Here is a 57,671-nt window from a genome sequence, read left to right on the forward strand (position 1 = left end):
GGATCGAGGCCTGCCTGATGCTGACTGGCGTCGAACCATTTGAGAAAACTGTCGAGTTGTCGCTCAAGCCCTTGTCGCGGTGGCGCCTCGAAGTGCACGGTCGGACGGTCGATTCTTCCGGAAACCACCTGCATTGGCTCATCGCCGCGTAGAGCGCCGACATTGATTGCTCGCGAAAGGAAACCACTCTCCTGTTCTGGAAACAGCCATGAATGCCATTCCAGCAATCGTTCCAGCGTCAGCGGTTCGGCAAAACGTTGAGTGGCATCGAGCATCAGTTGCGCCAGCCCCTCGCTGCGCTTGCTGACGTTGTCGCCATCCGGTGATTCCAGCCCCAGACGTCGTGCCAATGAAGAACGCACGGATTCAACATTCAACTGCTCCCCCTCGATGGCCGAGGAGGTCACGATGTTCTGCAGCAACGCGTCCAGCTCAGTCTGAGCGCTCAGTGAATTGCCCACTGATCCCGCCATGCCCATCAATTGTCCCTGCGCCTGAACGCATTCGCGCAACAGCGCAGTGAGATGCTCTGCCTGCCAGTTGAAGTCGGGCCAATCGGGTTGCTGCCAGATCCAGTGAGTTGCCATGAAATGCCGTTCCTGAGTGCGTGAGCCGAATAGAAGTGCTATTCGGCTCATTTCGTGAGCCGAATATGACGCCTATTCGGCTCATCGTCCACTGGTCGCCGTGATTCCCACCGCAAAACCAGATGTATCCGATTGTTAAAAAACTGCCGAATCGCTAACCTTCGCGCCTTCTACGACCCGACAGTCACGGGTCTTTCAGACGAAACGCAGTTTTCACCGCTGTGAAGTACCGAGGATCGGGTGCAAGGTTTCGTTCAGGCATGGCAGGAGGCATCACATGCGTTCACTTCTTTTGCTGCTGATCGGGTTGGCCTGCGCGCCCGCTCTGCTGGCGGCGCCGAGTGCGGAGCTGTCGGAGCCGGTGGGCGGCTGGCGCTATCACGGGCTGCTCGATCGCACGGAAAACCCGCAAGTCGCCTATCCCACGCCGCCGATTGATCGCGGCATCCAGCGCAATCGCACGATGATCCAGGGCCAGCTCAAGGCCATCGGCAACCAGCGCGGGCCGCACACTCTGGCGGTCAACGGTAATCCGCTGAATCTGTACACCGACGACGATGGGCGTTTTGCTCGGCCCTATGCGTTCGGCGCTGGCTCCAACAGCGTCGAAGTGCGCAGTGCCGAAGGGCAGTCGCTCAAGCGCGTGCAGTTCTACGAAGCCAACAACCTGCGCACCCCGGCGCGGATTCGTGTGGTGCTCGGCTGGGACGATCCCAAGGCCGAGCTCGACCTGCACATCATTACGCCTGACGGCCAGCATGCGTTTTTCGCCCACACCGCGTTGACCAATGGCGGTGGCCTCGATCCGGACGGCGTCGATGGCCCCGGCCCGGAAATGTTCACCATGACTGCGCCGCTGCACGGCACCTATCTGGTTTACGTCAACTATTGGGGCAACTTCGGTAACGGCGGCTATAACTTCGAGGAGACCAGCAACCAGAACGAGGTCATCACCTCGCAGATCACGCTGGTGCTCAACGAAAACACCGTCGACGAAAAACGCGAAACGTTCATCGTGCCCCTGCGGGCCATCGGTGATCTGCTGCTGGTCAAGACTTTCAACTATTAAGCATCCCGCACCACGGATGAACTGCCGAGCTTTGGGAACATGAGCGAGAAGATGAGCGAAAACACTGCGACCCCGGCTACCGACGCGCCCGTCGCCAAACCTTCCCGGCGCTGGCCGTTGCTGGCGGTCGGGCTGTGCCTGGTGGCCGGCGTGGCGGGCGGGCTCGGCTGGCTGATGCACAAACCCAAGGCACCACCAGCGGAATTGGCCAGCGACAAGCTCGGCCTCAGCCGCCCGGACGCGCTGCTGGAAACCCGCTCCCTGAGCCAGTTGCCCAAGGACCTGCTGACAGTGCCGTTCCTCAAGGCCACGCTCACCGAGGATTTCGTCTTCTATTACGAAACCCACGCCGACCGCCTCGGGCTGATCGGCAGTCTGCGGCGGATCATCTACGAGCATGACTTGAAGCTCCAGGACAGCCTGATCGAGCAGCTCTTCGATCAACCGGCAGACGTAGCGTTGTGGCGCGGCGCCGATGGTCGGCTGAAGGATTTCCTGCTGGTGATGGATCGCGGCGGTCTGGCCAAGGTGCTGGAGCCGCTGGCGAAAGTCGCCCTGGATGATTCGCAACTGAGCGTGCTCAGCACCCTGAAAGTCGGCGGCGACGAAGTGCCGCTGTATCAGCTGACCTACAACGCCGGCAAATCCCTGCTGTTCGCCTCCCGTGGCGACAAACTGGTGGTGCTGTCCAATCCGGCCAAATTCTACGACCCGGAAAGTGGTGCTTCGGAGGAATCCGGCCACGTCTCGCCGCAAGCCCTCGCTGCGCTGCTCAACGGCGAAAAACTGTTCCCCGAAGCGTTCGGGTTGCCGGCCAAGGCGCCGGAAACCAAGCAGCGGCTGTCGGTCAATTCCAGCGTCCTGGCCATGGGTTACCAGCGCTTCATCCCGAACTTCGCCGGCCTGCGCTTCGACATGGACGACAAGGGCTGGCACAGCTATCTCGCCATGGATGAGCTGGAGAACCAGCCGGACTTCGATTTCAAACCGGTCTGGCAAGCCATGCCGCTGGGCGCCAGTGCTTGTGTGACCTTGCCGGTGGCGGCTGAACCGCAGAAACCGCTGCTGGTGAAACTCGGCGCCGAAGAGGCCGTGGCGCAGAAACTCACCGAACACGTGGCCGGCGCGGCGGGCCTGTGCTGGTACGCTGATTCGCGGCTGTACACGCCCTTGCTGGTGGCCAGCCTGAACGACGAAGACAACGGCAAGCTCGACGCGGATATCGGCACGCTGTTCGATTCGATGGTCGGCGCTTACGAAGGCAAGGTCGACGAGCACGCGTTCCCCGTGGTGGAAAAACAGCAAGGCCAGAGCCACCTCTGGCAACGTCAGGTCAGCTCCAACTTCGGCCCGTACGCGGCCAAGGATGCCGAGAATCCGGACGCGATCACCGGCCGTGCGTTCATGAAAGTCAGCCTGGCGCGCCACGGTTCGACGCTGCTGTTTTCCCTCGACGACAAACTGGTCGACAAGGCCCTCGGCACCCTCGACAAACGCTTCCCGCCGATGGCCGACGTGCTGCCCAAAGACGTGCTGATGCCGATCTACTTCGGCCCGGACTCAATGGCGCAACTGATCCAGCAGGAAACCCTCGACAGCCTGCCGCAGGACATGGAGCCGGTGTTCTACAACGCCGCGCAAACCTACCTGATCCCGAAACTGCGCACCCTCGGCGGCATGGGCAAATACGCCCTGACCTTGCCGGAAGGCAGCGAGCCTGACGGTCACTGGCAATGGCTGCCGCTGGAGTGGAAAGCGCTGTGACTGGATTGATTCGCAGCCTTGGCCTTCTGGCGCTGTTGCTCAGCGCCGGCGCCCGAGCCGTTGAGGCGCCGGCCCTCGATCCTGCGCAATCCCAGGTCTTTCGCGCCTGGTTCGTGCGCATCGCTCAGGAACAGTTGAGCAAAGGCCCGAGCCCGCGCTGGTATCAGCAGGACTGCGCCGGTCTGGTGCGGTTTGCCGCCAATGAAGCACTGAAAGTCCACGACGATAAATGGCTGCGCAGTAATGGCGTGTCCAACCGCTACCTGCCGCCGGAGCTGGACCTGAGCGCCGATCAGCGCAAGCTTGCCCAGCAATGGCAGCAGGGCGGCGGCAAGGTCGGGCCCTACGTCAACGCGATCAAACTGATTCAGTTCAACAGCCATCTGATCGGCCGCGACGTGTCCCAGGCACGGCCCGGCGATCTGATGTTTTTCGATCAGGGCGACGACCAGCACCTGATGATCTGGATGGGCCGCTACATCGCCTATCACACCGGCACGACCACCCCCACTGACAACGGCATGCGTTCGGCAAGCCTGCAGCAACTCATGACATGGAAGGACACCCGATGGATACCCGACGCAGCCAACCCCAACTTCATCGGCGTCTATCGACTGAATTTTCTCTCCCAATGACCGGTGCCCGCATGCTGCGTTTACTGCCTTTTCTGTTGCTGTTAGCCCTGCCTTTTTCGGCCGTGAATGCCGAAGACACCGTTGAGCCAAGCGGCTACACGCCGGTCTCCGGTGAAAGCTTTTTCCTGCTGGCCGACAGCAGTTTCGCCAGCGACGAGCAGGCGGTGGTGCGCCTCGAAGCGCCGGGTCGCGACTACCGTCGATTCCGCATGGAACCCTACGGCGGCGCCGACATCCGCGTGTACAAGATCGACAAGCCGCTGGACTTCCTCAAGCGCCAGAAGAACCTGCACCGCGTGGTCAGCGACGGCCAGTTCAAGGGCGAAGGCCTGTCCAACACCCTGGCGTACCTGTGGGACAACTGGTACCGCAAATCCCGTCGGGTGATGCAGCGTGCGTTCTCCTACGAGTCGCGTCAGCAAGTCACCGAGGAAGTGCCGGAGCTGAAGATGGGCAATGCCATCGCCGCGCCGACGCCGTACGACGCGCAACCGCAGTTCGCCCTGATTCCGGGCCTGCCGGTGGTCAGCCAGTTCCGTTATCCGCTGTGGCAAGCGAAGCCGATCCAGCCGCCGACCGGCGTCAATCTGGCCGGGTCTTCCAGCGAGTTCGTCAGCGTCGCGCCGGGTAACGTCTACATCCCACTGGGCAATCTGAAACCGGGCCTGTACCTGGTCGAAGCGCTGATCGGCAAGTACCGCGCGACCACCATGGTTTTCGTTTCCAACACCGTGGCGGTGAGCAAGATTGCCGGTGATGAATTGCTGGTGTGGGCCGCGCGCAAACACGAAGGCAGCTCGGTACCGAAGGTCAATGTGCTGTGGACCGACGGCCTCGGCGTGATGAGCAGCGGCGCCACCGACACCGATGGTCTGCTGCGCCTGAAACACGTCAGCCCCGAGCGTTCGTTCGTGATTGGCGAGGACGAAGAGGGCGGTGTATTCGTCTCGGAAAACTTCTATTACGACAGCGAAATCTACGACACGAAACTCTACGCTTTCACCGACCGGCCGTTGTATCGCCCGGGGGATTGGGTGTCGCTGAAGATCGTCGGCCGCGAGTTCAAGAACGCACGGGACTCAGTGTTGCCGGGCGCGGCGGACGTTAATGTCAGCGTGCTCGATGCGACGGGCACCGAGTTGCAGCGTCTCGATCTGAAGCTTGATTCGAAGGCCGGCACCCAGGGCCGTTTCCAGTTGCCGGACAACGCGGTGGCCGGAGGTTACGAGTTGCGTTTCAACTACAAGGATCAGGCTTACAGCAGCGCGTTCCGTGTGGCGGAGTACATCAAGCCGCACTTCGAAATCTCGCTGAATCTGGCCAAGCAGGATTACCGCACCGGCGAACCGGTGAAGGGCAGCCTGGTGCTGCTGTACCCGGACGGCAAGCCGGTGGCCAACGCCAAACTGACCCTGAGCCTGCGCGCCCAGCAACTGTCGATGGTCGACAACGAACTGCAATACCTCGGGCAATTCCCGGTGGAACTGACCAGCACCGAACTGACCACCGACAGCAAGGGCAACGCGAGCCTCGACCTGCCAGCCGCCGACAAACCGAGCCGCTACATGCTCACCGTGTTTGCCAGCGACGGCGCGGCGTATCGGGTCAAAACCACCAAGGAAATCCTTATAGACCGGGGAGCCGCCAGCTTCCGCCTGAGCGCACCACAGCGTTTCAGCGCGGTCGGTGACAAGGTCGCGTTCAGCTACGCCAATGAGGGCGGTAGCCAACAGGCTCAGGCCGTTGTGCCAAGCAGCTACAACTGGGTGCGCCTGGAAGACCAGACCACCGGCGAAGGCAAACTGGCAGCCAAAGACAAAGGCTTCAGCGTGGCGTTTGATCGCCCGGGCACCTACAACCTGTCGTTGAAAGATCAGCACGGCCGAGTGCTGGGGGCGACCGGTCATTCGGTCACCGGCGACGGCGTCAAGGCAGTGCCGGGCACCGTGGAAATCGTCCTCGACAAACCCGAGTACAAGGCCGGCGACGAAGCGCTGGCGCTGATCACTTTTCCGGAGCCTGTCAGCGATGCGCTGCTGTCGCTGGAGCGCGACAAGGTCGAGGCCACCGCGCTGCTGGCCAAGGGCGGCGACTGGCTGAAGCTGGAAAAACTCAGCGACACCCAATACCGCGCACGTATCCCGGTGAAGGACAACTTCGCGCCGAACCTGACGTTCTCGGTGCTCTACACCAAGGGCGGTCAGTACAGCTTCCAGAATGCCGGGATCAAGGTTGTTGCGCCGCAGATCGACGTGGCGATCAAAACCGACAAAGACACCTATCAACCGGGCGATACCGTGACGGTCGACCTGACCACGCAGTTCGCCGGCAAGGCTGTGCCGGCGCACCTGACGGTCAGCGTGGTCGATGAAATGGTCTACGCGCTGCAACCGGAAGTCGCGCCGACCATCGACCAGTTCTTCTACCACCCGCGTCGCAACAACGTGCGCACCAGCGCCAGCCTGTCGTTCATCAGCTACGACGTGGCCTTGCCGGGCAGCCCCGGCGCACCGGGTAAAGCCAACCGCAGCGAGCGTGGGGTGAAAGTGCTGGAGCGGCCGCGTCGCGAAGACGTCGACACCGCCGCGTGGCAGCCAGAATTGCTGACCGATGCCGACGGCAAGACCCGCTTCACCTTCAAGATGCCGGACTCGCTGACCCGCTGGCGCATCACCGCGCGGGCGATTGCCGATGACGGTCAGGTCGGGCAGAAGAAGCAGTTCGTTCGCTCGGAAAAACCGCTGTACCTGAAGTGGAGCGGGCCGAGCAAATTCCGCAAAGGCGATCAGCCGCAGCTCGGCGTGTTCGCCTTCAGCCAGGCCGAGAAACCGGTCAAGGCTGAGCTGGTGACGCACTACGCTGGCGCCGAACAGCGCCTGCCGGTGACCCTCAACAACGGCATCAACTACCTGCCGCTGCCGGCCTTCGCATTGGCAACCGGCGAATGGACCGCCGAGCTGGTGCAGGACGGCAAGACCGCCGACGCCCTCGCTGTGCGCCTGACCGCAACCGGCGAAGGCTGGCAAGTGACGCAGACCCGGAGTCTCGACGTGGCCAGCGGCGATACGCCGTTGAGCCTGCCGGCGGACGCCACCGACATTCGCCTGCGTCTGGATGACAGCCCGCAAGCGCTGTTCCGTTCGGCCCTCGATGATCTGCTCAGCTATCCGTACGGCGGCGTCGAACAGACCGCCAGCCGCTTGCTGCCCCTGAGCATCGCTTATCCGTCGCTGGCGTCGAGCCCGCAGATCCGCGACCGCTTGCGCCTGATCATGCAGAACAGCCGTCTGCGCCTGGTGCAAATGGCCGGGCCGTCGGCGAGCTTTACCTGGTGGGGCTTTGATGGTGAACCGGATGCGTTCCTCACCGCTTACGCTTACTACGCTGACTGGAACGCCAGCCAGGTGCTGGAGCTGACCCTGCCGCCGGAACACTGGCAGCGGGTTCTGGAGGTCTACGCCAAGCAGGCGCCGAACACGCCATTACTGCAACGGGCGCTGATCCTGTCGTTCGCCAAACAGATGCATCTGCCGGTCAACACGCTGCTCAGCGGTTTGATGGACGATCTGGCCAAGGCCGGGGAAGGCAATGCAGCGAACCTGATGGACGACGGAGAAGACAGCTTGGTGATGAGCGATCCGGATTCGGCGCTCGGTCTGGCGGCGGCGCGGGTCCTGACCGCATCGCTGGCCACGCAATCGAAAGTCGCTTTGCTGGATGCTTTCAATCGTCAGCTGAGTGCTGCGCAACAGCGCTTGTCGGTCAGTTCGCAGCCGTTTGCCGAGGCGCTGAACCTGTCGCTGCAACCGTTCGATCAGGCTCGTGCGAACGCTCTGCTGCAACGCCTGTTGCCGCAGCAATCGACCCTTGAACGTGCGCTGGCGCTGACCTGGCTGCAACGCAGCATCGCTCAGGCGTCGCCGACCATTGCGCTGGCACCGGGCGAAGGCTGGAAGAAAAACTACGGCGCGACCGGCGAGATGTACTGGACTTGGCAGGGTGCTGCGCCGGTGCCGAGCGTGCTGTCGGTGTCGGGCACTCAGGAACGTCCGTTGCGTGCGGCGCTGAGCTTCCAGACTCAACAACCGGCGGTCGATCCGATGGCCGTGACTATCACTCGTCGCCTGTCGCGTCTGGTGCCGGGTGATGAAGCCTTCACCTTCAAACTGGAGCCGGTCGGCACTAAACCACTTTCCAGCGACAGCCTGTACCTGGACGAAGTGATCCTCACCAGCAAGGCACCGAAGCCACTGCGCTACGGCATGCTCGAAGTGCCGTTGCCGCCCGGCGCCGATGTCGAGCGCACCACGTGGGGCATCAAGTTGCAGGGCAAGGACGGCACTGAACCGACCGCGCTGGAGAAGGCGCGATTCGAACCGGGCCAACTGGCCTACGCGGTTCCGGTGGATGCACTGAGCGGTGAATTGCGTCTGCGCCATCTGGTTCGGTTCTCGCAGAAGGGCCAGTTCAACCTGCCGCCGGTGCGTTTCACTCAGGTCTACGCGCCGCAGCATCAGGCCCGGGAAGTGAAAGCGGCCCTCGGTCAGGTTACGGTCAACTGACATGACCCGGCCGCTGCTGTGGCTGCTGATGTGTGTGATTCCTGCGTTGGCGACAGCGCAGGATGAACCGTTGCGCGTGGCCTACAAGGGCGAATTGCTGTCGCTGAACACCACGCAACTGACCGCCCGCGAGCCATTGCCTTCGTCGCTTGATACGCCGCTGGGCAGTTTGTGGAAGGTGTTCGTCTACGCGTGGCTGGTGGATACCGGCGCGCAGGAACCGGCTTATGAATGTCGCGGGCAGTCGAAGGAAGAAGTCTATTGCTGCACCGCTGGCGGCAAGATCGAGCGTGATCAGGCGCTGGTGAAATCCTGCGGGCTGTATTTCGAACCGGCGCGGTTGGGCATCACCGCTGGCGATTGGAGAACCTATTGGCAGGCGCGACAGGCGCCGTCGTGGTTGCTGGATCTGCCATCGGTGCAGCCGGCTACTCGGGTTTCCGTGGCTGACTTGCTGAAGGTTTTGTCCTGGTTGCCGGCTCAGGATCGGATGCGTCGTGTGCTGCTCGACGTGGTGCTGAACGCGGCGGACGGCAATGTGGTTGGCGAACTCGGCGGACGCTTGCGGGTGAAGACCTGGAGCTGGCTCGGCGATCAGGACCCGCAATCACGTCAGGGCGGATTCGCTGGCTGGACGGCGGACGGCTCGCCGATCTGGGCGGGTGGCCGGGGTACCAGTCAGATGGTTTTGCGGCGTTACGGTTCGGCGTTGGCGACGGTGTTGCCCACATCGTGGCCGGCGGAAGCGGGGCGTTGTGTCGAAGTCGGACTGTTCTCGCGTTATCCGGTTTCGCGGGTTCTGGCCGGTGATCGGGTGATGAGTTCCGGCCCGTTGCAGGGCGATTACCGCGTCGAATTCGCCAACGGCAATGCGCTGGACATCCACAGCGACGGCGAGCTGTTTCTGCTCAACGACAAGCTTGTGGCGCGGCTGGATCGCGAAGAGTACGTCGCCCGTGTGCTGGAGCGCGAAGCCAAACCCGAACCCGCCGAAGCCGCCAAAGCCTTGGCCGTGGCAATCCGCACGTATCTGCTGCAGAACGCCACGCGTAACGGCGACTGTTTGGACATCGACGACAGCAGCAACCGTCAACGTGTGGCACCGCGTCCGGCCTCCGCCGAATCCCGCAACATCGCCGCATGGACGGCGGATCTGGTGTTGGCCGGCAGCACCGTCACCTATCACTCCGATCAGCCCGGCCCCGACAAACTGGCCTGGCAACAAGCGGTCGAACAAGCCAATGCCGGCCAGCGTTACGACGCGATTCTGCTGCACGCCTACCCGCGCGCCAGCCTGAGCCGTTGGGACAACCCGGTGGCGTCCTGCGAAGCGCTGCCTGCCGCACAAGACTGGCTACAAAAGCAGCGGCGCGGCTGGCGTCCGAAGCTGGAAAGCGAGACCGGCTACAACGAAGTCAGCACCTTTGCCGTCTGCAAACTCGCCTTCGGCCGACCCTTCGTCGACCGCGAACGCCAGCGCATCTACGTGCGCGGCGTGCTGTCGTTGCAGGACCGCCTCGACCTGACTCACGAATACCTGCACCTGGCCTTTGAAGCACACCCCAATGGCCAGGATGAAACCTATATCGAAGGGCTCGCCCGTCACCTTTTGCTGGAATAGACCATGACACTCCGTTATCCACAGGTCTTGCTGTTGCTCTGCGTAGTTGCCGCTGTTTCGCCGGTGAACGCCGCTGACGGCGTCAAACTCGACACCCCGGTCAGCGGCTGGCGCAGTGGCGCACCCGAAGGCGAAGGCGAGAGCTTTCGCCAAACCGTCAACTACCCGGCCTCCTCGGTGAACACCCCGATCGGCCAGGCCAACACCGCCCGCATCAGCGGTGAAATCAAAGCCACACCGAAAAACAAAGAGCCCGGCCGCCTGATCGTCAACGGCGTCAGCATGCCGCTGAAAATCGACGACAGCGGCCGCTTCGACCGCCCGTTCTCGTTTCCCAACGGCAGCAACAGCGTCGAAGTCCGCAGCCCGGACGGCCAGCAACGGCACCGCACGCAGTTCCTCAACACCAGTGGCGGCGCTACTCCGGCAAAACTGCGGGTGTTGCTGGCGTGGGACAGCGATGGCACTGACCTCGACCTGCACTTGGTCACGCCTGATGGCGCGCACATCTGGTATGGCGACCGCGTCGCCCCCAATGGCGCTGCTTTGGACGTCGACGTGACCACCGGCTACGGCCCGGAAATCTTCGCCATGCCGGCGCCGATCAAGGGGCAGTATCTGGTGTATGTGAACTACTTTGGTGGTGGCTATCGCGGGGATGACGAGGGTGGGGAAGAGGCGGTGCAGCCACTGACTACGGCGCAGGTTACGGTGATTACGGAGGAGGGGACGCCTAGCGAGAAGATGGAGACTTTCATCGTGCCGATGCGGGCGGTGGGGGAGTTGACGTTGGTGAAGTCGTTCAGTTATCCGTGAATCATCTGTTCATTTAGGAAAAACACCGCACAGGGCATTGCCTTCGTAACCGTGAACGATTGGCCCCAGCACCATGAGTGGGCCGCAGGCGTAGAGCGGGGAGGGCACGGTTTGTTGCGTGTTGAGCAGAACGACTTCCCTGCCGAATTCGTCGCTGCCAAAAGATTGCTCGTCGTACGAATTGCACACCGGCAGTTTCAACGGCACCGGGATCACCAGTGCCCAGATAGTGATCCCGCACCATTCGCGGGTGGGAGTTGATCTTGCTGTTCGGGTGATCTGCGGGGTGAATGAGTGGTAACTTTGCGCTCTGTAGGCGTCGGTTTTCAGTGTGACTTTTTCCGGGAGGGAGATGCCTACTCCCACGCAAGCTGTCAGGCTGAGGCATATAGTCGAAACCAGTCCGACGGATTTCAGGCGTGAATTCAGGGTAGATGGGAACAATCTTGAACGTCCTTGTAGTGTATTAAGCATCGAAGTTGCCAAGCGCTTTTTCACTGAACAATTGTGCAAGTACCTGCCGCACAATTTGGTGTTGATAGCAATTGGCTGAACGCCTCTCGGAAATCACTTTTCCAACAGGCATTAAAAAGCCGGCTTGTGGCCGGCTTCTCGGGGACTGGCTTGGTTTATTTTTGGTAAACCGCGCCAGCCTTCAAAACGTACATCCGGATCTTGCGTCCGGCTGTGGGACTTGGTCAGACAGTGGTCTGCCGCGTCAGGCGTCATCTGGGCCGCTTGGCGGGTCGATGCGCGAATGTGGGGCGCAGGATACTGAGTTTTGTTGGGGATTCCCAGTCTCAAGTGCGGAATAGAGCGATTTCTGTGGCAGGAAATCGGGATTTGTACCGTGTATCCGGGCCTCTTCTCGGGCAAGCCCGCTCCCACAACGTTCTGTGCTGGGGCCGGGAGTGATGGAGGATCAGAGAAACGGCACCACCGGCCGCCGCTTGCCCAGCGTCGACCACCAGAACACCCACCCGAGCACATGAATCCTCTGCTCTTCGATCTGCGAGGCCCGGAAGATCTCGTCCGGGTATTCGGCGCTGTTGTGGCTGCGCAGACGCAAGGCGTTGCCGGGCATGCGGTGCAGGTATTTGATGCGCAGCATGCCGTCGTGTTCGATGGCGTAGATTTCGCCGTCCACCACTTGGGTCAGGCCTCGGTCGATGGCGAGGGTGGAGCCGTCTTCGATTTTCTCGGCCATGCTGTTGCCGATCATGTGTGTGCAGATGGCGTCGGTGGGGCGGATTTCCAGGGCTTCGAGGTGGCAGCGGGGCAGGCGGATGGTTTGTTCCGGGTCCTTGATGACGTGGGTCTTGCCGGAGCCGGGGGCGGTCGGTGTTTCCTTGTAGAGGGGCAGTTCGATGTCGCTGGATTCGATCACCGTATAGACACCCTGGATCGCTTGGGTATCCAGCGTGGTACCGGCTGCATGCAGGTGCGGGGCCTCCTTCGGGCCTTCGCCGGTCTTCAGCCATTGGCTGTTGACGGACAGCAGGCGAGCGACCTCTTCCATGCGATACGCCGGTACGCCCCGGGTGTACCAGTTATGAACGTTTTGGGCTTCCGTGCCCCAGAACTTTGCGAAACCCGTCGTCGAGATGTTCGCAGCTTCCAGGAGTGCCTTGAATCTTGGACCGCTAGTGTTCTTTCTCATAAACACGAGTCTACGGCCGGGCTAGAGCGGTTTGAATAAACCTTGCGTTCAAAAACAGGGCGAATTTTGCGACGGGATGTAAGACGGACTTGTGGGAAATTACACACGCTAAAACTTTTCTGTAGTCCGCCATAAACAAGCTGTTTAAGAGCCTGGCGAGCAGGCACAAAAAACCCCGGATCAACCGGGGTTTTCTTCAAGCGTGTCGCAGGTCGCGAGGCTTAGCCTTTGTAGGCAGCAACCGACTTGGTGATCGCGGCGCGGGCGGCGTCTGCGCCGTCCCAGCCTTCGATTTTCACCCATTTGCCTTTTTCGAGATCTTTGTAGTTCGCGAAGAAGTGCTCGATCTGCTGGATCAGCAGGGCTGGCAGGTCGGTGTATTCCTTCACGTCCACGTACAGCTGGGACAGCTTGTCGTGTGGAACGGCGATGACTTTGGCATCGCCGCCGCCGTCGTCGGTCATGTTCAGGATGCCGACCGGACGCGCGCGGATCACCGAGCCTGGCGCCACCGGGTAAGGGGTTACGACCAGCACGTCGAGGGGGTCACCGTCGTCAGCCAGGGTGTTCGGGATGTAACCGTAGTTGGCCGGGTAGAACATCGGGGTGGCCATGAAACGGTCAACGAACAGGCAATCGCTGTCTTTGTCGATTTCGTATTTGATCGGCGCGTGGTTGGCCGGGATCTCGATCGCGACGTAGATGTCGTTCGGCAGGTCTTTGCCAGCCGGAATCTTGCTGTAGCTCATTGGGCGTTGCCCCCGTTAGTTGACCAAAAACAATTGGCCGGATTGACCAAAAAGTGGCGGCGATTATAGGCATATTCTGCCGTGGACGCCACGTACCGGAAGTCGTGCAGACCTTTACTCGTGAGCCTGATAGACCGGGTCGGTGGCCTGAAGTTGCTTCAGGCGCGCCAACGGATCCTGGCGGTAGAAAAGCTGCAACTGCGCATACACCTGTGGATAAGCCTCGTGCAGCAGATCCGGAGCGCTGAAGAAGTACTCACTGGTGACGGCGAAGAATTCGGCCGGGTTCTCGGCGGCATACGGGTCGATGGCGGTTTCGGCATCGGGATGGCGGTCGAGCTGGCGATTGAGGTCGTCGTACGCCGCCTGCATCACCTCGGCCCAGTCGCTGACCCGCATGTCGGCGTGCAGCGGTGGCAGGCCGTTGGCGTCGCCGTTGAGCATGTCGAGTTTGTGCGCCAGTTCGTGGATCACCAGGTTGTAGCCTTCCCAGCCACCACTGGCCATCACGCCCGGCCAGGCGAGGATGATCGGCCCTTGCTGCCAGGCTTCGCCACTGTGTTCGCCGTCCCACTCATGCTCGACGCCACTGGCGTCGCGATGGCGTTGGGGACTGAGGAAGTCGCCGGGGTAGAGGACAATTTCGTGGAAACCCTGATACCAGTTCAGATCGCCCAGATGCAAAAGCGGCAATTGGGCCTGGGCAGCGAGCAGCAGGCGTTGTTCCTGGTGCAGTTCGACGCCGGGCAGTGCGGTCAGGTGTTTGTCTTCGAGGAACAACACGCTGGCTTCGCGCAGCCACTGGTCTTCTTCGGCACTGATGCCATCGAGAAAACTCAGGTGATGGCGCACCCGCTGCCACATATCGTCGGCAATCGGGTGCTTCGCCAGAATGCGCCGGCGTCGCCAGGCGCTCAGCGACCACATCGAGTTAGTGCGATTGGGCTTTGGCGCCGCCGAGGCGGCTGCGCAGCATGCCAATGATCATCGGCACCAGCGACAGCAGGATGATCCCCACCACCAGCAGCGACAGGTTCTTCTTGATGAACGGTACGTTGCCGAAGAAGTAGCCCAGCGTCACCAGACCGCCAACCCACAGGACGGTGCCGAACACGCTGAACCCGAAGAAACGCGGGTAAGGCATCTTCGCGACACCGGCGACGAACGGGGCAAAGGTGCGGATGATCGGCAGGAAGCGCGCCAGGGTCACGGTCTTGCCACCGTGCTTGTCGTAGAAGTCGTGGGTCTGTTGCAGATAGTCGCGGCGGAAGATCTTCGAGTTCGGATTGCTGAAGAGTTTTTCACCCGCCGTTCGTCCGATCACGTAGTTGGTGCTGTCGCCGAGGATCGCAGCCAGCATCAGCAGACCGGCCAACAGCACCGGGTCCATGCCGCCGCCCGCAGCGACTGCGCCGGCGATGAACAACAGCGAATCACCCGGCAGGAACGGTGTGACCACCAGGCCGGTTTCACAAAAGATAACCAGAAACAGGATGGCGTAGATCCAGGTCCCATAGTTGTTCACCAGCATGTCGAGGTAGACGTCGAGATGCAGGATGATGTCGATCGGGTTGAAATCCATATGGGCACCTGTGGTGATGGCCTGACTCGGCAGACCTGTGCGGATGACTTCGTGTAAGCCTACAAGCGGGTGTAGTTTTTCTTACAAGCCGGAAAGATCGGGATTATACGGGCTGAGGGGTGAAAAGCGCGTTGGTTTTGTAGCGAGGGATGTCGGTGTGAATAAATGTCGGGTTGGCATTCATTTCGGGAAGGGAGATGGCTCCCTCCCCGCAGGGCATCCCGCGATCAGAGCTCGTCGCTGATCGGCAGCACGTAGTTCTTGAACTCGGTGTCTTCCTTGAATCCGATGGACTCGTAGGTTTTCTGCGCCACTTCGTTGTCGGCACTGGTGGAGACGCGCATGCGCACGGCCTGGGTTTCCTTGGCCATTTTCTTGGCGGTGCGGATCAGGTTGTCGGCCACGAGCTGACGGCGGGCGTCTTCGGCGACGTAGATGTCGTTGAGGATCCACACGCGTTTGAGCGACAGGGAGGAAAAACTCGGGTAGAGCTGGCAGAAGCCCATGAGCTTCCTGTCGTCGTCATCGGCCAGGGCCAGGTAGATCACCGATTCCTTGCGTCGCAGGCGCTTTTCGAGAAAGGCCCGGGACGAGTCCGGATAGGGCAGGGAGCCGTAGAACTCGCGGTACTTAACGAACAACGGGGTCAGCAAATCCAGGTGTTCGAGGGTCGCTTGGATAATCCGCATGGTAGGTCTCGTCCTTCAAGTGGCTGTCTTCACGTGCTCTGACGGCGATGGGAAACCCGGGCGGCCGTGCATCGATCCTGCCTCAAACCCGCGCAGAAAGGCAATGCGGAAACGGTTCAGGCGGGAGGCGGATCGAGTAGGAAATTACTCTTCATGTCTGCACCGGCTTCCGATTCCAGCGTCTGAACCTGCGCCTCGTCCTTCAGATTGACGCCCGACAGCTGGCGCCGACAGGCTTCGCGCATCAGATACAGCAAGCGATGCGCCGCCATGCCGTAGCTGAGTCCTTCCAGCCGCACATTGGAGATGCAATTGCGGTAAGCATCGGTGAGGCCGACTTTTGGATTGTAGGTGAAATATAAACCCAGGCTGTCCGGCGAGCTGAGACCCGGACGCTCTCCAATCAGCATCACGACCATTTTCGCGCCCAGCAATTGGCCGATTTCATCGCCAATCGCCACGCGGCCCTGTTCCACCAGTACTACCGGCGCTGTCGACCATTCATCGGCGCTCATCTGTTCTTCCAGACGGGTCAGGAACGGCAGGGTATGTCGATGCACCGCCAGCGCCGACAGACCATCCGCCACCACAATCACCAGATCCACACCGCCCGGATGCGTCTCGGCGTATTCGCGCAGGGCTTGCGCCGATTGATCGCTCAACTTGCGCCCCAGATCCGGGCGTTGCAGGTAGCTGTTGCGATCCACCGCCGCGCTGTGCAACAGCAGACTTTCACGCTGGCGTTCATTCAGTTGAGCACTCAGCGCGGCGTGATCGAACGGCAAATGCACCGCATCGCGCGCCTGGGCGTGGGCGTACTGGAAATCCAGTTGTGCACTCGTCGGCAGGCTGGTGCCAGTGCGCCCTAGGGCAATGCGCGCCGGGGTCAGACGTCGCAGCTCCAGCCACGGGTTTTGCGGATCGACGGGCGATTTTTCCATCTGACTCATCCCAGTTGCGCCAACGCCTGGCGGAAGGCCGGCGGCAGGTTGTTGCCGAAGCGGACCTTGCCGTCCGCCTGGGTGAAAATGCCCATGTTCGCCAGCCACTGCTCGAACTCCGGCGCCGGTTTCAGGCCCAGGGTCTGGCGCGCGTAGAGCGCGTCGTGGAAGGAGGTGGTCTGGTAGTTGAGCATGATGTCGTCGGAGCCGGGGATGCCCATGATGAAGTTGATGCCCGCCACACCCAGCAGGGTCAGCAGGGTGTCCATGTCGTCCTGATCGGCTTCGGCGTGGTTGGTGTAGCAGATGTCGCAGCCCATCGGCACGCCGAGCAGCTTGCCGCAGAAATGATCTTCGAGGCCGGCGCGGATGATCTGTTTGCCGTTGTAGAGGTATTCCGGGCCGATGAATCCCACGACGGTGTTCACCAGAAACGGCTTGAAATGCCGCGCCACGGCGTAGGCCCGGGTCTCGCAGGTCTGTTGATCGACGCCGTGGTGGGCGTTGGCTGACAGTGCACTGCCCTGGCCGGTCTCGAAATACATCAGATTCTGCCCGAGGGTGCCACGATTGAGGCTCAGGCCCGCTTCATAGCCTTCCTGCAAGATATTCAGGTTGATGCCGAAACTGGCGTTGGCCGCTTCGGTGCCGGCAATCGACTGGAACACCAGATCCAGCGGCACACCACGGTTGATCGCTTCTATAGAGGTGGTGACGTGGGTCAACACGCAGGCCTGGGTCGGAATGTCGTAGCGCTGGATGATTGCGTCGAGCATTTCCAGCATCGCGCAGATCGAGGCGATGCTGTCGGTGGCCGGGTTGATGCCGATCATCGCGTCGCCGTTGCCGTACAGCAGGCCGTCTAGAATGCTTGCGGCGATGCCGGACGGCTCGTCGGTCGGGTGATTGGGTTGCAGCCTTGTGGATAACCGCCCGCGCAGACCGAGGGTGCCGCGAAACTTTGTGACCACGCGGATCTTCTGCGCCACCAGCACCAGATCCTGCACACGCATGATTTTTGATACTGCGGCAACCATTTCCGGCGTCAGGCCGGGGGCGAGCGCGCGCAGGCTGGACTCGTCGGCTGCTTCGCTCAACAGCCAGTCGCGAAAGCCGCCAACCGTGAGATGGCTGATGAGCGCAAAGGCCTGCTGGTCATGGCTGTCGATGATCAGGCGCGTGACCTCATCGGATTCGTAGGGAATCAGCGCTTCCTGCAAGAAATGCGTAAGCGGGATGTCGGCCAGCGCCATTTGCGCAGCCACCCGCTCGCCATCGTTGAGCGCGGCGACGCCGGCCAGGAAATCTCCGGAGCGCGCCGGGCTGGCCTTGGCCATGACGTCCTTGAGGCTGTCGAAGCGGTAGGTCTGGGCGCCGACGGTATGGGCAAATGCAGCCATTGGGGGGTGTCCTCCTGAATGAATGCTTTTAGTGCAGGCACCGAGCCAGAGGCCCGGTGCCGGTGCAACCGGATAACTTTTAGATACCTTCGAGCATAGCGTCTGCCGGAGCTTCGGAGCGCTGCTTGGCGGTCAGCTGGAAATACAGGTAACCAGCCGCCATGAAACCGAGGAATACACAGCCGATCAGCGTGTTGAACCAGGCCATCGCCACCAGACACACCACGGCCAGGAACAGCGCGATGGCCGGCACCACCGGGTAGCCCGGCGCGCGGAAGGTGCGCTCCAGGTTCGGCTCGGTTTTACGCAGTTTGAACAGGCTGAGCATGCTGATGATGTACATCACGATGGCGCCGAACACCGACATGGTGATCATCGCCGCCGTCAGGGTCATGCCTTGCAGATTGACCAGGCCGTCGCTGTAGATCGCCGCGATGCCGACCACGCCGCCGGCCAGGATCGCCCGGTGCGGGGTCTGGAAACGCGAGAGTTTGGCCAGGCCTTTGGGCAGATAACCGGCCCGGGCCAGGGCGAAGAACTGCCGCGAGTAGCCGAGGATGATCCCGTGGAAACTCGCCACCAGCCCGAACAGGCCGATCCACACCAGCATGTGCATCCAGGTCGAGTTGTTGCCGACCACCGCTTTCATCGCCTGCGGCAGCGGGTCGTTGATGTTCGACAGTTGACGCCAGTCGCCGACACCGCCGGCCATCACCATCACGCCGATGGCCAGGAACACCAGGGTCAGGATGCCGCTGACGTAGGCTCGAGGAATGGTGCGTTTCGGGTCTTTGGCTTCCTCGGCTGCCATGGCCGCGCCTTCGATGGCGAGGAAGAACCAGATTGCGAAGGGAATCGCCGCGAAAATGCCCGGAATCGAGCCCATCGTGAACTCATTGGCGCCCGACCAGCCGTTGAGCACGAAGTTGCTGAAGCTGAAGCCCGGTGCGACCACGCCCATGAACACCAGCAGTTCGGCGACGGCGAGCACGGTCACCACCAGCTCAAAGGTCGCGGCAATGCTGACGCCAAGGATGTTCAGGGTCATGAACACGAAATACGCGCCGACCGCCGCGAGTTTGGGATCGAGCCCCGGATATTGCACATTCAGATAGGCGCCGATGGCCATGGCAATGGCGGGCGGGGCGAACACGAATTCGATCAGGGTGGCGATGCCGGCGATCAATCCGCCTTTCTCGCCGAATGCCCGTCGGCTGTAGGCAAACGGCCCGCCCGCGTGAGGAATGGCGGTGGTCAGTTCGGTGAAACTGAAGATGAAGCAGGTGTACATGGTGGCGACCATCAGGGCCGTGACCAGGAAACCCAGGGTTCCCGCGGTGCCCCAGCCGTAACTCCAGCCGAAGTATTCGCCGGAGATCACCAGGCCGACGGCAATGCCCCAGAGGTGCAGGGTGCCGAGTGTGGGTTTGAGCTGTGTGGTGGAAGTCATAAGTCCTCTCTGTCTTTTTTATTGTTCGATCTGTTGGACTTTCAGGTGCAGAAGTTGAGTAGGTGGATGCTGTTCACGCAGCGGCAGTGTTCCTGCAAATCCTGAATGACGGGTACGCAAGGCCCGTGCCAGAGCGGCCAGGCTTTGGGTGTTGTGTCATTAAGGGCGCCATCGCTGGCAAGCCAGCTCCCACAGTGATCTCTGCCGATCTCAATAACGGGTGCATCACAGAAACCTGTGGGAGCTGGCTTGCCAGCGATAGCTATCTGGAGGGCGACACAGAAATATCTGTATCGCCCTCAGGTTTTAGAAGAAGCCCAGCGGGTTGATGTCGTAGCTCACCAGCAGGTTTTTGGTCTGTTGGTAGTGGTCGAGCATCATCTTGTGGGTTTCACGGCCGACACCGGACTTCTTGTATCCGCCGAACGCGGCGTGCGCCGGGTACAGGTGGTAGCAGTTGGTCCACACGCGACCGGCCTTGATGGCGCGGCCCATGCGATAGGCGCGGTTGATGTCGCGGGTCCAGAGGCCGGCACCGAGGCCGAACTCGGTGTCGTTGGCAATCGCCAGGGCTTCGGCTTCGTCCTTGAAGGTGGTGATGCTCACCACCGGGCCGAAGATTTCTTCCTGGAACACTCGCATTTTATTGGTGCCCTTGAGCAGGGTCGGCTGGATGTAGTAACCGGAAGCCAGATTGCCTTCGAGTTTTTCCACCTTGCCGCCGGTCAGCAGCTCGGCACCTTCGCCCTTGGCGATTTCCAGGTACGAAAGGATCTTGTCGAATTGCTGCTCGGACGCCTGGGCGCCGACCATGGTGTCGGTGTCGAGCGGGTCGCCACGTTTGATCTGGCTGACTTTCTTCATCACCGCTTCCATGAACTGCGGATAGATTGACTCCTGAACCAGTGCACGGGACGGGCAGGTGCAGACTTCGCCTTGGTTGAAGAACGCCAGCACCAGGCCTTCGGCGGCTTTTTCAATGAAGCTTGGCTCGGCCTGCATGATGTCTTCAAAGAAGATGTTCGGCGACTTGCCGCCCAGCTCTACCGTAGACGGAATGATGTTTTCGGCGGCGCATTTCATGATGTGCGAGCCGACCGGGGTCGAGCCGGTGAAGGCGATCTTGGCGATGCGCTTGCTGGTAGCCAGGGCTTCGCCGGCTTCTTTGCCGAACCCTTGCACCACGTTGAGCACGCCCGGCGGCAGCAGGTCGCCGATCAGTTCCAGCAGCACGCTGATGCCCAGCGGGGTTTGCTCGGCAGGCTTGAGCACCACACAGTTGCCGGCCGCCAGGGCCGGGGCGAGTTTCCACGCGGCCATCAGGATCGGGAAGTTCCACGGGATGATCTGGCCGACCACGCCCAGCGGTTCATGGATGTGATAAGCGACGGTATTGCCGTCAATCTCGGCAGCACTGCCTTCCTGGGCGCGCAGGCACCCGGCGAAATAACGGAAGTGGTCGGCGGCCAACGGGATGTCGGCGTTTAGGGTTTCGCGGATGGCTTTGCCGTTGTCCCAGGTTTCGGTGATCGCCAGGGTTTCGAGGTTCTGTTCGATGCGGTCGGCGATTTTCAGCAGGATCAGCGAACGGGCCTGGGCGGAAGTCGAGCCCCAGGCATCGGCGGCGGCGTGGGCGGCGTCCAGGGCTTTTTCGATGTCTTCGGCCGTGGAGCGCGGGAATTCGGCAATCGGTTGGCCGTTTACTGGCGAGGTGTTGGTGAAGTACTGACCTTTGACAGGCGCGACGAACTCGCCGCCGATGTAGTTACCGTACTTGCTTTTGAACGAGACTTTGGCGCCTTCAGTACCGGGGTGAGCGTAACGCATGATGTTCTCCTTGGCTGTTGTATTTATCAGAGAGACGCGCATGAGCGCTTGCTATAAGCGTAGAGCAAAGGTCGGGCCACTGCCGTTCAGGTCAGGCAAATCAAGGCCTTGCGCGATTTGTGTCGGACAAGTGGCAAGCGTGCGTGACGGTATCGGTACAGCTCGGGTGACAGTTTGTACCGCTTATGGCACAGCCCGTGACCGGACGGTCTTGCCAGCATTGCAAAGACCGGTTGGCTGGAGGATGCTGGACACCACTTCACGCATGGGCCGATGAGCCTCGGGGAGAATAATAAGAAATGCACGACAACCATTTGAGTCGCCATGCCCAACAGGTTCTCACCGTCACCCAGGGCAAGCCGCACCTGCATGGCCCCGGTGCCGACCCGTCGATCGCCCGCTCGTGGCTGCGTTGTCTTGAGGACTATCACCTCGACCCGGCCCTGACCATGGCGCCGACCGTGCTCGAACACGGGCGCGTCCTCGAAAGCCGCGAACGGCTGCAACAGGTGTTGCAGATCGCCGGCAATGAAATGAGCAGTCTGCATCAACAACTCTCCGGCGCCGGCCACGCGGTGCTGCTGACCGACGCCCGTGGGGTGATCCTCAACTGCGTCACTGCCCCCGCCGAACGCAAGATTTTCGAACGCGCCGGCCTGTGGTTGGGCTCCGACTGGAGCGAGGCCTGCGAAGGCACCAACGGCATCGGCACCTGCCTTGTCGAGCGTCAGGCCCTGACCATCCATCAGGACGAACACTTTCGCGGCCGCCACACCGGGCTGACTTGCTCGGCGAGCCCGGTGTTCGACCCCCACGGTGAATTGCTGGCGGTGCTCGACGTTTCCTCAGCGCGGCATGACGTCTCGCGCCAGAGCCAGTTCCACACCATGGCGCTGGTCAATCTGTCGGCGAAGATGATCGAGAGCTGCTACTTCCTGCGCTGTTTCGATAACCAATGGTTGCTGCGTTTTCATCTTCAGGCCGAGTCTGTCGGGCTGTTCAGCGAAGGGTTGCTGGCGTTTGACGGGGAAGGGCGGATCAGCGCAGTCAATCAGAGTGCCTTGAACCTGCTCGGACACATTCGCGGCGGCTTGCTCGGCAAACCGGTGGAGGCGTTTTTCGATTGTTCGCTGGATGAGTTGCTCGGGCGTGCCAGTGCCAATGCCAGCGCCAGTTGGCCGCTGCGCACCCGTGATGGGCGGCATCTGTTTGCGGTGCTGCGCGGTGAGACCCGCCGGCCGCTGCCGGTCGCGCCAGCTCCCGCGCCTGTGGAAGCGCCGCGTCTTGCAGGCATTTGCCTCGGTGATGCGGCGTTGCAGGCGGACTTCCGCAAGTCGCTGCGAGTATTTGAGCGTGACGTACCGCTGCTGATCAACGGCGAAACCGGCTCCGGCAAGGAAGCGTTCGCCAAGGCTGTGCACAACGCCAGTCAACGCTCAGGCAAAGCGTTCGTCGCCCTCAACTGCGCGGCGATTCCCGAAAGCCTGATCGAGAGCGAACTGTTCGGCTATCGCGGCGGCAGTTTCACAGGCGCGCGCAAGGACGGCATGCGCGGCAAGTTGCAGCAGGCCGATGGCGGCACGCTGTTCCTCGATGAAATCGGCGACATGCCGCTGGCTCTGCAGACCCGTTTGTTGCGAGTGCTGGAAGACCGGCAAGTGGTGCCGATCGGCGGCGAACCGGAAGCGGTCAACGTGCGGATCATCAGCGCCACCCACCGCAATCTGCTGGAGCGGGTCGGCGATGGCAGTTTCCGGGAAGATTTGTATTACCGGCTCAACGGGCTGGAAGTGGCGTTGCCGCCGTTGCGCGAGCGCAGTGACAAATCGCAGCTGCTGGATTTTCTGCTGGCCGAAGAGGCGGGCGGGGAAACGATCCTGATCGACGAGCCGGCGCGCCAGGCGTTGCTGGGTTTCAACTGGCCGGGCAACGTGCGGCAGATGCGCAATGTGCTGCGTACGCTCGCGGCGTTGTGCGATGAAGGCCGGATCGTACTGGACGATCTGCCGGCGATGTTTCGGCAGGTTCAGCCACTGTTGGTAAAAGCCGATGAAGCGTCATCCGCACAACCGCTGGAAGATGCCGAGCGACTGGCGTTGCTCAATGCGCTGGAACACTCGCGCTGGCACATGACCCTCACGGCGCAGCAGTTGGGCGTGAGCCGCAATACGCTCTATAGAAAGCTGCGCAAACATGGGATCGAGCGGCGTGCCAGTTAAAAGCCCCTCACCCTAACCCTCTCCCTTGGGGGAGGGCCAGGGTGAGGGGCGCGATCTCAAGTCGACACACATTCAGACCTCCACCCCTCAATCAGCTAAAGAGTGCGAATTCCCCCTCCCTGCGCTAACCTGCGGCCATGTTTTACGAGGTCGACTATGCACATTCATATTCTGGGTATCTGCGGGACTTTCATGGGCTCGATGGCGGTTCTGGCCAAAGAGCTGGGCCATCACGTGACCGGCTCCGACGCCAACGTCTATCCGCCGATGAGCACCCAGCTCGAAGCCCAGGGCATCCAGTTGACCCAGGGCTACGACCCGGCGCAACTTGAGCCGGCACCGGATCTGGTGGTGATCGGCAACGCCATGTCCCGCGGTAATCCGGCGGTGGAATACGTGCTGAACAAAGGCCTGCCGTACGTTTCCGGCCCGCAATGGCTGGCCGACCATGTGCTGCAAGGTCGCTGGGTGCTGGCGGTTGCCGGTACGCACGGCAAGACCACCACCAGCAGCATGCTCGCCTGGGTGCTGGAACACGCCGGCATGAGCCCTGGCTTCCTGATCGGCGGCGTGCCGCAGAATTTCTCGGTGTCGGCACGTCTGGGCGGCACGCCGTTCTTCGTGATCGAGGCAGACGAATACGACAGCGCGTTCTTCGACAAGCGTTCGAAGTTCGTCCACTACCGTCCGCGCACCGCGATCCTCAACAACCTTGAGTTCGATCACGCCGACATCTTCCCCGATCTGCCGGCCATCGAGCGGCAGTTCCATCACTTGGTGCGGACCATTCCGAGCGAAGGCCTGGTGATCCACCCGACTACCGAACCGGCCTTGCAACGCGTGATCGAGATGGGCTGCTGGACCCCGGTGCAAACCACCGGTGCCGGCGGTCAGTGGCAGGTCAAGTTGCTGAAAGACGACGGCTCGGCGTTTGAAGTGATGTTCGAAGGCGTGTCCCAAGGCGTGGTCGAGTGGGAATTGACCGGACAACACAACGTCGCCAACGCCTTGGCCACTCTGGCCGCCGCGCGTCACGTCGGCGTTGTGCCGTCGATGGGTATTGCCGGTTTGAGCGCGTTCAAAAGCGTCAAGCGCCGGATGGAGAAAGTCGCGGAAGTGCGCGGCATCACCATTTACGACGACTTCGCCCACCACCCGACCGCGATTGCCACCACCCTCGACGGCCTGCGCAAACGTATTGGCGATGCGCCGCTGATCGCGATCATCGAGCCGCGCTCCAACTCGATGAAGCTCGGCGCGCATCGTGACGGTCTGCCGGACAGCGTGGTCGATGCCGATCAGGTGATCTGGTATGCCCCGGCCAACCTCGGTTGGGATCTGGCGGGCACCGCCGCGTTGTGCACCGTGCCGTCGATTGTCAGCGATTCGCTGGAAGGCATCATTGAACGTGTGAAGAGCCAGGCTCAGCCCGGCACCCACGTGGTGATCATGAGCAACGGCGGCTTCGGCGGCCTGCACGGCAAACTCGCCGAGGCGCTGAAATGAACACTCGTCTGGCGAGCAACGGCCCGGAACGCATCACGCTGGCGATGACCGGCGCGTCCGGCGCCCAGTACGGCTTGCGCCTGCTGGATTGCCTGGTGCGCGAGGATCGTGAGGTGCATTTCCTGATCTCCAAGGCCGCGCAACTGGTAATGGCCACCGAGACCGACGTGTCGCTGCCGGCCAAGCCGCAAATGATGCAGGCTTTCCTCACCGAATACACCGGCGCGGCCGCCGGGCAGATCCGCGTGTACGGCAAGGAAGACTGGATGTCACCGGTGGCCTCGGGTTCCGGCGCCCCGGCCGCCATGGTGGTGGTGCCGTGCTCGACCGGCACCTTGTCGGCCATTGCCACCGGCGCCTGCAACAATCTGATCGAACGGGCGGCGGACGTGACGTTGAAGGAACGTCGCCAGTTGATTCTGGTGCCGCGCGAAGCGCCGTATTCGAGCATTCACCTGGAACACATGCTCAAGCTGTCGAACATGGGCGTGACCATCCTGCCGGCCTCGCCGGGTTTCTATCACCAGCCGCAGACCATCGATGACCTGATCGATTTCGTGGTGGCACGGATTCTCAATCTGCTGGGTATCCCCCAGGACATGCTGCCGCGTTGGGGCGAACACCATCTGAGCAGCGATGAATAAGCTGCTGGCTGCTGTGTTGCTGATGGCGCTGGCGCTGCAACTGACCGGCTGCGCCACGGCGCGCACGCTGGATGCCGCCAAGCCCGGCGCGCCGGTGGTGTATTCCGGCACCCGGCTGGATCTGTATGCGATGAATGGCGGGTGTTGCGCGATGGATCGATTCGGCGCCGAGGCACCGAGCTATCCCGGAGTGGATCTGCCGGCCAGTGCCTTGCTCGACACGCTGCTGTTGCCGTTGTCGTTGCTGACGGTGATCGGCGTGGGGTTCCAGGCGACTGGCGGACTCTAAAAAGATCGCAGCCAATGGCTGCGATCTTTTGTTTTTACTTGCCGAGTTTTCTCAACTCATCCGATTCGACGATCCGTACCCCGTCCTGTTCTTCCAGTGCCAGCCGCCACATCGCCCGGGCCAGTTGGCAGGCTTCGATGCCGCGGTATTTGCCAGGAATCAATTTGGAGAATGGCGCGGCAAGCTGCTCGCCCAGACGGGGCTCGCTGCGTTCGCCGAGCAACAGCGATGGCCGGCAGATGGTCAGTTGCGGCCAGTCCTGCGCGCGCAACGCGTGCTCCATCTCGCCTTTGACCCGGTTGTAGAAAATCGAGGACCGACGATCGGCCCCCAGGGCGCTGATCACGATCAGGTGCCGTGCGCCCATTTCCCGGGCGCGCTTGGCGAACGCTACCACCATGTCCAGATCCACGGCACGGAACGCCTCTTCGGAGCCGGCCTGCTTGATGGTGGTGCCGAGGCAGCAATAAGCGATGTCGACGCGACCGGACAACTGCGGCAGGAAGGTTTGTGGATCACCGACCGGGTTTTCCAGGTGCGGATGCTCGGCCAGCGGCCGGCGTGAGGGGGCAAGGACACGGCTGATCGTCGGCTCGTTGAGCAGGCGGTCGAGCAGATGTTCACCGGTCAATCCGGTGGCTCCGGCAAGCAAGACGTGCTGAGGCGTCAAGTACATAGTGTCTCTCCCTTGATACTGTTCAGCTTAGTTGCTCTTTATCGCTCCGTCGTTCAACGCAGCACTTTGCAAGGCTTTTCTCGCTTGCTGTTTACGCAGCAGTTGCCAGTGCGCCAGCACGGGTTTCGGTGCCCAGATCTGCGGTTCTGAGGCTTCGAAATTGTCCGCCAGTTCGCGCTCGGCGACCGTAGCCTTGGCCAGCTTGAAGGCTTGTTCCAGGTCGTCGGTCTGGTTCAGCGCCTGGGCAAACAGGGCATCGCCGAAGTAGGTGAAGTTGGCTTCTTCGGAGCAGCCGAACGACACGCGGTCGGCGCGTGAGGCGGTCATGATCAGCGTGCGTTCGTCCTTCAGCGCCGGAATGAAGCCACCGGAATAGCACGAGGAGATGACGATGATCTTGTCGCGGTTCTTCAGGGGCGCGAGCACGGCGGCAAGCTCGTCGGCGGGCAGGTCGGCCAGTTCCATGCGCGGCTGGTCGAGCACCAGTTCGTGCTCGGCAGTGCCGTGGCTGGTCAGGTAGATGAAGACCAGGTCTTCCGGGCCACTGCGTTCGGCCAGGGTTTGAGCGGCGCGCCGCAGATTTTCACGGGTGGCCATCGGCCGGTCGCCGAGGTGGTCGCGGTGGTTGACCAGTCGAATCTGGCCAAACGCGCCAAAGCGGCTGGTGAGCATGTTGGCCACGTAGTCGGATTCGCGCAGGAACACGCTCTGCTTGCCGTCGCCGCCGAGGGTCAGGGTGTAGAGCTCCACCGCCGGGGTCGAGGCCGGCACATTGGCCAGCGCCTCGTCGAGCAGACGACCCTGGGCCAGCAAGCCGAGTTCGAGCGTGTCAGGCAGTAATTTGCCGTCGGCATCGCGTACCCGCTGGCCGTTGATCCAGGTGCCGCTGAGTACGGTGCCGTCCGTCAGTACCAGGGTGCCGCGTCCGGAATAGCTGTCGCTGTCGAATCCGCCGATGTAGAAACTGCCATCGGACAGGTTCAGGCGACCCTGACCGCTGAAGCGCCAGTCGTTGAAGTAGCCGATGTAGTGGCTGCCGTCGGCGCCGATCAGTTCGCCCTTGCCGGTCAGCGCGCCTTCCTTGAACTGCCCGAGCCACACATCGCCGTCGGCGTTTTCGTAGCGGCCCTTGCCGTGCAGTTGATTGTTCTTGAAGCCGCCGACGTAGATGTCGCCGTCGGCACTGTTGAAGGTGCCGTTGCCTTCGAGCTGGCCATTGACGAAGTGGCCGGTGAACTGATTGCCGCTGGCATCGCCGCGCTGGCCTTCGCCGTTGGGTTTGCCGTGGGCAAACTGGCCTTGATAGGAACTGCCGTCATCCAGCTCCAGCCGGCCAAGCCCGGAATACTGGTCGGCCTTGAACTCGCCGCGATAGGTCATCGCGTTTTCTTTGAGGGTGCCTTCGCCGTCGCGCCGACCCTGCTTGAAACCGCCGGTGTAGCTGCCGGCGTTGGTGGTCAGCGTGCCCTGGCCGTCGAACAGCCCTTGCTGGAAGTTGCCGCGATAGACCTCGCCATTGCTGCCATGCCATTCGCCCTGGCCATGCCATTGCCCCTTGTCGAACGTCCCGGCGTACCAGCTGCCGTTCGGGTAATCGACCCGGCCCTGACCTTGCAGCAAGCCATCGACCAGTTCTCCGCGATAGCGGCCGCCGTCGGGCAGGCGCGCATCCGGCGGCAACAGCGATTCGCCGTCGCCACACGCGGCCAGCAACAGGGTCAAGGCAAGGGGAGCAAGAGGGGCGAATGAGCGCATAGCGGGATCCGGGCAATTAGGCGACCGAGTATGCCGCAGCTATGTGACCTTATACAGCCGGCAGGGAGGAGCGGATGCGAAACAGCGTGAGCCGTTTCGCATCCAGGCGCTTAAACGAAGCAGAGCGACAACGGTTCGGCGATGTAGGCCGGTTTGTCCGAGCCTTCGATCTCCAGGGTGGCGGTGGCCTTGAGCAGCCATTGGCCAGGTTTTTTCTCGGTCACTTCACCGAGGTCGACCTTGAGCCGGACCTTGGAATTGACCTTGACCGGCTGGATGAAACGCACGCTGTCCAGGCCGTAGTTGACCACCATCTTCACGCCTTGCGGCAGGACCAGGATGTCTTCCATCAGTTTCGGGATCAGTGACAACGACAGGAAACCGTGTGCAATGGTGCTGCCAAATGGCGTTTGCGCGGCTTTGACCGGGTCGACATGGATGAACTGATAATCCCCGGTGGCTTCGGCGAACAGGTTGATGCGCTCCTGATCGATGGTGAGCCATTCGGAACGTCCGAGTTCCTTGCCGACATAATCTTTGAGCTCTGCAACTGGAACATAGGGCATTGAGACTCTCCTTGGGTTCATCGGTTTTATAGTTTTTCAGGTGGGGGATTTGACCGCCCTGCGAACCACTGTAGATCATCATGGCGATTTGCTCAGGTCAACCGACCATGCTTTTGGCGAATGCCGATCCATAGCGCAGGCGTGCTTATAATGCCGACGACTTGCGGGTTGGAAAGTAAGACGGAGATGTCGGATGTTGCTACGTGGCCTGACGTGGCTGGTGCTGTTTCAATTGCTCGGCACGGCCCTCAATCATTTGCTGTTGCCGGTGCTGCCGGGGCCGATCATCGGCCTTTTGCTGTTGCTGGTATTCCTGATCGTGCGCGGTGAAGTCGGCGAGCCGTTGAACCTCGCCGCTGGCAGTCTGTTGCGCTATCTGCCGCTGCTGCTGGTGCCGCCAGCGGTGGGCGTGATGGTGTATGCCACGGCGATTGCCGCGGATTTCTGGGCCATCGTCGGGGCGTTGGTGGTGTCGCTGATTCTGTCGATGGCCTTCGCCGGGGTGCTGATGCAACGGCTGGTCAAGCGTCACGCGCCGCCTTCGGAGGATTCCTGATGCTGTTTGACTGGCAAGGCGCCTGGGCCTCGGTGATTCACCACCCCCTGTTCGGTATCGGCATCACGTTGGGTGCCTATCAACTGGTGCTGGCGGCGTTCGAGAAAACCCGCTGGATCTTCCTGCAACCGGTGCTGGTCTCGATGCTGCTGGTGATCGGCGTGCTGGTCGGCTGCGGCCTGACCTACGCCGAGTACCGCAAGAGCACCGAGATCCTCAGCATTCTGCTGGGCCCGGCGACCGTTGCGCTGGCGGTGCCGCTGTATCTGAACCTGCGGCGCATCCGCCAATTGTTCTGGCCGATTTTTACTACGCTGGTGATAGGCGGCGTGGTCGCCACGGGCATGGGGGTGGCGCTGGGCTGGTGGTTCGGTGCCGATCACATGATCCTGATGACCATGGCGCCCAAGTCGGTCACCTCGCCGATCGCCATGCTGGTGGCTGAGCAGATCGGCGGTGTCGCGGCACTGGCGGCAGTGTTCGTGCTGATTACCGGGGTGATCGGTGCGATCTTCGGCCCGGCGCTGCTGACTCGCCTGGGCGTACACAGCCCCGAGGCGCGCGGCATGGCGCTGGGCATGACAGCGCACGCGGTCGGTACGTCGGTGGCGTTGCAGGAAAGCGATGAATGCGGCGCCTTCGCGGCGCTGGCGATGAGTCTGATGGGCGTGGCCACGGCGGTGTTCCTGCCGTTGGCGGTGTCGATGGTGGTGTAAGGAAATGTCTATGAGTCTGCCGCTTTTTCCGCTGAACACGGTGCTGTTTCCCGGCTGCAATCTGGATTTGCAGATCTTCGAGGCGCGCTATCTGGACATGATCGGCCGCTGCATGAAACAGGGCGGCGGGTTCGGTGTGGTGTGCATCCTTGAAGGCAACGAAGTCGGCGTCGCGCCGGAAGGTTTCGCCATGGTCGGCTGCGAAGCGCGCATCACCGATTTCCAGCAGCAGGACAACGGACTGCTGGGCATCCGGGTGCAGGGTGGACGCCGCTTCATCGTGCAACGAACCGAAGTGCAGCGCGATCAATTGATCGTGGCCGAGGTCGAGTGGCTCGACGAAGAACCCGAACAACCGCTGCAGGATGAAGACGCCGATCTGGTGGCGCTGCTCAAGGCCCTGGCCGAACACCCGATGGTCGAGGCGCTGAACATGGGCACAGATGCGGCGGGGCAGCAGTCATTGGCCAATCAACTGGCTTATCTGCTGCCGTTTGCCGAGGAAGACAAGATCGACCTGCTGCAACTCGATGATCCGCAGCAGCGGCTGGATGCGATCCAGGCGCTACTCGATGAGTTGCAGGGCGAGCTGTTTGCCTAGAGCCAAAAACGCTATTCGGGCCAGATGATGTCGTTGGCGAACCACTCCTTGTCCTTGCCCAGTGTCAGTAGCGGCTTGCCGGCCTGGGCGACCTTGTCGATCAGGGCATCGTATTCGTATCGGTTGTCGGCGCCTTGATGGGTTCGCGCTTCGATGTCATTGCGCTGTCGATAGCCTGCCTCATAAGCGATGTCATCGACTTTCGCCGCGCGAGTGAGGGTGGAGTCGAGCAGCCAGAGACGTTCCGACTCGATGCCCCGTTTCGACGTTGAAATCAGCGCTTCCAGTTCATCCTCCGGGAACCACGCACCCTTGTTCCTGGCGGCGTTGTTGAGCAGATGATTCTCCTCTCTCGGCACGACCTCCATTTTTCGCGTGTCGATGATGTAGGCGAATATGATCGTCTGATTGTGCCGGACGGTTTCGTAATTGCGTTCGGCGTCGAGTTCCACATCCGAAGCCTCGGACCAGTCATTGTCGGATTCCCCTGATTCATTGTCGGAGTCACCGGGCTTGCGTCCGGGGTATTTGTTTTTCTGGTTGTTGTAGAGCAGATACTCCGGATCGGGGTAGCCCGTGCCTCTGCCTGCATATCGCTCAACCCGCTTCAGACTGACGGTTGCGCTGATCGGTTTCTCGGTGGTTGCTCCACGAGGATGCTTGAGTCGCGGCAACATCCGGTCATCGTTGTAGAACTCAAAGGGCGTCCGTTCATCGGCCCGGAACAGGGCCGGGATGTCTGTGCGGTACAGGACGTCGCTGCCGTTGCGCAGGTAGCCCAGCCTTGCAAGGAATCCGTCGAGGAATTCACCACTGACGCTCTCGCTGAAATCGCCGTAGTCGCCCAAATGACTGAGCAACAACCTGCCGTTTCTCAGTGGCCGAAGCAGGGGGTCTATTTCCTGATGCAGTGCTTCATAGCGGGTTGGGTCGTCTGCGTTCAGTGAGCGACGCTTGTGCTCTGCGACCCATTGCGGAAGCGCTGAGGGATGGGCGGTCAGGTCGTCGCGCAGCCGGACGTGCTGGAGCGGCGACAGATTGTACGAGCGCAATTCCATGAGCCGTTCTGCTTGAGTCATCTGCGGGTACAACCGTGCGAAGTGTGTATTCAGCAGTTCGGACGTCGTGGCTTTCAATCGGGCGGGCATCAATGTCATTCGCGGCTGCCTTGCAGGCACCGCCGCTTCAGCGTCATGAATATCCGGAGGCGGGCGCTTGAGCGGATGGACGGTATCGATTTGTCGAGCAGGGCTCCAGGTTGATTCGTCGATGTTTCTGTAAAGTGCAGGTCCCGGTGCCAGCTTCCTGTACAGATCCATCGCCCGATAGGTGCCCAGGTTCGGATCGAACTCCACATATACGGTGCCGTGGTTTTTCACATCGACGAACTTGCGTCCGACGACATAGCGCAAGCCTTCTTCATTGGCCGGTTGCATGTTGCGCAGCAGGCCGGGGCTCAACAGATAGTCGCTCAACAGGGTTGCCGATGCCCGGGGCACCTCAGGCAGGTCCGAGACTTTGACGCCTGGCGGAACGGGTGTCGCTGCGGGTGGCAGTGGATGCCCCAGGGGTCGATTGCCCGATATGACCAGACCGGAAAGTGAATCAGGTGATTGTGCGGCCTGACCCGTTGGCCGCAGCCGGGGAGGTTGCAGTGACGGGTCGGCAGATGTGTTGATCCTGGACACTGCCGGCAGTGAGGGTGATTTGGGGCGCATGGTGTCATTCCTTGACGATGGACAGGTGTTCGATCGATATCACTCGGGACGGGTCGCTGGCGAGCCTCCAGCTGTCGGTGGCGACGTTGTAGAAAATCCGGTCGGAGTCGCCATCGCGCAGACGCAGATTCAGGACCTGCACATCATTGCTTTCAAGTTCGTCGCGACGTTGATGGTCAATGACGTCCTGAACCAGGGCATCAAGTGTCGGGTAGGCCCGGGCATCCGCAGCGCAGAGACCAATCACCTCGAACAGGGCATTGATCCGGTAACGGTTCCCGGACGAGATCGCCACCTCGACGGTTTCCAGTGGCAGTCCTGGATCGTTGCTGTCCGGCAGGTGAAGGTGAACACTGCCGATTTTGATCAGGTCGTTGTTGATGCTCAGGTCGCGAAGGGTGACCTTCTCCGGCAAAAGGTGGGTATGAATCAGCCAGGTGGAGGATCCGGAAAGTCTGGCGTCAGCGTCGGCGGTGGACAGACGGATGGAGAGATTGCTCGCGAGAAAAAGCTCATAGCTTGCCGACCTTCCTTCCAGCCAATAGGTTGCGTTGTGCTCGGTGGCCAGAAAGTCGATCCGTTGCGGCGTGTTCTTCAGGGAGCGCTTGCTGACAGAGGGACTGACGAACAGGTATCGGCCGGCCCGCTCGCGCAGTGAGGCACGGCTTTCGATGACCCGGTACCCCGGATTTTTTGCATCCTCCAGATAGTCGTTCCGGGGAAAGTCCAGGTGGTAGGAAACACCATCACGCATCACCAGGGTCAAGGGATGATTCATTGCCCACCCGGCGGCCATGTTACCGGCGCCCATGTCAGTCTTCCGGTCCTGACTTCCTGTCACGTTTGCATGCAACGAGAGCCGGGCCCCTCCAGCGAAGGTGAGGGTGAAATGGACATTGTCGTAATCGAGGAACGTGAACGCCTCCATCTCCGTGATGCTCACCACGTAAGTGGCACGGACGCTGACAATTTCCTCGCTGTCGAAATCGACATGCACGGTGCTGTGCGACGGTAGGCTGTCTTTCGGGGCGATCAGGGCGGCGCGACGGGTCTGGCGGGAGACGAAATAATGGGACTGTGCCCGAGCCGCCAGAACGTGCGGATGATCGTTGATCTGCACCGGAGATGCCTTGGGTATGCCCGATGTGAGGAGGGTGACACTGATGGGCAGATCGCCGTGCTGCGGAATCTCGCCAGGCCAGTCCGGTTGCAAATGGAAACCGTCCTGGGTGATGAACGCCCACTTGTCGTGGTGCAGGATGCGTTTGCCATCGAGGGGCCGGTAAGCGTTTTCCAGTATCAGTTCGCGCCTGGGCGAGCGCGGATCATCGTCTCGAAGCGACTCGATCACCAGCGCGTTATCCCTGATGAACCAGCGCTGGATGGCTTCCAGCGATACCCCCAGATAGACCTTGCTCGGCTCCAGGCCGTCCTCGGTGATGGAGACCTTGAGGCTCATCGGATCGAGATAATAGGTATCACTGCCGCGACCGCCGTCGACGGTGACATGCAGGCCACGTACAGAGATCTGATCATTTCCGGCGCCGGCATCGACGTGATCGTTGCCATTGGCTGCAATGCTGTCCGCCTGATCGGAGCCGATGACCCGATTGGTTGCGCCGGCAAGTGTTTCGACCTTTTCGATGGACTCGAGCGTCGAATGCAGCACCGGCTCTGACATCGGTTTCACGGGGCGCAGCGACAGCTTGCCGTTTTTCAGGTCTATGTCATAACCGAGGTGGCGGGGTGGGGCGGGGACATGATCCAGGTGCCGGTGCGTACCTTGAAGCCACAACAGATCGGTTCCGTCTCCACCCGACAGCTCGCTGGCCCTGATCGGATCGTATGAGAGTGCTTCTGATGCCGACTGAAATACAAAGGAGTCGTTTCTGTTGCCACCGCTGAGGATTTTCCGGCCTGTGGTGTAGCTGAAGAAATTCGGCTTTTCCTGAATGCCCTGCACCGTGTCATGGCCACCGCCCAGATTCCAGAAAACCCCTTTGGCAGGGTCACTTGCGGTGATGGAGACGACGTAGTCCGAATCCGGTAAGCCCTCACGCGCGTCATATGAGTCGTCCGTGTCTTTGATGACAGGGAGGTTTTCGAGGGTGCAGGGCGTTTCACCCTTGTCTTTGTCCCATTGATAGCGATAGAGGCGGGTGGGTTGCAGCGTCACTTCAAATCGACCGTTGACAATCACATCGACGGTTTCCCTGAATTCACTGTTGAGCCAATTCAGGCTGCGAGTTTTCAGGGCTTTGGCATAGTCGGCGGTGGTTCTGGCGATCAGTAATCGATCCATGAGCGCCTTGTCCTGATCCTGTCCGGTGAACGCAAACCAGCCGGCGCGCCAGCGCTCGTTCACCGTCAGCTCGATGTAATCGTCAATGTCGTCGACGGCTCGCACGGCACCATAGATCTTGGCCCCGACGATCATTATTGCGGCGGCGGCAATCCCCACCGGGCCCGCTGCCTGGAAACCCGCCAATGCCGCGCAGCCAAGTGCCAGGGACAATGCGCCGCTGAACACGCTCAGCCCGCCCGTCACATACAGATCCTGTGCCTCCTTGCCCTGAGTCTTGGCGGCATCGTTGAAGGATTTGATCGCGACGTAGATATCGAACGGCAGTGTCAGCACGCTGGCGATCAACCCGGCCCCGCGACAGAGCCACTTGCCCATGGACGTCCTGCCGAATTGTTCGAAGGCCATTGACCCCTGACGGAGCATTTGCTCCCCGCTCTTGCTCAGCGCGTACTCGACGCCCAGTGAGGTGATTTCCGCGGCGCCTCCGCCAACGTTTATCAGCGCTTCACCTGTGTCGCCCTTCTTGAGGGCATCGATAGCCCCGATGTAAGCGCTGTAGAGTCCATACGCTTGCATTCCGACGCCCATGCTGGTCATTCCGCGACTTTTGGCTTTGTCGACCCAGTCCGGCAAGTGCTCGGGCAGGGGGTCTCGACGAATGTCGAGACGTTGGGTGGCGTTCAGCAAATGATTGATCTTGTTCATCGCGTCAGCGAACTCGCCTGTGGGCATTTCGCGCATGAGCGGTGCCGCATCGGGGGAACGCTGGGTGACGATTTCGTACAGCAGGGGCGGGATCTGGTGGTTTTCCGGCGAGGGCACGGAGCGCATCCGTTGTTCCATCTGAACGGTATCGAATTCCAGCGCATCGATGAATGCCTGGTCAGGTTCGGCAAAGTAGGTGGTGGTCGGCGACAGGGGTTGCCCGTTGACCCGTCCACCCAATGCTTGAAGTGTCTGGCGACTGACGCTGTATTCACCGATGCGCAACGGACCGAACAGGGCGTCCAGGTCCGCGAGCCCCGGTTTTTTTCCCGAGTGCGAGGGGCTGTTCCGGATGGCCTGATCCGATTGGCCGGTCCGGTCGGATATTTTGATTGGCGCTGACGGTCGGTCAGCCCGAAGTGGGTGGATCGGTTGATTCATCAAAGTCATCGCTCTTTTCACAAGTCCGTTTGTGGTGCAGCTGCCGGAATGTGGCATGGGGCACGGACTTGTTCATGAGCTTTTACTTTGCCAAATGTTTGCCGGCATTCACCGCCCAGGCGTGCGCCGGTCAGCGTGGAGCGCAGGCTCAGTAGGCATATCGCAACAAGGTGTGTGGCAGGTGCCGCAAGATGAAGAAACCAAACAGGGCGACCAGCGCCGGCAATACCAGCCACCAGACTTTCTGTGGCATCGCACCCAGAGGTGCCTGGCGTTGACTGAGCCACAGGCCCGCTGCGCAGACGCAGGCAGCGAGCATGGCCCCGGCCAGGACGTCCGTTGGCCAGTGCGCTCCCAGGTATACCCGTGACAGGGCAATTGCCAGCGCCGGTATACAGCCAAGCAACAACCAGGTCAGGCGCAGGCGCGGCGGCTGCCCGCGTCCGGCCAGCACGGCGAGCGCGAGGAACAGCGCGAACGACCCCGAAGCGTGACCACTGGGCATGCTGTAGCTGGTAAGCGGATCAGTCAGTACTTCCGGGCGCACTCGGGCGAAGAACATTTTGGTGCCGGTGTTGGCCAGTGCCGTGACGAGCAGGGTGCCGCCCACGAAGATCGCGTGGCGCCACTGTCGGCACACCAACAGCAACGCAGTCAGAAGGGCGCTGAACAGCAGCATGTTGCGGAATTCACCGATCAGGGTGAAAACCACCGCGACTTCATCCAGCGCCGGGCGGCGGTGTTCCTGTACCAGGGTCATGACGCCCTGGTCGAGGGCGGTCAGGTACGGGTAGCCGATGAACAGGCCGATCAGGATCAACAGGCTCATGCTGCTGATCCAGAGCGTCGCCCGGCGATGACGACGCAAGCTGCTGTTGGCACTCAGGCCGACCATCACCGCGATGCTGCCGGCAACGATCCCGGCCTGCAGCCAGAAACCTTCCGGCAGTGGCAGGCGAATCGCCGCCCCGGTGGCCCAGCCCGGCAGCAGGTAGGCGAGACTCCAGCCGGCGGCTGCCAGCAGACTTACGGCGGCGAAGCGCGGGAAGGGCATGTCGCACATCCCGGCGACCATCGGCAACATTGGCCGCAACGGCCCGATGAAGCGCCCGACCAGCAGGCTGGCGATGCCATAGCGCTGGAAATAGGTTTCCGCGCCGGCCATCCATTCCGGGTGATGGCGCAGGCCTGGCAGACGCCGGATGTTCTGGTGGAAGTGGCGACCGAGGAAATACGAAATCACATCGCCGAGAATCCCGCCGAGGAAACCCAGCAACAGAGTTTCGCTCAACGACAGCGCACCGCTGCCGGCCAGCACCGCCACGGCAAACAGCAGCACCGTGCCGGGCACGATCAAACCGGCAATCGCCAGGCATTCCACACAGGCGACGACAAACACTGCAGCGGCCAGCCACTGCGGATTGGCGGCCAGCCACCCGGTCACGCTATCGAGCCATGGGCCCATACAAACCACTCCATTTCATTGATGTCCCTGATCGGCGAGCCGCAGGGTGTGCATTCACAGCAGAAAATAATCGCGACCTTCGACCTGACCCCGGCGCAGCGGGTTCCGCGTGCACCACTGGGCATAGGCGGCATCGACGAAGCGATACATCAAGTGTTCGTCGCGGCCATGGGGAATGCCCAGGCGGGTGGTCTGAATCACGTGGGTCGGGGCGGGGCCGGTGTCTTCCACCAGCAGTATCTCGTGGTCGAAGCGCTTGGCATCCCACACCGGCACTTTCAGCCCCAGCGCCTTGCACAATAAGGTCTGTCCGGCGCAGAGCTTCTGCGTGGGACGCGGGCGACCCTGAGCATCGGGATTGTTCAGCAGCATTTGCGCCAGGCTGGCCGGGCCGCTGATCTCGTCGACCCACGGATAGGCCGACTTGATCAGCACCGCATTGCCCGGGCCTTGGGCGCTGAAGTTCAGCGAATCGCCACCACGGGCGTAGTACATATAGATGTGGCCGCCATCCAGAAACAAAGCCTTACGCTTTTCTGTGTAGCCGAGGGACGCGTGACTGCCTTTTTCCTCGCAGTAATAGGCCTCGGTTTCGATGATTCGGGCACTGAGCCACAAATCGCCGACGCGGTGGCGAATGACTTTGCCGAGCAGATCGCGGGCCAGTGTCTGGGCGTCACGGTCAAAAAAAGCGTCCGCAAGGCCGACAGGCTGGCACGCGGAGGTGGCGCGAACGGTCAGGTTGGACATGGCAAACAGGGTTTATCCAGGCGGAGGAGGTCGTGATGATAACAATTCAAGGCTTAATCCCGGCTGAACGTCGGCAAATCGCCGTCCATTTCGACCATCCGCCCGTCACCGCTGTTAGTCCCGGGACGCGACAGCTATAATCTGCCGCTTTCCTCTTTGCCAAGACCCCAGCAGACCATGACTGAGTCCGTTCTTGACTACATGACCCGATTGGGTCGCGCCGCCCGCGAAGCTTCCCGCGTCATCGGCCGTGCCAGCACCGCGCAGAAAAACCGCGCCTTGCTGGCTGCCGCCAATGCCCTGGACGCCGCCCGCGCCGAGCTTGCGTCAGCCAATGAACAGGATCTGGCCGCCGGTCGCGCCAACGGTCTGGAGCCGGCGCTGCTGGAACGTCTGGAACTGACCCCGGCGCGCATCGACGGCATGATCGTCGGCCTGCGTCAGGTCGCAGCGCTGCCGGATCCGGTCGGTGCTATCCGTGATATGAGCTTCCGTCCGTCGGGCATTCAGGTCGGCAAGATGCGCGTGCCGCTGGGCGTGATCGGGATCATCTACGAATCCCGTCCCAACGTGACCATTGACGCTGCGAGCCTGTGCCTGAAGTCTGGCAACGCGACCATCCTGCGCGGCGGTTCCGAAGCGATTCATTCCAACCGCGCGATTGCCGCCTGCATCCAGCGCGGGCTGGCCGAAGCCGAACTGCCGGCCGCCGTGGTGCAAGTGGTGGAAACCACCGACCGCGCCGCCGTTGGCGCGCTGATCACCATGCCCGAGTACGTTGACGTGATTGTGCCGCGCGGTGGCCGTGGCCTGATCGAACGCATCAGTCGTGACGCCCGTGTACCGGTGATCAAACACTTGGACGGCATCTGCCACGTCTATGTCAGCGAACACGCCGACCTGCCGAAAGCCCAGCGCATTGCCTTCAACGCCAAGACCTATCGCTATGGCATCTGCGGTGCGATGGAAACGTTGCTGGTCGATCAAAGTGTTGCGAAGGATTTCCTGCCGTCGATGGCCAGACAGTTCCGCGACAAAGGCGTCGAGCTGCGTGGCTGCGAACGCACCCGGGCGATCATCGAAGCCGTAGCCGCGACTGAAGAAGACTGGAGCACCGAGTACCTGGCGCCGATCCTGTCGATCCGCGTGGTGGATGGCCTGGATCAGGCCATCGAGCACATCAACCGTTTCGGCTCCCATCACACCGACTCGATCGTCAGCGAAAACCTCGCCGACACCCGCCAGTTCGTGGCTCAGGTCGACTCGGCATCGGTGATGATCAACACCCCGACCTGCTTCGCTGACGGATTCGAATACGGATTGGGTGCCGAGATCGGCATTTCTACTGATAAGCTGCACGCCCGTGGCCCGGTGGGCCTCGAAGGACTGACCTGCGAGAAGTACATCGTGGTCGGTGATGGCCAGTTGCGCGGCCAGGCGACGGTCTGACTTGTCCGACCTCGACCTGAAAACGCCGAAAACCGGCAAGCAATCCCGTCCCCGGCGCATTGGTGTGCTGGGCGGGACGTTCGATCCGGTGCATGTCGGCCATCTACGTGGTGCGCTGGAAGTTGCCGAAGCGCTGGGGCTCGATGAGCTGCGCATGATGCCCAGCGCCCGGCCGCCGCACCGCGATACGCCGCAAGTGTCGGCGCAGGATCGGCTGGCAATGGTTGAATGTGCGGTGGCCGGTGTGCCGCCGCTGGTGGTGGACGCCCGCGAATTGCAGCGGGACAAACCGTCCTGGACCATCGATACCCTGGAGTCGCTGCGGGCAGAAATGGCCGCCGAGACCCAGGTTTTTCTGCTTCTGGGCTGGGACGCATTTTGCGGCCTGCCCACTTGGCATCGCTGGGAAGAGTTGCTCCAGCATTGCCACATCCTGGTGCTACAGCGCCCGGACGCCGACAGCGAACCGCCGGATGCCTTGCGCAACCTGCTGGCAGCGCGTTCGGTGAGCGACCCGCTGGCCCTGAAGGGGCCGAGCGGACAGATTGCATTCGTCTGGCAGACACCGCTCGCGGTTTCCGCCACCCAGATCCGTCAACTGCTGGCCAGCGGTAAGTCGGTACGTTTCCTGGTGCCCGACGCGGTCCTGGCCTACATCGATGCGCACGGTCTGTACCGTGCGTCGAACTGAACAGGGCGTGCTTCACTGATACGAATCCACGTGTCGCCAAGCCGCCGAATATATGAGCAAAACGAGTTTTATATGACTGACAAAGACCAAACCAAAGTAAAGCGCAAAGGCACATTCAAGAGCGCTCCGCTGCCAGAAGCGGTCAACACCAACGAACCGCTGAAGGGTGATGAGCTGGTCAAGGTGGCCGTTGCCGCCCTGGAAGACGTCAAGGCCCAGGACATCCAGATCATTGATGTGCGCGACAAGCAAAGCATCACCGACTACATGATCATCGCCACCGGTACGTCGAACCGTCAGATCAACGCGATGCTGGACAAGGTTCGCGAAGAAGTGAAAAAGCAGGGCGCCAGGCCGCTGGGCGAAGAAGGCAAGGGCGACAGCGACTGGGTGCTGCTGGACCTGGACCTGGTGATCGTGCACATGATGACTGCCTCGGCACGTCAGTTCTACGACCTGGAACGCCTGTGGGCCGGTGCCGAGCAAAGCCGTGCGGCGGACGCCAAGCACCACAGCCCGGAAAACACCCACGAGCATTTCACCAAGCTCAACAAAGACCAGCTGTAAGGGATTGCTGTGCGACTGCGACTGATCGCCGTCGGTTCACGCATGCCCAAGTGGGTGGAAGAAGGCTGGCATGAATATGCCAAGCGTCTTCCGTCCGAGCTGGCGCTGGAACTGGTGGAAATTCCGCTCAATACCCGTGGCAAGAACGCCGACGTGGCCCGCTTCATCCGTCAGGAAGGCGAAGCCATGCTGGCCAAGGTCGGGCAGAACGAGCGGATCGTCACCCTCGAGGTCCATGGCAAGCCGTGGAGCACCGAGCAACTGGCGGTCGAGCTCGATCGCTGGCGCCTGGACTCGCGCACGGTCAACTTCATGGTCGGTGGCCCGGAAGGGCTGGCGCCGGAAGTCTGTGCCCGCGCGGATCAGCGCTGGTCGTTGTCGCCGCTGACGTTGCCGCACCCGCTGGTGCGCATCCTCATCGGCGAGCAGTTGTATCGTGCCTGGACCGTGCTGTCCGGCCACCCTTACCACAAGTAATCCGCCCTCATGTCTCAGCCGATCCGCATCAAGGACCACGAAAAAGACGCCCGTCTGGTGCGTGGTCGCGTCGTGTTCGGCGCAATTGCGGTGGTGGCACTGATCGGCGTGCTGATTGCGCGGCTGTATTACCTGCAGGTGATTCAGTACGAATATCACTCGACCCTGTCGGAAAACAATCGGGTTCACGTTCAGCCGATCCCGCCGACCCGTGGCCTGATTTTCGACCGCAATGGCGTGGTGGTGGCGGACAACCGTCCGAGTTTCAGCCTGAGCATGACCCGCGAGCGCTCCGGCGACTGGCAGCAGGTGCTCGACGTGATCGTCGAGGTGCTGGAGCTGACGCCGGAAGACCGGGTGATCTTCGAGAAACGCATGCGCCAGGGCCGCCGGCCGTTCGAACCGGTGCCGATACTGTTCGAACTGACCGAAGAGCAGATCGCCCGGATCGCGGTGAACCAGTTCCGCCTGCCGGGCGTCGAGGTGGTCGCGCAACTGGTCCGGCATTACCCGCAGGGCGCGCATTTCGCGCACTCGGTGGGCTACATGGGGCGGATCAACGAGAAAGAGCTGAAGACCCTCGATCCGGTCAATTACAGCGGCACCCACCACATCGGCAAGACCGGCATCGAGCGCTTCTATGAAGCCGAGCTGCACGGTCAGGTGGGTTACGAAGAGGTCGAGACCAACGCCCGTGGCCGCGTCTTGCGTGTGCTCAAGCGTACGGATCCGGTGCCGGGCAAGGACATTGTCCTGAGCCTCGACATCAAGCTGCAGGAAGCTGCCGAGGCTGCGCTGGGCGGTCGACGTGGCGCGGTGGTGGCGCTCGACCCGAAAACCGGCGAAGTGCTGGCGATGGTCAGCCAGCCGAGCTTCGACCCGAATCTGTTCGTCACCGGCATCAGCTTCAAGGCTTACGCCGAGCTGCGCGATTCGATCGACCGGCCGCTGTTCAACCGCGTGCTGCGCGGCCTGTACCCGCCCGGTTCGACGATCAAGCCGGCGGTGGCGATTGCCGGTCTCGATGCGGGCGTGGTGACGGCGTCGAGCCGGGTGTTCGACCCCGGTTACTACATGCTGCCCAACTACGATCACAAGTACCGCAACTGGAACCGCACCGGGGACGGCTTCGTCGACCTCGACACGGCGATCATGCGGTCCAACGACACCTACTTTTATGACCTGGCACACAAGCTGGGCATCGACCGGTTGTCGGCCTACATGAACAAGTTCGGCATCGGCCAGAAGGTCTCGCTGGACATGTTCGAAGAATCCCCCGGCCTGATGCCGTCCCGCGAGTGGAAACGCGCGACCCGGCGTCAGGCGTGGTTCCCCGGCGAAACCCTGATTCTCGGGATCGGCCAGGGCTACATGCAATCGACCCCGCTGCAACTGGCCCAGGCCACGGCGCTGGTGGCCAACAAGGGCGTGTGGAACCGCCCGCATCTGGCCAAGACCATCGAAGGCGAGAAGCCCAAGGATGAAAACCCGATGCCGGACATCATCCTGCGCGACCCGTCCGACTGGAACAAGGTCAACCACGGCATGCAGCAGGTGATGCACGGTGCCCGCGGCACCGCGCGCAAGGCCTCGATCGGCGCGCAATACCGGATCGCCGGCAAGTCGGGTACGGCGCAGGTCGTGGCGATCAAACAGGGCGAGAAGTACGACCGCTCCAAGGTCCAGGAGCGCCACCGCGACCACGCCCTGTTTGTCGGTTTCGCGCCGGCGGATGACCCGAAAATCGTGGTGTCGGTGATGGTCGAGAACGGTGAGTCCGGTTCCGGCGTCGCGGCACCGGTGGTGCGGCAGGTCATGGATGCCTGGCTGCTGGATCAGGACGGACGGTTGAAGGCCGAATACGCCAGCCCTATCAGTGCGGAGGCTACGGCCCGTGATGAATAATTTCGATCGCATGCTCTCCAGCGAGGATGTGATGCGTCGCCGGGCGACGCTGTTGCAACGTCTGCATATCGACGGCCCGTTGCTGGTGCTGTTGTTGATCCTGGCGGCCGGCAGCCTGTTCGTGCTGTATTCGGCCAGCGGCAAGAGCTGGGACTTGCTGGCCAAACAGGCCACGTCGTTCGGCATCGGTCTGGTGTCGATGATCGTCATCGCCCAGTTCGAGCCAAGGTTCATGGCGCGCTGGGTGCCGCTTGGCTACGTGATCGGCGTGGTGTTGCTGATGGTGGTGGACATCATGGGCCACAACGCCATGGGGGCTACCCGCTGGATCAACATCCCCGGGGTGATTCGCTTCCAGCCCTCTGAATTCATGAAGATCCTGATGCCGGCGACCATCGCCTGGTACCTGTCCAAACGTACGCTGCCGCCGCAGCTCAAGCACGTCGGAATCAGTCTGCTGCTGATCGGTGTGCCGTTCGCCCTGATCGTGCGTCAGCCGGATCTCGGTACTTCGCTGCTGATTCTGGCCGGCGGCGCCTTCGTGCTGTTCATGGGGGGATTGCGCTGGCGCTGGATTCTCAGCGTGCTGGCGGCGGCGATTCCGGTGTCGGTTGCGATGTGGTTCTTCATCATGCACGACTACCAGAAACAGCGAATCCTGACGTTCCTCGACCCGGAAAGCGATCCGTTGGGCACCGGCTGGAACATCATCCAGTCGAAAGCCGCCATCGGCTCCGGTGGCGTGTTCGGCAAGGGCTGGCTGCTGGGCACCCAGTCGCACCTGGACTTCCTGCCGGAAAGCCACACCGACTTCATCATCGCCGTGCTCGGCGAAGAGTTCGGACTGGTGGGTATCTGCGCGCTGTTGCTGATCTATCTGTTGCTGATCGGTCGTGGCCTGGTGATTACCGCCCAGGCGCAAACGCTGTTCGGCAAACTGTTGGCTGGCGCACTGACCATGACGTTTTTTGTTTATGTTTTCGTCAACATCGGTATGGTCAGTGGCCTGTTGCCGGTGGTGGGGGTGCCGTTGCCGTTCATTAGCTACGGCGGAACTTCGCTGGTGACGCTGCTGTCAGCGTTTGGGGTTTTGATGTCGATCCATACCCATCGCAAGTGGATCGCACAGGTTTGAATAAGGTGAAGAGTTCAATGCAAGTAATGCGTGACTGGGCGACACGATACGCACCGTGGCTCGGCCTGGTAGGCATCCTTGGCAGCGCGCAGGAAGCGTTGGCCGGCGATTACGAAGGCTCGCCCCAGGTGGCCGAATTCGTCGGTGAAATGACCCGCGATTACGGTTTCGCCGGCGAACAGCTGATGGCCGTGTTCCGCGAGGCCCAGCGCAAACAGGCGATTCTCGACGCCATTTCCAAACCTGCGGAACGGGTCAAGCAGTGGAAAGAATACCGGCCGATGTTCATCACCGACGCGCGCATCGCCCGTGGTGTGGACTTCTGGCGCCAGCACGAGGCCACCCTGGCCCGCGCCGAGCAGGAATACGGCGTTCCGGCCCAGGTGATTGTGTCGATCATCGGCGTTGAGACCTTTTTCGGACGTAATACCGGCAACTACCGGGTGATCGATGCCTTGTCCACGCTGGGTTTCGACTATCCTCCCCGTGCCGAATTTTTCCGCAAGGAGCTGCGTGAGTTCCTGCTGCTGGCCCGGGAAGAGCAGGTCGACCCGCTGACCCTCAAGGGGTCCTATGCCGGCGCGATGGGCCTGCCGCAGTTCATGCCGAGCAGCTTTCGCGCCTACGCGGTGGATTTCGACGGTGACGGCCACATCAATATCTGGAACAACCCGGATGATGCGATCGGCAGCGTCGCCAGCTATTTCAAGCGTCACGGCTGGGTCGCCGGCGAGCCGGTGGTCAGTCGTGCGGATGTGCGCGGTGAGCAGGTGGATGAAGGCCTGACCACCGGCATCGAGCCGACGAAAACCGTCGGGGAGTTGCGAGCGCTGGGCTGGTCGAGTCATGATGCGCTGCGCGATGACATGCCGGTCACCGCATTCCGCCTGGAAGGCGACAATGGTCCGGAATACTGGATGGGCCTGAAGAATTTCTACGCGATCACGCGTTATAACCGCAGCGTGATGTACGCCATGGCCGTACATCAACTGTCTGAACAGCTGGTACAAGCACGGGGCGTCAAGTAATGCGGGCATTGCCTATCAATAAACCCCTGAAGCTGGTGGCCTTCGCCGCATTGGCGGTGCTGGTCGCCAGTTGTTCGACCAGCCGTTCGCCAAGTCAGAAGCCGACTACCGCCGTACGTTCGCAGCCGGGCCTGGACATCAACCGGGCCCACAAGGATGGCGCGCCGTGGTGGGACGTCGATGTGTCGCGCATCCCCGATGCAACGCCGACCCTGCACACCGGCCCGTACAAGGCCAACCCGTACACGGTGCTGGGCAAGACCTACTTCCCGCTGCAGGAGTCCAAGACCTACGTGGCCTCCGGCACCGCGTCCTGGTACGGCACCAAGTTTCATGGTCAGAACACCGCCAACGGCGAGGTCTACGACTTGTACGGCATGAGTGCCGCCCACAAGACATTACCGCTGCCGAGTTACGTTCGGGTGACCAACCTGGACAATAACAAGAGCGTGATCCTGCGGGTCAATGACCGCGGGCCGTTCTACTCGGACCGGATCATCGACCTGTCCTACGCCGCCGCCAAGAAACTCGGTTATGCCGAAATCGGCACCGCGCGGGTCAAGGTCGAAGGCATCGACCCGCAGCAATGGTGGGCCGCCAAGGGCCGTCCGGCGCCTTTGATGCTCAACGAGCCGCAAGTCGCGCAGAATAGCGCCCCGGTGATCACGGCCTCGGCCGGCACCGTCGAGCAATGGACCCCGCCGCCGCAGCAGCACGCCGCGGCCGTCGTGCCAGTCCAGCTCGATGCAAAAAAAAACGCTTCTGCACCAGCATCTGGCCAGTATCTGCAGGTGGGCGCGTTCGCCAACCCGGACGCTGCAGAACTCCTGAGGTCGAAGCTCAGCGGGATGGTGAGCGCTCCGGTGTTCATCAGCTCGATCGTGCGCAATCAGCAGACCCTGCACCGGGTTCGCCTGGGACCGATCGGTTCGCCGGGTGAAATTGCCCAGGTACAGAACAGCGTGCGCCTGGCCAACCTGGGTTCGCCAAGTGTGGTCACCGAGTAAACGTAGGACTTGATTGACGGTTCACCAGCGATTGGGGGGTGAACCAGGTTGTTGGCTCGTCGAAGAACAAAAGCCCGGCAAGGGTGACTGGAGTGAGCAACTGAACACGCGATGGCTCGTTAGAAAGCCATCTGATTAATTTTGCCCGCAAGGGCAGTTTCCATTAGCGATTTCGAGAGACGGATGAACATCACCACCTTTGCCAAACGCCTGTGTCTGCTAGTCCCGCTGCTCCTCTCGCCAGCCGCCTTCGCGGCCGAGATGATGCCGTCGCCACCACAACTGGCCGCCAAATCCTACGTGCTCATGGATGCCAACAGCGGCAACGTGCTGGTGGAGAACAACGGTGACCAGCGTCTGCCGCCGGCCAGCCTGACCAAACTGATGACCGCGTACATCGCCACGCTGGAAATTCGTCGCGGCCAGATCGGTGAAAACGACCCGGTGACCGTCAGCGAAAACGCCTGGCGCACCGGCGGTTCGCGGATGTTCATCAAGGTCGGCTCGCAGGTCACTGTCAGCGACCTGCTGCACGGCATCATCATCCAGTCCGGCAACGACGCCAGCGTCGCGGTGGCTGAACACATCGCCGGCAGCGAAGACGCCTTCGCCGACCTGATGAACAAGACCGTCGCCGATCTGGGCATGACCAATACCCACTTCATGAACCCGACCGGTCTGCCGAACCCCGAGCACTACTCGTCGGCTCACGACATGGCGATCCTGGCGCGCGCGATCATCCACGAAGATCCGGCTCACTATGCGATCTACTCGCAGAAAGAGTTCTTCTGGAACGGCATCAAACAGCCTAACCGCAACCTGCTGCTGTGGCGTGACAAGACCGTCGACGGTCTGAAAACCGGCCACACCGACGAAGCCGGCTACTGCATGGTGTCTTCGGCCGTACGTGACGGCATGCGCCTGATCGCCGTGGTGTTCGGCACCAACAGCGAAGTGGCTCGCGCCGCCGAGACCCAGAAGCTGCTGACCTACGGTTTCCGCTTCTTCGAAACCCAGACCTTCTACCAGAAGGGCACCGAACTGGCTCAGGCTCCGGTCTGGAAAGGCACCACCAGCCAGGTCAAGGCCGGTCTGGCACAGGACCTGACCATGACCCTGCCGAAAGGCCAGCTGAAGAAGCTCGCCGCCAGCATGACCATGAACCCGCAACTGACCGCGCCAATCGCCAAGGGCGACGTGATCGGTAAAGTCGAAGTGAAACTGGACGACAAGGTGGTGCACAGCGCCGACCTGATCGCCCTGGACGCTGTCGAGGAGGGTGGTATCTTCCGCCGCATGTGGGATAGCATCCGCCTATTCTTCTACGGCTTGTTCAACTGATTCGAGTTGACCTGCATGGCCCCGTTCCGATCCGGAGCGGGGCCTTGTTCGTTACCGGGCTTACGCTTACGAGGCCGTTACGCCATGACCGATACCGAAGTAAAGGCGCCAAAGATCGAATTTCCCCAGGTTGATTATCCGGTTAAGGTGATCAGCGATACGGGCGTCGGCAACAAAGACAAGATCATCGACATCGTCAAGAAACACGCCAAGATCAATGATGAGCGTGTCGACGAGCGTCAAAGCAGCAACGGCAAGTACACCACCATCCAGTTGCACATCGTTGCGACCGACCAGGATCAGCTGTACAACATCAACAGCGAACTGCGGGCCACCGGTTTCGTGCACATGGTGCTGTGATGCCGGGCACGCTGGGCTTTCGCGAGCTTGGCCAGATGGCTTACGAGCCGGTCTGGCAGGCCATGCAACGTTTTACCAACGAGCGTGGCACCACGGCCCCGGACGAAATCTGGCTGGTTGAACATCCGCCGGTGTTCACCCAGGGCCAGGCCGGCAAGGCCGAGCACCTGTTACTGCCGGGAGACATTCCGGTGGTGCAGGTCGACCGCGGCGGTCAGGTGACCTACCATGGCCCAGGGCAGTTGGTAGCCTATCTGCTGCTGGATGTGCGTCGACTCGGTTTCGGCGTGCGTGATCTGGTCAGTCGCATGGAGCGCTGCCTGATCGAACTGTTGGCCAGCTACGGCGTCACTGCCGTGGCCAAGCCGGATGCTCCCGGCGTCTACGTCAACGGAGCGAAGATCGCTTCTCTGGGTTTGCGGATTCGCCACGGATGTTCCTTTCATGGCCTGGCCCTGAACGTGGACATGAACCTGGAGCCGTTTCGACGGATTAATCCCTGCGGCTATGCCGGGCTGGCGATGACCCAGCTGAGCGAGCACGCAGGATCGATTGAATTTGCCGAGGTAAGTGCCCGGCTGCGCGCGCAGCTCGTCAAACACCTCGACTATGCTGAGCAGACGACCCTGACGGGCGGAATCGACTGATATGACTACTGATGCAGTGCAAACCATGATCCCGACGCTCGACGTGACCGAGCGCCCGGCCCCGCGTCCCAAGGTTGAAGCCGGCGTCAAGCTGCGCGGCGCCGAGAAGGTTGCACGCATTCCGGTGAAGATCATTCCGACCACAGAACTGCCGAAGAAACCCGACTGGATCCGCGTGCGCATCCCGGTTTCGCCGGAAGTCGATCGCATCAAGAGCCTGCTGCGCAAGCACAAGCTGCACAGCGTCTGCGAAGAGGCCTCCTGCCCGAACCTGGGCGAGTGCTTCTCCGGCGGCACCGCGACCTTCATGATCATGGGTGACATCTGCACCCGTCGCTGCCCTTTCTGCGACGTTGGCCATGGTCGTCCGAAGCCACTGGACGTCAACGAGCCGGAAAGCCTGGCCATCGCCATCGCCGACCTGAAACTCAAGTACGTGGTGATCACCTCGGTGGACCGCGACGACCTGCGTGACGGCGGTGCCCAGCACTTTGCCGACTGCATCCGTGAAATCCGCAAACTGTCGCCGAACGTGCAGCTCGAGACTCTGGTCCCGGACTACCGTGGCCGCATGGACATCGCCCTGGAAATCACCGCAGCCGAGCCGCCGGACGTGTTCAACCACAACCTGGAAACCGTACCGCGCCTGTACAAGGCTGCGCGTCCGGGTTCGGACTACCAGTGGTCGCTGACCCTGCTGCAACGCTTCAAGCAGATGATGCCGCACATCCCGACCAAGTCCGGCCTGATGTTGGGTCTGGGCGAGACCGACGACGAAGTCATCGAGGTGATGAAGCGCATGCGCGAACACGACATCGACATGCTGACCCTGGGCCAGTACCTGCAACCGTCCCGCAGCCACTTGCCGGTGCAGCGTTTCGTGCACCCGGACACCTTCGCCTGGTTTGCCGAGGAAGGTTACAAGATGGGGTTCAAGAACGTTGCGTCCGGCCCGTTGGTGCGTTCTTCGTACCACGCCGACGAGCAGGCGAAACTGGTCAAGGCCGAGCTGCTCGGTTCCTGATTCAGCGCTGAATGAAAAAATGCCCGCCGGGGTTTAGCGCCCGGCGGGCATTTTTTTGTCTGGCCTACACTCGTTGCTGACTTTTCCCGCAACCTGCGGCGTGGCGGAGCCCCTTCTGTTTGTCGCCGTTCCTGACTACTGTGTGAGCATGACTTTACACAGGGAGATCCATGGATGACCGTTCGACCAACCCACACCCTTTTCCCGCACAAGCCTGTGCCCGCGCTGCCGTCGGAAGGGCTGATAGGGGTCATTGCGCCTGCCGGCCCCGGCACGCTGGACACTGAAAAGGCCGTTCAGTGGATGCGCGCCAGGGGCTACGGTTTGCGGGTGTTCCCTGGCGTCTACGAGAAGGATGGCTATCTGGCCGGCAGCGACGAGGTGCGGCTCAACGATCTGCACGCGGCGTTTGCTGACGAAGAGGTCGATGCGATCATTTGCCTGCGCGGTGGCTACGGTACGCCAAGGTTGCTGGATCGCATCGATTACGACCTGCTGAGTCGCCATGCCAAGCCCTTCGTCGGTTACAGCGACATCACCGCACTGCATCTGGCCATCAGTCGTTATGCCGGTTTCGTGACCTTTCACGGGCCGCTGCTGAATGCCGATCTGCTGGGGGACAAGGAGCTACCGACGGTGACGTCGTTCTTCGCCATGCTGCGCGGTCAGTTGAAGGCCGGCAGCGTACTGAGTCATCCGGCGGCTTATCCATTGACCACCGTGGAGCCCGGCATTGCCCACGGGCGTTTGCAGGGAGGTAATCTGGCGATGATCGCCGCGACCTTGGGCACGCCTTATGAAATTGACGTCGAAGGGGTGATTCTGCTGATCGAGGACATCAACGAGCCGCTGTATCGAATCGACCGTTTGCTGACCCAGATGCGACTGGCGGGCAAGTTGGCCCGATTGCGCGGCGTGTTGGTCGGGGATATTGCGGGGGTAGATGTCGATGCGCTGAATCGCCTGCTCAAGCAGACCTTCGAGCCGCTGCGGATTCCGGTGCTGTCAGGATGGCGTAGCGGGCACTGTGATCCGAACCTGACGCTGCCGTTGGGGGCGCTGGTTCGACTGGATGCGGGGAAGAAGGAATTGATGCTGGAGCAGGATGTGGTGATCAAGGCATAGAAACTGATCGCCTGATAGTCAGTCTTCGCGGGCAAGCCGGCTCCCACGGTTTTCAGGTTGTACGCAGAACTGCGATCACCTCTAAACCTGTGGGAATGGGGTTGCCCGCGATGCTTTTACTGGTTACGCAGGCTTTCAAGCAGTTTGTGCGTCGGATAACCGTCCGCCGGCCAGCCGAACGACTGCTGCGCACTGCGGATCGCCTTGCGCGTATTGGCGCCGATGATCCCGTCTGCCGCACCGGCGTCGTAGTTGCGCGCGGTGAGCAGGTTCTGCAGTTCGATCCGTTCGGTGCGGCTCAGCGGCAGGTCATCCTTTGGCCAGGTGCCATTGATCAGGCCGGCACCGTTGAAGCGCTCGGACAACAGGCTGACGGCCAGGGCATAGGACGACGAGTTGTTGTACTTGAGGATCGCCCGGAAGTTGTCGAGGATCAGGAACGCTGGGCCGCGATAGCCGGCCGGTAGCAGCAGGGCAGCGGACAGTTGCTCGGAACCGGCTGGAACCTGGCCGCCGTTCGGCAGTATCACGCCCAGTTGCCGCCATTCAGCAACGCTTTTACGAATCGCGCCGTCGGCCAGGGTGTAGTTGAAACCGCTTGGCAGCTGGACTTCGAAGCCCCACGGCTGGCCACGCTGCCAGCCGGAGCTTTGCAGGTAATGCGCGGTTGAGGCCAATGCGTCAGCCGGGCTGCCCCAGATGTCGCGGCGGCCGTCACCGTCGAAATCCACGGCGTGGGTGTTGTAGGTGGTCGGGATGAATTGGGTCTGGCCCATGGCACCGGCCCAGGAGCCGAGCATTTTTTCCGGCGTGATGTCGCCCTGTTGCAGAATCTGCAATGCCGCGATCAGCTGCGCGTGGGCAAAGCCCGGACGGCGGCCTTCATAGGCCAGGGTGGCCAGAGAGTTGATCACCGATTTGTTGCCCTGGAACTGGCCGAAATTGCTTTCCATCCCCCACACCGACACCAGCGCCTGGCGATCGACGCCATAACGCTGTTCGATGCTTTGCAGGATATCGGCGTACTGGCTGATCAGGGCCTGGCCTTTGCGCACGCGCAACGGCGAAAGGGCACCGTCCAGGTACTCCCAGACCGGCCGGGCGAACTCCGGCTGGCTGCGGTCGGCGCGAATCACGCTGGCATCGAAGCTGACATTGGCGAAGGCGCGGTCGAACAGGTCAGCACGGATGCCGGCGGCCAGAGCGTCCTTGCGGAAACCAGCCTGCCATTCGGCAAAGGTCTGGGTCGGTTGCAGGTCGAGGTTGTCACCGGACGGCACTACCGGCGGGATGACCGCTGGGGCTGTGGCAACGGGGACGGTCTGAAGCGGTTGAGCGTCGGCGGCGGTGGGTTTTTCCGCGCAGGCGACGAGCAGTACGAAGCTGGAGGCAGCGATCAGTTGGCGAATGGGCCAACGACGGGAAAGACTAAGGGGCATGCACAGGTCCAGGGAATACAAATCAGGTGCAGACCTTAACATGAGGAAGGGGTGCTGCGCTTCAAGCGGCCAGAAAGTAAGAAGCCTCCCAGCTGTCAGACTGGAAGGCTTCGCGGCGGTAGCTGCCTTTACCCTTGGTGGGGCGTTCCTGGCGGCTGCGGAACAGGGGTTGGGCGACGATGGATTTGGCCTTGTTGTGGCCATGTTTCGATGGCTTTTTGCTCATGAGGATTCTCTCGATTGAGTGATGTTTTGCGCGAAAGATAATCTGCCGATCTCAAGCCGCTGTCTATAGGACCGAGGGCGGGATGTTCTGTAGGAAATGGACTAGGTAAAAAAACGGGATCGCAGAGCGCGATCCCGAGTTTCATTCGGCAGGCAACGTCAGGCGCTGACCGGCCATCAGCAGCGCCAACCGGCTCAGGCTCATCCACGGCGAGCCCGCCGCCTGGCCCTTGATTTGCGCATCGATGCGCTGGGCTTCGAGCAGCAACTGCGCCCAGCGTTGCGCCGAGTAGCGTTGCAGGGCCTTGCTCATCAGCGGTTTACGCTTGTCCCAGACCGGCGGTTTAGCCTGACTGAAGCACTTGTCCAGCGGCGTGCCCTGGCTGTATTGCAATGAGATATTAGCCAGCAGGCGCAGCTCCCGGGCCAGGGCCCAGAGGATCACCGGCGGCTCGACCCCTTCGCCGCGCAGCCCTTCGAGCATGCGCAGAGCGTGGGCCGGTTCGCCGTTGAGCACCGCGTCGGTCAGGCCGAACACGTCGAAACGCGCACTGTCGGCCACAGCCGCCTGCACGGTTTCAACGGTGATCTGTCCGCCCTCGGCCATCAGCTTGAGCTTCTCGATCTCCTGCGCGGCGGCCAGCAGGTTGCCTTCGACCCGCGCGGCAATCAGTTCGACCGCGTCCTGACTGGCCGACAAGCCGGCCTGGGACAGGCGTTGGCGAATCCAGCTCGGCAACTGGTTGGCATCCACCGGCCAGATCTGGATGAACTGGGTCTGCTGACCCTCGACCAGCGTCTTGCCCCACTTGGTCTTCTGCGCGCTACCGTCGAGCTTCGGCAGGCTGATCAGAAGCACCGTGTCTTCAGCCGGGCGCGAGCAGTATTCGATCAGTGCGGCAGCGCCTTTGTCACCGGGTTTGCCGGAAGGCAGGCGCAGTTCCAGCAGGCGCTTTTCGGCGAACAGCGACATGCTGGCGCCAGCCTGCAGCAATGTGCCCCAATCGAAATTGGCGTCGGCGGCGAAGACCTGGCGTTCGTCGAACCCTTGCTGACGGGCAGCGGAGCGAATGGCGTCGGCGGCTTCCTGACACAGCAGCGGGTCATCGCCGCTGATGATGTAGACCGGCGCGAGGGCGCCTTGCAGGTGTTTGCCGAGTTGGGCGGGAGCGAGCTTCATAAGAAACGGCGAACGGGGCGCCTGAGCGCCCCGTACGTCTTACTGCTGCGGCAGTTCGAGCGGCGACTGACGCGGGGTTTCCGCTTCAGCCTTCTGCGCCGCTTCGAGGGCGTCGGCCTCTGCCTTGGCCCGGGCGTTGGCGGTCTGCTGCAGGGCATCCAGCTGAGCCGGAGTCAGCTGTTGCAGGCGCAGCATCATGCGCTGTACCAGCTCGCGGCGTGTCTCGTTGCGGGCATCGTTGGCTTCCTGGTCGGAACCCACCAGGTTGTTGCCGTCGTGGATGAACACTTTCTGCACTTCAAGCTTGTCGCTTTTGAGCAGCAGGTTCTTGTCGCCACGGATGTCGTAGCTGAGCACGGTATTTACCTGATACTCGCCAGTACGACCGGCGCCCGCGTAGCTGAGGATGCGCTGGCTTTCCTGCTCGTCGGCCAGGTACAGCTTGTACGGCGCACCGGAGACGATCTTGACGCCACTGGCCTCCAGCTGCTGACGCAGTTGCGTCACGGTTTCGCCGTAGGCGTTGCGGGCGCTCAGATCGAGCTCCTTGATCGACAGTTCGTTGGTACCGGTGCCACGCAGCTGGAAACCGCAGGCGCTCAACAGGATGGCGAGGCCCATCACCAGCAGATTGCGTTTGATCATTGTGTTGCTCCCCTTGAAACCATGTGGGCCGACTCTGTGGCCCGAAAGGTTTTACTGGGCGTCAGGCACACCTGACGCCCGATCCAATTAGCTGGCGACGATATTGACCAGTTTCCCGGGCACTACGATCACTTTGCGAATCGTCAGGCCGTCAACGAAACGCAGCACGTTCTCGTTGGCGCGGGCTGCCGCTTCGACTTCTTCACGGGTCGCGGCAGCCGGCATTTCGATCTGGCCGCGCAGTTTGCCGTTGACCTGGATGACCAGTGTCAGGCTGTCCTGAACGAGTGCGCTTTCATCCACCACTGGCCAGCCGGCGTCGATCACAGGATCGGCGTGGCCCAGTTGATTCCACAGTTCGTGGCAAATGTGCGGGGTGATCGGAGCCAGCAACAGCGTAACGGCTTCCAGACCTTCCTGAACCAGCGCGCGATCCTGTTCGGTGGATTGTGCTGCTTTTTCCAGCACGTTCATCAGCGTCATCACCTGGGCGATGGCGGTGTTGAATTTGTGGTTCTGGCCAACATCGTGGCTGGCCTGCTTGATGGCCTGGTGGATCGCGCGACGCACGGCTTTCTGCTCATCGTTCAGGCCGGCGATGTCCAGTTTACCCGGCAGGCCCTGAGTGACGTGGGCCTGAGCCAGACGCCAGACGCGCTTGAGGAAGCGGTGCGAGCCTTCAACGCCGGAGTCGGACCACGCGGCGCTCATGTCGGGCGGCGAGGCGAACATCATGAACAGGCGGCAGGTGTCCGCGCCGAACTGGTCGATCATCGATTGAGGGTCGACGCCGTTGTTCTTCGACTTGGCCATTTTCTCGGTGCCGCCGATTTCCACCGGCAGACCGTCGGTTTTCAGTCTGGCGCTGGTGACGTTGCCCTTGCCGTCGCGTTCGAGATCGACGTCCGCCGGGTTGAACCAGGTGTAGGCGCCGTTGGCTTCGCGGCGATAGTAAGTCTCGGCAATCACCATGCCTTGAGTCAGCAGGTTCTTGAACGGCTCGTTGGAGCTCACCAGGCCTTCGTCGCGCATCAGCTTGTGGAAGAAACGCGCGTACAGCAGGTGAAGAATGGCGTGTTCGATACCGCCGATGTACTGATCCACCGGCAACCAGTGGTCGGCCGCGGATTTTTCCACCAGGCCGCCTTCGAAGTGCGGCGAGGCGTAACGGGCGTAGTACCAGGACGACTCGACGAAGGTGTCCATGGTGTCGGTTTCACGCTTGGCAGGCTGACCGCATTTCGGGCAGGTGCACTCGTAGAACTCGGGCATGCGCGCCAGCGGCGAACCGGCGCCGTCCGGCACCACGTCTTCCGGCAGGACGACCGGCAGCTGGTCTTCCGGCACCGGCACGTCACCGCAGGCGTCGCAGTGAATGATCGGGATCGGGCAGCCCCAGTAGCGCTGACGGCTGATGCCCCAGTCGCGCAGGCGGAACTGGGTGCGCGAGGCGCCGAGGTTTTTCTTGATCAGCGCGACTTCCATGGCGTCGAACGCGCCAGCGAAGTCCAGGCCGTCGAATTCGCCGGAGTTGATCAGCGTGCCGTGCTCGCCGTAGGCGTCTTGCCATGGCGCCGGGTTGGTGTCACCGGAGCTGGTGCGCACCACGGATTTGACCGGCAGGTTGTACTTGTGGGCGAATTCGAAATCGCGCTCGTCGTGCGCCGGCACAGCCATGACCGCGCCGTCGCCGTAGTGCATCAGCACGTAGTTGGCGACCCACACCGGCAGTTTTTCGCCGGTCAGCGGGTGCTCGACGAACAGGCCGGTCGGCAGGCCTTTCTTCTCTTGAGTGGCGACGTCGGCTTCGGCGACGCTGCCGCCCTTGCATTCGGCGATGAACGCTTGCAGCTCAGGGTTGTTTTTGGCGGCAAGAGCAGCCAGGTGGTGCTCGGCAGCCACGGCGACATAAGTCGCGCCCATCAGGGTGTCCGGACGGGTGGTGAAAACTTTCAGGGTGCCGCTTTCGCCGATCGAATCGACGTTGTACGGGAACTGCACTTCCATCCCGCGCGACTTGCCGATCCAGTTGCGCTGCATGGTCTTGACCTGCTCAGGCCAGCCGGTCAGTTCGTCGAGGCTCTCCAGCAGTTCATCCGCGTAGGCGGTGATCTTGAAGTAGTACATCGGGATTTCGCGCTTCTCGATCAGCGCGCCGGAACGCCAGCCGCGACCGTCGATCACCTGCTCGTTGGCCAGTACGGTCTGGTCGATCGGGTCCCAGTTCACGGTACCGTTCTTGCGGTAGATCACGCCTTTTTCGAACAGGCGGGTGAACAGCCATTGTTCCCAGCGGTAGTAATCCGGTTTGCAGGTGGTGACTTCCCGCGACCAGTCAACCGCCAGACCCAGGCTGCGCAGCTGGGATTTCATGTAGGCGATGTTTTCGTAGGTCCACTTGGCCGGGGCGACGTTGTTCTTCATTGCGGCGTTTTCCGCCGGCATGCCGAAGGCGTCCCAACCCATCGGTTGCAGAACGTTCTTGCCGAGCATGCGCTGGTAGCGGGAGATCACGTCGCCGATGGTGTAGTTGCGCACGTGCCCCATGTGTAGCTTGCCGCTGGGGTAAGGGAACATCGACAGGCAGTAGTAGGTTTCCTTGCCTGGCTGTTCACTGACTTCAAAGGACTTTTGCTCGTCCCAGAACGATTGGGCGGCGGCTTCGATTTCACGGGGCTGATATTGTTCGTGCATGGCTACTTTTGTACTGGATAGGGGTGGCCTAATCCTCTTCAATGCGACGTCCCGGGCATGTCGGACGAGCTGGAAGTGGAGTTACAGGAAGCGCCGTAGCATACATGACCGCGCTTGGCCTAGGGAAACCCTGATTGCAGCCGTTTGACCGGCCGAAATCGTGGCGAGGGCCGTTGGTCGCGGCGCGCAGCCGGTTTGTGCAGCGAAGCTAAGCTCTAACTGGGGAGTGAGTCTTATCTTCAATGAGGTGAGGGATGGTGGAGTCACAGCAAAAAAACGTTACCAAACCCGAGTTGTACGAGCGGTTGATCGATCGTCTGGGGATGGCCCTGGACGCGGCAAAAACCGCTGGCCGGCTGCGCGACGAGCGCCCCCTGGAGCTGGAATTGCGTGGCTTGAGTCCCGCCGAGTTCAAACTGGTCAAGGCCTATCTGGATCGCAGTGAGCGTGAAACCCACGGATACCTGT

General features: G+C 61.6%; 50 protein-coding genes (2 of these 50 running past the window's edge). 27 read left to right on the top strand and 23 right to left on the bottom strand.

What is annotated here, in order from left to right; genetic code table 11:
- A protein-coding gene (locus tag QLG12_RS18965) for a Fic family protein (protein WP_282475064.1) crosses the window boundary here: on the bottom strand, positions 1-587 show its 5' portion. The gene continues 547 nt to the left of window position 1, outside the view; the window shows 587 of its 1,134 coding nt (coding positions 1-587); it begins with the start codon at positions 585-587; its stop codon lies off the left edge, out of view.
- Positions 588-864: 277 nt separating this feature from the next.
- Between QLG12_RS18965 and QLG12_RS18970 the strand changes: the two genes are divergently transcribed.
- Genes QLG12_RS18970 through QLG12_RS18995 form a run of 6 tightly spaced genes read left to right on the top strand, consistent with a single transcriptional unit; the run spans position 865 to position 11,054 of the window.
- Entirely contained in the window at positions 865-1,656 is a 792-nt protein-coding gene (locus QLG12_RS18970; protein WP_282475065.1) for a DUF2135 domain-containing protein, read from the top strand.
- Between the two features lie 51 nt (positions 1,657-1,707).
- Positions 1,708-3,420 (top strand): DUF2138 domain-containing protein, encoded by a 1,713-nt coding sequence (locus QLG12_RS18975; protein WP_282475066.1) that lies wholly within the window; start codon positions 1,708-1,710, stop codon positions 3,418-3,420.
- Complete coding sequence (locus QLG12_RS18980) at positions 3,390-4,055, top strand: DUF1175 family protein (protein WP_236194171.1); 666 nt, start codon at positions 3,390-3,392, stop codon at positions 4,053-4,055. The genes QLG12_RS18975 and QLG12_RS18980 overlap by 31 nt, the downstream gene beginning before the upstream one ends.
- On the top strand, positions 4,052-8,617 hold the full coding sequence (locus QLG12_RS18985; RefSeq protein ID WP_282475067.1) for an alpha-2-macroglobulin: 4,566 nt from the start codon (positions 4,052-4,054) through the stop codon (positions 8,615-8,617). Before QLG12_RS18980 ends, QLG12_RS18985 begins: the two co-directional genes overlap by 4 nt.
- A 1-nt stretch (position 8,618) precedes the next feature.
- On the top strand, positions 8,619-10,238 hold the full coding sequence (locus tag QLG12_RS18990; RefSeq protein WP_282475068.1) for a DUF2300 domain-containing protein: 1,620 nt from the start codon (positions 8,619-8,621) through the stop codon (positions 10,236-10,238).
- Positions 10,239-10,241: 3 nt separating this feature from the next.
- Positions 10,242-11,054, top strand: coding sequence for a DUF2135 domain-containing protein (locus tag QLG12_RS18995; RefSeq protein WP_282475069.1), 813 nt, complete (start codon positions 10,242-10,244; stop codon positions 11,052-11,054).
- Positions 11,055-11,063: 9 nt separating this feature from the next.
- Here QLG12_RS18995 and QLG12_RS19000 read toward each other — a convergent pair whose 3' ends face one another.
- From QLG12_RS19000 to QLG12_RS19045, 10 genes are all read right to left on the bottom strand, one after another.
- Complete coding sequence (locus tag QLG12_RS19000) at positions 11,064-11,540, bottom strand: hypothetical protein (protein ID WP_232253882.1); 477 nt, start codon at positions 11,538-11,540, stop codon at positions 11,064-11,066.
- 436 nt (positions 11,541-11,976) lie between these two features.
- Complete coding sequence (locus QLG12_RS19005) at positions 11,977-12,714, bottom strand: helix-turn-helix transcriptional regulator (RefSeq protein WP_282475070.1); 738 nt, start codon at positions 12,712-12,714, stop codon at positions 11,977-11,979.
- Between the two features lie 221 nt (positions 12,715-12,935).
- Positions 12,936-13,463 (bottom strand): inorganic diphosphatase, encoded by a 528-nt coding sequence (gene ppa, locus QLG12_RS19010; protein ID WP_007933577.1) that lies wholly within the window; start codon positions 13,461-13,463, stop codon positions 12,936-12,938.
- Between the two features lie 114 nt (positions 13,464-13,577).
- On the bottom strand, positions 13,578-14,390 hold the full coding sequence (locus QLG12_RS19015; RefSeq protein ID WP_282475071.1) for a zinc-dependent peptidase: 813 nt from the start codon (positions 14,388-14,390) through the stop codon (positions 13,578-13,580).
- A 4-nt stretch (positions 14,391-14,394) separates the two neighbouring features.
- A complete protein-coding gene (locus QLG12_RS19020; protein ID WP_169432086.1) occupies positions 14,395-15,045 on the bottom strand; it encodes a DedA family protein in 651 nt (216 codons plus the stop codon).
- A gap of 227 nt (positions 15,046-15,272) precedes the next feature.
- Positions 15,273-15,734, bottom strand: coding sequence for a GNAT family N-acetyltransferase (locus tag QLG12_RS19025; RefSeq protein WP_042610602.1), 462 nt, complete (start codon positions 15,732-15,734; stop codon positions 15,273-15,275).
- Positions 15,735-15,850: 116 nt separating this feature from the next.
- A complete protein-coding gene (gene eutC / locus QLG12_RS19030; protein WP_236194165.1) occupies positions 15,851-16,675 on the bottom strand; it encodes an ethanolamine ammonia-lyase subunit EutC in 825 nt (274 codons plus the stop codon).
- 5 nt (positions 16,676-16,680) lie between these two features.
- Positions 16,681-18,075 carry an ethanolamine ammonia-lyase subunit EutB gene (locus tag QLG12_RS19035; protein ID WP_282475072.1) on the bottom strand — a complete coding sequence of 465 codons (1,395 nt, stop codon included), beginning with the start codon at positions 18,073-18,075 and terminating at the stop codon, positions 16,681-16,683.
- A 79-nt stretch (positions 18,076-18,154) separates the two neighbouring features.
- Positions 18,155-19,525 carry an ethanolamine permease gene (eat, locus tag QLG12_RS19040; protein ID WP_011336115.1) on the bottom strand — a complete coding sequence of 457 codons (1,371 nt, stop codon included), beginning with the start codon at positions 19,523-19,525 and terminating at the stop codon, positions 18,155-18,157.
- 306 nt (positions 19,526-19,831) lie between these two features.
- A complete protein-coding gene (locus QLG12_RS19045) occupies positions 19,832-21,352 on the bottom strand; it encodes an aldehyde dehydrogenase family protein (protein WP_007958625.1) in 1,521 nt (506 codons plus the stop codon).
- Between the two features lie 299 nt (positions 21,353-21,651).
- On the opposite strand from QLG12_RS19045, the gene QLG12_RS19050 reads away from it, so the two are divergent.
- The 4 genes from QLG12_RS19050 (at position 21,652) to QLG12_RS19065 (ending at position 26,010) form a co-directional block, all read left to right on the top strand.
- Entirely contained in the window at positions 21,652-23,571 is a 1,920-nt protein-coding gene (locus tag QLG12_RS19050) for a sigma-54-dependent Fis family transcriptional regulator (protein WP_197870076.1), read from the top strand.
- Between the two features lie 156 nt (positions 23,572-23,727).
- On the top strand, positions 23,728-25,077 hold the full coding sequence (gene mpl, locus QLG12_RS19055; protein ID WP_085654985.1) for a UDP-N-acetylmuramate:L-alanyl-gamma-D-glutamyl-meso-diaminopimelate ligase: 1,350 nt from the start codon (positions 23,728-23,730) through the stop codon (positions 25,075-25,077).
- The gene (gene ubiX / locus QLG12_RS19060; protein WP_179693614.1) at positions 25,074-25,721 is read left to right on the top strand and encodes a flavin prenyltransferase UbiX; all 648 of its coding nucleotides are present in this window, start codon (positions 25,074-25,076) and stop codon (positions 25,719-25,721) included. The genes mpl and ubiX overlap by 4 nt, the downstream gene beginning before the upstream one ends.
- Complete coding sequence (locus QLG12_RS19065; protein ID WP_011336111.1) at positions 25,714-26,010, top strand: YceK/YidQ family lipoprotein; 297 nt, start codon at positions 25,714-25,716, stop codon at positions 26,008-26,010. Before ubiX ends, QLG12_RS19065 begins: the two co-directional genes overlap by 8 nt.
- A 34-nt stretch (positions 26,011-26,044) precedes the next feature.
- On the opposite strand, the gene QLG12_RS19070 is transcribed toward QLG12_RS19065, so the two are convergent.
- From QLG12_RS19070 to QLG12_RS19080, 3 genes are all read right to left on the bottom strand, one after another.
- Positions 26,045-26,686: an oxidoreductase gene (locus tag QLG12_RS19070; protein ID WP_197870075.1), complete on the bottom strand. Its 642-nt coding sequence runs from the start codon at positions 26,684-26,686 to the stop codon at positions 26,045-26,047.
- A gap of 27 nt (positions 26,687-26,713) precedes the next feature.
- Positions 26,714-28,441 (bottom strand): C13 family peptidase, encoded by a 1,728-nt coding sequence (locus tag QLG12_RS19075; RefSeq protein WP_197870074.1) that lies wholly within the window; start codon positions 28,439-28,441, stop codon positions 26,714-26,716.
- Between the two features lie 110 nt (positions 28,442-28,551).
- Positions 28,552-29,007: a MaoC family dehydratase gene (locus QLG12_RS19080; protein ID WP_034153755.1), complete on the bottom strand. Its 456-nt coding sequence runs from the start codon at positions 29,005-29,007 to the stop codon at positions 28,552-28,554.
- Positions 29,008-29,200: 193 nt separating this feature from the next.
- On the opposite strand from QLG12_RS19080, the gene QLG12_RS19085 reads away from it, so the two are divergent.
- The 3 genes from QLG12_RS19085 to QLG12_RS19095 are packed head-to-tail and all read left to right on the top strand — an operon-like array spanning position 29,201 to position 30,880.
- On the top strand, positions 29,201-29,563 hold the full coding sequence (locus QLG12_RS19085; RefSeq protein ID WP_197870073.1) for a CidA/LrgA family protein: 363 nt from the start codon (positions 29,201-29,203) through the stop codon (positions 29,561-29,563).
- Positions 29,563-30,279: an LrgB family protein gene (locus QLG12_RS19090; RefSeq protein WP_007958637.1), complete on the top strand. Its 717-nt coding sequence runs from the start codon at positions 29,563-29,565 to the stop codon at positions 30,277-30,279. The genes QLG12_RS19085 and QLG12_RS19090 overlap by 1 nt, the downstream gene beginning before the upstream one ends.
- 10 nt (positions 30,280-30,289) lie before the next feature.
- Positions 30,290-30,880 carry an LON peptidase substrate-binding domain-containing protein gene (locus QLG12_RS19095; protein WP_197870072.1) on the top strand — a complete coding sequence of 197 codons (591 nt, stop codon included), beginning with the start codon at positions 30,290-30,292 and terminating at the stop codon, positions 30,878-30,880.
- Between the two features lie 11 nt (positions 30,881-30,891).
- Here QLG12_RS19095 and QLG12_RS19100 read toward each other — a convergent pair whose 3' ends face one another.
- The 4 genes from QLG12_RS19100 to QLG12_RS19115 form a co-directional block, all read right to left on the bottom strand.
- On the bottom strand, positions 30,892-32,355 hold the full coding sequence (locus QLG12_RS19100; protein WP_282475073.1) for a hypothetical protein: 1,464 nt from the start codon (positions 32,353-32,355) through the stop codon (positions 30,892-30,894).
- A gap of 247 nt (positions 32,356-32,602) precedes the next feature.
- Positions 32,603-36,049, bottom strand: coding sequence for a calcium-binding protein (locus QLG12_RS19105; protein ID WP_282475074.1), 3,447 nt, complete (start codon positions 36,047-36,049; stop codon positions 32,603-32,605).
- A 148-nt stretch (positions 36,050-36,197) separates the two neighbouring features.
- Positions 36,198-37,514, bottom strand: coding sequence for a bifunctional DedA family/phosphatase PAP2 family protein (locus QLG12_RS19110; protein ID WP_236194158.1), 1,317 nt, complete (start codon positions 37,512-37,514; stop codon positions 36,198-36,200).
- A gap of 54 nt (positions 37,515-37,568) precedes the next feature.
- Positions 37,569-38,264 (bottom strand): DNA-3-methyladenine glycosylase, encoded by a 696-nt coding sequence (locus QLG12_RS19115; protein ID WP_197870068.1) that lies wholly within the window; start codon positions 38,262-38,264, stop codon positions 37,569-37,571.
- A 177-nt stretch (positions 38,265-38,441) separates the two neighbouring features.
- On the opposite strand from QLG12_RS19115, the gene QLG12_RS19120 reads away from it, so the two are divergent.
- The 13 genes from QLG12_RS19120 to QLG12_RS19180 all read left to right on the top strand — a co-directional run bounded on the left by QLG12_RS19120 (position 38,442) and on the right by QLG12_RS19180 (position 51,020).
- Entirely contained in the window at positions 38,442-39,713 is a 1,272-nt protein-coding gene (locus QLG12_RS19120; RefSeq protein WP_282475075.1) for a glutamate-5-semialdehyde dehydrogenase, read from the top strand.
- Positions 39,682-40,404 (top strand): nicotinate-nucleotide adenylyltransferase, encoded by a 723-nt coding sequence (nadD, locus tag QLG12_RS19125; RefSeq protein WP_282475076.1) that lies wholly within the window; start codon positions 39,682-39,684, stop codon positions 40,402-40,404. Before QLG12_RS19120 ends, nadD begins: the two co-directional genes overlap by 32 nt.
- A gap of 72 nt (positions 40,405-40,476) precedes the next feature.
- On the top strand, positions 40,477-40,971 hold the full coding sequence (gene rsfS / locus QLG12_RS19130) for a ribosome silencing factor (RefSeq protein WP_197870066.1): 495 nt from the start codon (positions 40,477-40,479) through the stop codon (positions 40,969-40,971).
- A gap of 9 nt (positions 40,972-40,980) precedes the next feature.
- Positions 40,981-41,448, top strand: coding sequence for a 23S rRNA (pseudouridine(1915)-N(3))-methyltransferase RlmH (gene rlmH, locus QLG12_RS19135; RefSeq protein ID WP_009051038.1), 468 nt, complete (start codon positions 40,981-40,983; stop codon positions 41,446-41,448).
- A 9-nt stretch (positions 41,449-41,457) separates the two neighbouring features.
- Positions 41,458-43,353 carry a penicillin-binding protein 2 gene (mrdA, locus tag QLG12_RS19140; protein WP_197870065.1) on the top strand — a complete coding sequence of 632 codons (1,896 nt, stop codon included), beginning with the start codon at positions 41,458-41,460 and terminating at the stop codon, positions 43,351-43,353.
- Positions 43,354-43,384: 31 nt separating this feature from the next.
- Positions 43,385-44,488, top strand: a complete 1,104-nt coding sequence (gene rodA, locus QLG12_RS19145; RefSeq protein WP_050761190.1) for a rod shape-determining protein RodA — start codon at positions 43,385-43,387, stop codon at positions 44,486-44,488.
- Between the two features lie 17 nt (positions 44,489-44,505).
- Positions 44,506-45,516: a lytic murein transglycosylase B gene (gene mltB, locus QLG12_RS19150; RefSeq protein ID WP_007958658.1), complete on the top strand. Its 1,011-nt coding sequence runs from the start codon at positions 44,506-44,508 to the stop codon at positions 45,514-45,516.
- Positions 45,516-46,523, top strand: coding sequence for a septal ring lytic transglycosylase RlpA family protein (locus tag QLG12_RS19155; protein ID WP_011336096.1), 1,008 nt, complete (start codon positions 45,516-45,518; stop codon positions 46,521-46,523). Before mltB ends, QLG12_RS19155 begins: the two co-directional genes overlap by 1 nt.
- 183 nt (positions 46,524-46,706) lie before the next feature.
- The gene (locus QLG12_RS19160) at positions 46,707-47,864 is read left to right on the top strand and encodes a D-alanyl-D-alanine carboxypeptidase family protein (protein ID WP_011336095.1); all 1,158 of its coding nucleotides are present in this window, start codon (positions 46,707-46,709) and stop codon (positions 47,862-47,864) included.
- An 84-nt stretch (positions 47,865-47,948) separates the two neighbouring features.
- Positions 47,949-48,224, top strand: coding sequence for a DUF493 domain-containing protein (locus tag QLG12_RS19165; RefSeq protein WP_007958664.1), 276 nt, complete (start codon positions 47,949-47,951; stop codon positions 48,222-48,224).
- Complete coding sequence (gene lipB / locus QLG12_RS19170; protein ID WP_236194154.1) at positions 48,224-48,871, top strand: lipoyl(octanoyl) transferase LipB; 648 nt, start codon at positions 48,224-48,226, stop codon at positions 48,869-48,871. The genes QLG12_RS19165 and lipB overlap by 1 nt, the downstream gene beginning before the upstream one ends.
- 25 nt (positions 48,872-48,896) lie before the next feature.
- Entirely contained in the window at positions 48,897-49,895 is a 999-nt protein-coding gene (gene lipA / locus QLG12_RS19175) for a lipoyl synthase (RefSeq protein ID WP_162130488.1), read from the top strand.
- A 174-nt stretch (positions 49,896-50,069) separates the two neighbouring features.
- A complete protein-coding gene (locus tag QLG12_RS19180; protein WP_282475077.1) occupies positions 50,070-51,020 on the top strand; it encodes an LD-carboxypeptidase in 951 nt (316 codons plus the stop codon).
- Positions 51,021-51,136: 116 nt separating this feature from the next.
- On the opposite strand, the gene QLG12_RS19185 is transcribed toward QLG12_RS19180, so the two are convergent.
- The 5 genes from QLG12_RS19185 to leuS form a co-directional block, all read right to left on the bottom strand.
- On the bottom strand, positions 51,137-52,459 hold the full coding sequence (locus QLG12_RS19185) for a lytic murein transglycosylase (RefSeq protein ID WP_197870063.1): 1,323 nt from the start codon (positions 52,457-52,459) through the stop codon (positions 51,137-51,139).
- Between the two features lie 61 nt (positions 52,460-52,520).
- Positions 52,521-52,685 carry an alternative ribosome rescue factor ArfA gene (gene arfA / locus QLG12_RS19190; RefSeq protein ID WP_007958672.1) on the bottom strand — a complete coding sequence of 55 codons (165 nt, stop codon included), beginning with the start codon at positions 52,683-52,685 and terminating at the stop codon, positions 52,521-52,523.
- A 141-nt stretch (positions 52,686-52,826) separates the two neighbouring features.
- Positions 52,827-53,864 carry a DNA polymerase III subunit delta gene (gene holA, locus QLG12_RS19195; protein WP_282475078.1) on the bottom strand — a complete coding sequence of 346 codons (1,038 nt, stop codon included), beginning with the start codon at positions 53,862-53,864 and terminating at the stop codon, positions 52,827-52,829.
- Between the two features lie 39 nt (positions 53,865-53,903).
- Entirely contained in the window at positions 53,904-54,509 is a 606-nt protein-coding gene (gene lptE / locus QLG12_RS19200; RefSeq protein ID WP_236194152.1) for an LPS assembly lipoprotein LptE, read from the bottom strand.
- Between the two features lie 87 nt (positions 54,510-54,596).
- On the bottom strand, positions 54,597-57,203 hold the full coding sequence (gene leuS, locus QLG12_RS19205; RefSeq protein ID WP_197870060.1) for a leucine--tRNA ligase: 2,607 nt from the start codon (positions 57,201-57,203) through the stop codon (positions 54,597-54,599).
- Positions 57,204-57,457: 254 nt separating this feature from the next.
- Here leuS and QLG12_RS19210 point away from each other — a divergent pair, with 254 nt between their 5' ends.
- On the top strand, positions 57,458-57,671 hold the 5' portion of the coding sequence (locus tag QLG12_RS19210; protein ID WP_039771843.1) for a hypothetical protein. 110 nt of this gene lie beyond the right edge of the window; the window shows 214 of its 324 coding nt (coding positions 1-214); the start codon lies at positions 57,458-57,460; its stop codon lies off the right edge, out of view.

The organism is Pseudomonas sp. V88_4, assembly GCF_029967985.1.
GTDB classification, from domain to species: Bacteria; Pseudomonadota; Gammaproteobacteria; order Pseudomonadales; family Pseudomonadaceae; genus Aquipseudomonas; species Aquipseudomonas glycinae.

Bases quoted from the DNA above. Each gene is read 5' to 3' on its own strand.
- QLG12_RS18970 (WP_282475065.1), top strand. From the start codon at position 865: ATGCGTTCACTTCTTTTGCTGCTGATCGGGTTGGCCTGCGCGCCCGCT.
- QLG12_RS18975 (WP_282475066.1), top strand. From the start codon at position 1,708: ATGAGCGAAAACACTGCGACCCCGGCTACCGACGCGCCCGTCGCCAAA.
- QLG12_RS18980 (WP_236194171.1), top strand. From the start codon at position 3,390: ATGGCTGCCGCTGGAGTGGAAAGCGCTGTGACTGGATTGATTCGCAGC.
- QLG12_RS18985 (WP_282475067.1), top strand. From the start codon at position 4,052: ATGACCGGTGCCCGCATGCTGCGTTTACTGCCTTTTCTGTTGCTGTTA.
- QLG12_RS18990 (WP_282475068.1), top strand. From the start codon at position 8,619: ATGACCCGGCCGCTGCTGTGGCTGCTGATGTGTGTGATTCCTGCGTTG.
- QLG12_RS18995 (WP_282475069.1), top strand. From the start codon at position 10,242: ATGACACTCCGTTATCCACAGGTCTTGCTGTTGCTCTGCGTAGTTGCC.
- QLG12_RS19005 (WP_282475070.1), bottom strand. From the start codon at position 12,714: ATGAGAAAGAACACTAGCGGTCCAAGATTCAAGGCACTCCTGGAAGCT.
- ppa (WP_007933577.1), bottom strand. From the start codon at position 13,463: ATGAGCTACAGCAAGATTCCGGCTGGCAAAGACCTGCCGAACGACATC.
- QLG12_RS19015 (WP_282475071.1), bottom strand. From the start codon at position 14,390: ATGTGGTCGCTGAGCGCCTGGCGACGCCGGCGCATTCTGGCGAAGCAC.
- QLG12_RS19020 (WP_169432086.1), bottom strand. From the start codon at position 15,045: ATGGATTTCAACCCGATCGACATCATCCTGCATCTCGACGTCTACCTC.
- QLG12_RS19025 (WP_042610602.1), bottom strand. From the start codon at position 15,734: ATGCGGATTATCCAAGCGACCCTCGAACACCTGGATTTGCTGACCCCG.
- eutC (WP_236194165.1), bottom strand. From the start codon at position 16,675: ATGGAAAAATCGCCCGTCGATCCGCAAAACCCGTGGCTGGAGCTGCGA.
- QLG12_RS19035 (WP_282475072.1), bottom strand. From the start codon at position 18,075: ATGGCTGCATTTGCCCATACCGTCGGCGCCCAGACCTACCGCTTCGAC.
- eat (WP_011336115.1), bottom strand. From the start codon at position 19,525: ATGACTTCCACCACACAGCTCAAACCCACACTCGGCACCCTGCACCTC.
- QLG12_RS19045 (WP_007958625.1), bottom strand. From the start codon at position 21,352: ATGCGTTACGCTCACCCCGGTACTGAAGGCGCCAAAGTCTCGTTCAAA.
- QLG12_RS19050 (WP_197870076.1), top strand. From the start codon at position 21,652: ATGCACGACAACCATTTGAGTCGCCATGCCCAACAGGTTCTCACCGTC.
- mpl (WP_085654985.1), top strand. From the start codon at position 23,728: ATGCACATTCATATTCTGGGTATCTGCGGGACTTTCATGGGCTCGATG.
- ubiX (WP_179693614.1), top strand. From the start codon at position 25,074: ATGAACACTCGTCTGGCGAGCAACGGCCCGGAACGCATCACGCTGGCG.
- QLG12_RS19065 (WP_011336111.1), top strand. From the start codon at position 25,714: ATGAATAAGCTGCTGGCTGCTGTGTTGCTGATGGCGCTGGCGCTGCAA.
- QLG12_RS19070 (WP_197870075.1), bottom strand. From the start codon at position 26,686: ATGTACTTGACGCCTCAGCACGTCTTGCTTGCCGGAGCCACCGGATTG.
- QLG12_RS19075 (WP_197870074.1), bottom strand. From the start codon at position 28,441: ATGCGCTCATTCGCCCCTCTTGCTCCCCTTGCCTTGACCCTGTTGCTG.
- QLG12_RS19080 (WP_034153755.1), bottom strand. From the start codon at position 29,007: ATGCCCTATGTTCCAGTTGCAGAGCTCAAAGATTATGTCGGCAAGGAA.
- QLG12_RS19085 (WP_197870073.1), top strand. From the start codon at position 29,201: ATGTTGCTACGTGGCCTGACGTGGCTGGTGCTGTTTCAATTGCTCGGC.
- QLG12_RS19090 (WP_007958637.1), top strand. From the start codon at position 29,563: ATGCTGTTTGACTGGCAAGGCGCCTGGGCCTCGGTGATTCACCACCCC.
- QLG12_RS19095 (WP_197870072.1), top strand. From the start codon at position 30,290: ATGAGTCTGCCGCTTTTTCCGCTGAACACGGTGCTGTTTCCCGGCTGC.
- QLG12_RS19105 (WP_282475074.1), bottom strand. From the start codon at position 36,049: ATGAATCAACCGATCCACCCACTTCGGGCTGACCGACCGTCAGCGCCA.
- QLG12_RS19110 (WP_236194158.1), bottom strand. From the start codon at position 37,514: ATGGGCCCATGGCTCGATAGCGTGACCGGGTGGCTGGCCGCCAATCCG.
- QLG12_RS19115 (WP_197870068.1), bottom strand. From the start codon at position 38,264: ATGTCCAACCTGACCGTTCGCGCCACCTCCGCGTGCCAGCCTGTCGGC.
- QLG12_RS19120 (WP_282475075.1), top strand. From the start codon at position 38,442: ATGACTGAGTCCGTTCTTGACTACATGACCCGATTGGGTCGCGCCGCC.
- nadD (WP_282475076.1), top strand. From the start codon at position 39,682: ATGGCCAGTTGCGCGGCCAGGCGACGGTCTGACTTGTCCGACCTCGAC.
- rsfS (WP_197870066.1), top strand. From the start codon at position 40,477: ATGACTGACAAAGACCAAACCAAAGTAAAGCGCAAAGGCACATTCAAG.
- mrdA (WP_197870065.1), top strand. From the start codon at position 41,458: ATGTCTCAGCCGATCCGCATCAAGGACCACGAAAAAGACGCCCGTCTG.
- rodA (WP_050761190.1), top strand. From the start codon at position 43,385: ATGCGTCGCCGGGCGACGCTGTTGCAACGTCTGCATATCGACGGCCCG.
- mltB (WP_007958658.1), top strand. From the start codon at position 44,506: ATGCAAGTAATGCGTGACTGGGCGACACGATACGCACCGTGGCTCGGC.
- QLG12_RS19155 (WP_011336096.1), top strand. From the start codon at position 45,516: ATGCGGGCATTGCCTATCAATAAACCCCTGAAGCTGGTGGCCTTCGCC.
- QLG12_RS19160 (WP_011336095.1), top strand. From the start codon at position 46,707: ATGAACATCACCACCTTTGCCAAACGCCTGTGTCTGCTAGTCCCGCTG.
- QLG12_RS19165 (WP_007958664.1), top strand. From the start codon at position 47,949: ATGACCGATACCGAAGTAAAGGCGCCAAAGATCGAATTTCCCCAGGTT.
- lipB (WP_236194154.1), top strand. From the start codon at position 48,224: ATGCCGGGCACGCTGGGCTTTCGCGAGCTTGGCCAGATGGCTTACGAG.
- lipA (WP_162130488.1), top strand. From the start codon at position 48,897: ATGATCCCGACGCTCGACGTGACCGAGCGCCCGGCCCCGCGTCCCAAG.
- QLG12_RS19180 (WP_282475077.1), top strand. From the start codon at position 50,070: ATGACCGTTCGACCAACCCACACCCTTTTCCCGCACAAGCCTGTGCCC.
- QLG12_RS19185 (WP_197870063.1), bottom strand. From the start codon at position 52,459: ATGCCCCTTAGTCTTTCCCGTCGTTGGCCCATTCGCCAACTGATCGCT.
- arfA (WP_007958672.1), bottom strand. From the start codon at position 52,685: ATGAGCAAAAAGCCATCGAAACATGGCCACAACAAGGCCAAATCCATC.
- holA (WP_282475078.1), bottom strand. From the start codon at position 53,864: ATGAAGCTCGCTCCCGCCCAACTCGGCAAACACCTGCAAGGCGCCCTC.
- lptE (WP_236194152.1), bottom strand. From the start codon at position 54,509: ATGATCAAACGCAATCTGCTGGTGATGGGCCTCGCCATCCTGTTGAGC.
- leuS (WP_197870060.1), bottom strand. From the start codon at position 57,203: ATGCACGAACAATATCAGCCCCGTGAAATCGAAGCCGCCGCCCAATCG.